The organism is Pelosinus propionicus DSM 13327, from assembly GCF_900114615.1.
In the GTDB taxonomy this organism is placed as follows: domain Bacteria; phylum Bacillota; class Negativicutes; order DSM-13327; family DSM-13327; genus Pelosinus; species Pelosinus propionicus.
This window is the reverse complement of sequence record NZ_FOTS01000036.1, coordinates 1-53,894: the sequence shown is the minus strand read 5'-3', so window position 1 is coordinate 53,894 and position 53,894 is coordinate 1. Positions and strand designations below refer to the sequence as shown.

The 53,894-nt window shown below is 36.3% G+C and carries 50 protein-coding genes; 47 read left to right on the top strand and 3 right to left on the bottom strand.

Features of this window, described 5'->3' with window-relative positions; translation table 11 throughout:
- Window positions 1–682: 682 nt before the first annotated feature.
- The 26 genes from BMZ99_RS17520 to BMZ99_RS17395 all read left to right on the top strand — a co-directional run bounded on the left by BMZ99_RS17520 (window position 683) and on the right by BMZ99_RS17395 (window position 28,772).
- Complete coding sequence (locus BMZ99_RS17520; RefSeq protein ID WP_090940222.1) at window positions 683–1,954, top strand: UFO1_4202 family uranium-binding S-layer protein; 1,272 nt, start codon at window positions 683–685, stop codon at window positions 1,952–1,954.
- Window positions 1,955–2,390: 436 nt separating this feature from the next.
- Window positions 2,391–3,668, top strand: coding sequence for a UFO1_4202 family uranium-binding S-layer protein (locus tag BMZ99_RS17515; RefSeq protein WP_090940219.1), 1,278 nt, complete (start codon window positions 2,391–2,393; stop codon window positions 3,666–3,668).
- A 535-nt stretch (window positions 3,669–4,203) separates the two neighbouring features.
- Window positions 4,204–5,499 (top strand): UFO1_4202 family uranium-binding S-layer protein, encoded by a 1,296-nt coding sequence (locus tag BMZ99_RS17510; RefSeq protein ID WP_090940216.1) that lies wholly within the window; start codon window positions 4,204–4,206, stop codon window positions 5,497–5,499.
- A gap of 196 nt (window positions 5,500–5,695) precedes the next feature.
- The gene (locus BMZ99_RS17505) at window positions 5,696–6,127 is read left to right on the top strand and encodes a hypothetical protein (protein WP_007939040.1); all 432 of its coding nucleotides are present in this window, start codon (window positions 5,696–5,698) and stop codon (window positions 6,125–6,127) included.
- A gap of 275 nt (window positions 6,128–6,402) precedes the next feature.
- Window positions 6,403–7,320 carry a hypothetical protein gene (locus BMZ99_RS17500; protein ID WP_090940214.1) on the top strand — a complete coding sequence of 306 codons (918 nt, stop codon included), beginning with the start codon at window positions 6,403–6,405 and terminating at the stop codon, window positions 7,318–7,320.
- A gap of 176 nt (window positions 7,321–7,496) precedes the next feature.
- On the top strand, window positions 7,497–8,918 hold the full coding sequence (locus tag BMZ99_RS17495; protein ID WP_090940211.1) for an LPS-assembly protein LptD: 1,422 nt from the start codon (window positions 7,497–7,499) through the stop codon (window positions 8,916–8,918).
- Window positions 8,919–8,940: 22 nt separating this feature from the next.
- Entirely contained in the window at window positions 8,941–9,939 is a 999-nt protein-coding gene (locus tag BMZ99_RS17490) for a bifunctional heptose 7-phosphate kinase/heptose 1-phosphate adenyltransferase (RefSeq protein ID WP_090940234.1), read from the top strand.
- A gap of 74 nt (window positions 9,940–10,013) precedes the next feature.
- Window positions 10,014–10,487: a D-glycero-beta-D-manno-heptose 1-phosphate adenylyltransferase gene (rfaE2, locus tag BMZ99_RS17485; protein ID WP_090940207.1), complete on the top strand. Its 474-nt coding sequence runs from the start codon at window positions 10,014–10,016 to the stop codon at window positions 10,485–10,487.
- Window positions 10,488–10,581: 94 nt separating this feature from the next.
- Window positions 10,582–11,613, top strand: a complete 1,032-nt coding sequence (locus tag BMZ99_RS17480) for a glycosyltransferase family 9 protein (RefSeq protein WP_090940204.1) — start codon at window positions 10,582–10,584, stop codon at window positions 11,611–11,613.
- On the top strand, window positions 11,613–12,635 hold the full coding sequence (locus BMZ99_RS17475; RefSeq protein WP_090940200.1) for a glycosyltransferase family 9 protein: 1,023 nt from the start codon (window positions 11,613–11,615) through the stop codon (window positions 12,633–12,635). The genes BMZ99_RS17480 and BMZ99_RS17475 overlap by 1 nt, the downstream gene beginning before the upstream one ends.
- A gap of 21 nt (window positions 12,636–12,656) precedes the next feature.
- Window positions 12,657–13,412: a glycosyltransferase family 2 protein gene (locus tag BMZ99_RS17470; protein ID WP_090940197.1), complete on the top strand. Its 756-nt coding sequence runs from the start codon at window positions 12,657–12,659 to the stop codon at window positions 13,410–13,412.
- Entirely contained in the window at window positions 13,413–14,573 is a 1,161-nt protein-coding gene (locus BMZ99_RS17465) for a glycosyltransferase family protein (protein WP_090940194.1), read from the top strand.
- Window positions 14,555–15,682, top strand: coding sequence for a glycosyltransferase family 9 protein (locus BMZ99_RS17460; protein ID WP_245755032.1), 1,128 nt, complete (start codon window positions 14,555–14,557; stop codon window positions 15,680–15,682). Before BMZ99_RS17465 ends, BMZ99_RS17460 begins: the two co-directional genes overlap by 19 nt.
- A gap of 31 nt (window positions 15,683–15,713) precedes the next feature.
- Window positions 15,714–16,274, top strand: a complete 561-nt coding sequence (locus BMZ99_RS17455) for a D-sedoheptulose-7-phosphate isomerase (RefSeq protein ID WP_090940191.1) — start codon at window positions 15,714–15,716, stop codon at window positions 16,272–16,274.
- Window positions 16,274–17,266, top strand: coding sequence for a D-glycero-beta-D-manno-heptose-7-phosphate kinase (rfaE1, locus tag BMZ99_RS17450; protein WP_090940188.1), 993 nt, complete (start codon window positions 16,274–16,276; stop codon window positions 17,264–17,266). Before BMZ99_RS17455 ends, rfaE1 begins: the two co-directional genes overlap by 1 nt.
- A 40-nt stretch (window positions 17,267–17,306) precedes the next feature.
- Entirely contained in the window at window positions 17,307–17,837 is a 531-nt protein-coding gene (locus BMZ99_RS17445; protein ID WP_090940185.1) for a D-glycero-alpha-D-manno-heptose-1,7-bisphosphate 7-phosphatase, read from the top strand.
- Window positions 17,813–18,877, top strand: coding sequence for a glycosyltransferase family 9 protein (locus BMZ99_RS17440; RefSeq protein ID WP_090940182.1), 1,065 nt, complete (start codon window positions 17,813–17,815; stop codon window positions 18,875–18,877). The genes BMZ99_RS17445 and BMZ99_RS17440 overlap by 25 nt, the downstream gene beginning before the upstream one ends.
- Window positions 18,874–19,851 carry a glycosyltransferase family 9 protein gene (locus tag BMZ99_RS17435; protein ID WP_090940180.1) on the top strand — a complete coding sequence of 326 codons (978 nt, stop codon included), beginning with the start codon at window positions 18,874–18,876 and terminating at the stop codon, window positions 19,849–19,851. Before BMZ99_RS17440 ends, BMZ99_RS17435 begins: the two co-directional genes overlap by 4 nt.
- A 13-nt stretch (window positions 19,852–19,864) precedes the next feature.
- Window positions 19,865–20,770, top strand: coding sequence for a glycosyltransferase family 2 protein (locus BMZ99_RS17430; protein ID WP_175490601.1), 906 nt, complete (start codon window positions 19,865–19,867; stop codon window positions 20,768–20,770).
- A gap of 78 nt (window positions 20,771–20,848) precedes the next feature.
- Window positions 20,849–21,694 (top strand): hypothetical protein, encoded by an 846-nt coding sequence (locus tag BMZ99_RS17425; protein ID WP_217645112.1) that lies wholly within the window; start codon window positions 20,849–20,851, stop codon window positions 21,692–21,694.
- Window positions 21,695–21,707: 13 nt separating this feature from the next.
- A complete protein-coding gene (locus BMZ99_RS17420) occupies window positions 21,708–23,048 on the top strand; it encodes a UDP-glucose dehydrogenase family protein (RefSeq protein WP_090940171.1) in 1,341 nt (446 codons plus the stop codon).
- Complete coding sequence (locus BMZ99_RS17415) at window positions 23,038–23,979, top strand: UDP-glucuronic acid decarboxylase family protein (RefSeq protein WP_090940168.1); 942 nt, start codon at window positions 23,038–23,040, stop codon at window positions 23,977–23,979. Before BMZ99_RS17420 ends, BMZ99_RS17415 begins: the two co-directional genes overlap by 11 nt.
- A 44-nt stretch (window positions 23,980–24,023) precedes the next feature.
- Entirely contained in the window at window positions 24,024–24,650 is a 627-nt protein-coding gene (locus tag BMZ99_RS17410) for a class I SAM-dependent methyltransferase (protein ID WP_090940165.1), read from the top strand.
- 698 nt (window positions 24,651–25,348) lie between these two features.
- Window positions 25,349–26,455, top strand: a complete 1,107-nt coding sequence (locus BMZ99_RS17405; RefSeq protein ID WP_090940162.1) for a glycosyltransferase family 4 protein — start codon at window positions 25,349–25,351, stop codon at window positions 26,453–26,455.
- Window positions 26,456–26,683: 228 nt separating this feature from the next.
- On the top strand, window positions 26,684–27,679 hold the full coding sequence (locus BMZ99_RS17400) for a glycosyltransferase family 9 protein (RefSeq protein WP_090940159.1): 996 nt from the start codon (window positions 26,684–26,686) through the stop codon (window positions 27,677–27,679).
- Entirely contained in the window at window positions 27,672–28,772 is a 1,101-nt protein-coding gene (locus tag BMZ99_RS17395) for a polysialyltransferase family glycosyltransferase (RefSeq protein WP_090940156.1), read from the top strand. The genes BMZ99_RS17400 and BMZ99_RS17395 overlap by 8 nt, the downstream gene beginning before the upstream one ends.
- A 65-nt stretch (window positions 28,773–28,837) precedes the next feature.
- Here BMZ99_RS17395 and BMZ99_RS17390 read toward each other — a convergent pair whose 3' ends face one another.
- On the bottom strand, window positions 28,838–29,713 hold the full coding sequence (locus BMZ99_RS17390) for a polysaccharide deacetylase family protein (protein ID WP_090940153.1): 876 nt from the start codon (window positions 29,711–29,713) through the stop codon (window positions 28,838–28,840).
- 2 nt (window positions 29,714–29,715) lie between these two features.
- On the opposite strand from BMZ99_RS17390, the gene rfbD reads away from it, so the two are divergent.
- The 21 genes from rfbD (at window position 29,716) to BMZ99_RS17285 (ending at window position 52,953) form a co-directional block, all read left to right on the top strand.
- Complete coding sequence (gene rfbD, locus BMZ99_RS17385) at window positions 29,716–30,648, top strand: dTDP-4-dehydrorhamnose reductase (RefSeq protein ID WP_322787903.1); 933 nt, start codon at window positions 29,716–29,718, stop codon at window positions 30,646–30,648.
- A gap of 42 nt (window positions 30,649–30,690) precedes the next feature.
- Entirely contained in the window at window positions 30,691–31,755 is a 1,065-nt protein-coding gene (gene rfbB / locus BMZ99_RS17380) for a dTDP-glucose 4,6-dehydratase (RefSeq protein WP_090940148.1), read from the top strand.
- On the top strand, window positions 31,755–32,642 hold the full coding sequence (gene rfbA / locus BMZ99_RS17375) for a glucose-1-phosphate thymidylyltransferase RfbA (RefSeq protein ID WP_090940144.1): 888 nt from the start codon (window positions 31,755–31,757) through the stop codon (window positions 32,640–32,642). Before rfbB ends, rfbA begins: the two co-directional genes overlap by 1 nt.
- Window positions 32,639–33,172, top strand: coding sequence for a dTDP-4-dehydrorhamnose 3,5-epimerase (rfbC, locus tag BMZ99_RS17370; RefSeq protein WP_090940141.1), 534 nt, complete (start codon window positions 32,639–32,641; stop codon window positions 33,170–33,172). The genes rfbA and rfbC overlap by 4 nt, the downstream gene beginning before the upstream one ends.
- A gap of 160 nt (window positions 33,173–33,332) precedes the next feature.
- The gene (locus BMZ99_RS17365; protein WP_090940139.1) at window positions 33,333–34,523 is read left to right on the top strand and encodes a hypothetical protein; all 1,191 of its coding nucleotides are present in this window, start codon (window positions 33,333–33,335) and stop codon (window positions 34,521–34,523) included.
- A 423-nt stretch (window positions 34,524–34,946) separates the two neighbouring features.
- Window positions 34,947–35,564 carry a polysaccharide biosynthesis/export family protein gene (locus BMZ99_RS17360; protein WP_245755030.1) on the top strand — a complete coding sequence of 206 codons (618 nt, stop codon included), beginning with the start codon at window positions 34,947–34,949 and terminating at the stop codon, window positions 35,562–35,564.
- Window positions 35,565–35,657: 93 nt separating this feature from the next.
- Complete coding sequence (locus BMZ99_RS17355) at window positions 35,658–37,022, top strand: GumC family protein (RefSeq protein WP_090940136.1); 1,365 nt, start codon at window positions 35,658–35,660, stop codon at window positions 37,020–37,022.
- A gap of 70 nt (window positions 37,023–37,092) precedes the next feature.
- Window positions 37,093–38,469 carry a sugar transferase gene (locus BMZ99_RS17350; RefSeq protein WP_090940134.1) on the top strand — a complete coding sequence of 459 codons (1,377 nt, stop codon included), beginning with the start codon at window positions 37,093–37,095 and terminating at the stop codon, window positions 38,467–38,469.
- Between the two features lie 145 nt (window positions 38,470–38,614).
- Complete coding sequence (locus BMZ99_RS17345) at window positions 38,615–39,973, top strand: nucleotide sugar dehydrogenase (protein WP_090940131.1); 1,359 nt, start codon at window positions 38,615–38,617, stop codon at window positions 39,971–39,973.
- A gap of 13 nt (window positions 39,974–39,986) precedes the next feature.
- Window positions 39,987–41,042 (top strand): Gfo/Idh/MocA family protein, encoded by a 1,056-nt coding sequence (locus BMZ99_RS17340; protein ID WP_090940128.1) that lies wholly within the window; start codon window positions 39,987–39,989, stop codon window positions 41,040–41,042.
- A 71-nt stretch (window positions 41,043–41,113) separates the two neighbouring features.
- Window positions 41,114–41,686 carry an acyltransferase gene (locus tag BMZ99_RS17335; protein ID WP_090940126.1) on the top strand — a complete coding sequence of 191 codons (573 nt, stop codon included), beginning with the start codon at window positions 41,114–41,116 and terminating at the stop codon, window positions 41,684–41,686.
- Window positions 41,687–41,764: 78 nt separating this feature from the next.
- A complete protein-coding gene (locus BMZ99_RS17330; RefSeq protein ID WP_090940123.1) occupies window positions 41,765–42,859 on the top strand; it encodes a DegT/DnrJ/EryC1/StrS family aminotransferase in 1,095 nt (364 codons plus the stop codon).
- A 12-nt stretch (window positions 42,860–42,871) separates the two neighbouring features.
- Window positions 42,872–44,158, top strand: coding sequence for a lipopolysaccharide biosynthesis protein (locus tag BMZ99_RS17325; protein ID WP_090940120.1), 1,287 nt, complete (start codon window positions 42,872–42,874; stop codon window positions 44,156–44,158).
- Window positions 44,158–44,787 carry an acyltransferase gene (locus BMZ99_RS17320; protein WP_090940116.1) on the top strand — a complete coding sequence of 210 codons (630 nt, stop codon included), beginning with the start codon at window positions 44,158–44,160 and terminating at the stop codon, window positions 44,785–44,787. Before BMZ99_RS17325 ends, BMZ99_RS17320 begins: the two co-directional genes overlap by 1 nt.
- Window positions 44,780–45,745, top strand: a complete 966-nt coding sequence (locus BMZ99_RS17315) for a GNAT family N-acetyltransferase (protein ID WP_090940113.1) — start codon at window positions 44,780–44,782, stop codon at window positions 45,743–45,745. Before BMZ99_RS17320 ends, BMZ99_RS17315 begins: the two co-directional genes overlap by 8 nt.
- Window positions 45,746–45,775: 30 nt before the next feature.
- Window positions 45,776–47,176, top strand: coding sequence for a polysaccharide deacetylase family protein (locus tag BMZ99_RS17310; RefSeq protein ID WP_090940110.1), 1,401 nt, complete (start codon window positions 45,776–45,778; stop codon window positions 47,174–47,176).
- A 137-nt stretch (window positions 47,177–47,313) separates the two neighbouring features.
- A complete protein-coding gene (gene wecB, locus BMZ99_RS17305; protein WP_090940107.1) occupies window positions 47,314–48,435 on the top strand; it encodes a non-hydrolyzing UDP-N-acetylglucosamine 2-epimerase in 1,122 nt (373 codons plus the stop codon).
- The gene (locus tag BMZ99_RS17300) at window positions 48,432–49,556 is read left to right on the top strand and encodes a glycosyltransferase family protein (RefSeq protein ID WP_090940105.1); all 1,125 of its coding nucleotides are present in this window, start codon (window positions 48,432–48,434) and stop codon (window positions 49,554–49,556) included. Before wecB ends, BMZ99_RS17300 begins: the two co-directional genes overlap by 4 nt.
- 356 nt (window positions 49,557–49,912) lie before the next feature.
- Window positions 49,913–50,974 carry an EpsG family protein gene (locus BMZ99_RS17295; protein WP_175490599.1) on the top strand — a complete coding sequence of 354 codons (1,062 nt, stop codon included), beginning with the start codon at window positions 49,913–49,915 and terminating at the stop codon, window positions 50,972–50,974.
- Between the two features lie 44 nt (window positions 50,975–51,018).
- Window positions 51,019–52,119, top strand: coding sequence for a glycosyltransferase family 4 protein (locus tag BMZ99_RS17290; protein ID WP_090940099.1), 1,101 nt, complete (start codon window positions 51,019–51,021; stop codon window positions 52,117–52,119).
- A 21-nt stretch (window positions 52,120–52,140) separates the two neighbouring features.
- Window positions 52,141–52,953, top strand: a complete 813-nt coding sequence (locus BMZ99_RS17285; RefSeq protein WP_090940094.1) for a glycosyltransferase — start codon at window positions 52,141–52,143, stop codon at window positions 52,951–52,953.
- Between the two features lie 174 nt (window positions 52,954–53,127).
- Here the strand turns inward: BMZ99_RS17285 and BMZ99_RS27605 are convergent, their stop codons facing one another.
- On the bottom strand, window positions 53,128–53,226 hold the full coding sequence (locus tag BMZ99_RS27605) for an ATP-binding protein (RefSeq protein WP_217645111.1): 99 nt from the start codon (window positions 53,224–53,226) through the stop codon (window positions 53,128–53,130).
- Between the two features lie 499 nt (window positions 53,227–53,725).
- Entirely contained in the window at window positions 53,726–53,890 is a 165-nt protein-coding gene (locus BMZ99_RS27100; RefSeq protein WP_281246838.1) for an ATP-binding protein, read from the bottom strand.
- Window positions 53,891–53,894: the final 4 nt, after the last annotated feature.

Here is a 53,894-nt window from a genome sequence, read left to right as displayed (position 1 = left end):
GATTTAGAAGATTCTTGCTGCGTGGCAAGCAAAGCGTTAGGACTGAATTCTTGTTCTTGGCGATGGGCTATAACTTAAATAAACTACATAACAAAATACAGCAACAACGGTGCGGAAAAATGCTACACGAAAAAAAGACCGCCTAAAAGGTTGCAGGCACAGCAATTTATGAGGGGCATAATGCTCCTCTAGCTTTGCTATGCCTACTTTACTCCACTTAATTCGCAAAAAAGAGAAAATACCCTATTCGGTTAGGGATACAAAGAAAGAGCTATCTCAAATAGGTTTTAAAAACCTATTTTGAGACAGCTCCTTTTTTATTTGTTGATTCTGTCAAACGAGGCTAAATTGCAGAAAAGGATCTAATGAATATTGGAGCAAATAATTGGAAAATGACTTGACTTATCAGTCAGTTAGATGTATTATAAGACTTGTAAAGATTATGTTAAATTTTTCATGTACAGTTAATAAATTCTTAATATGTTGTAGTAAATAAATTACTTAATTAAGAGTACGTTTCTACGGTCTTTCACTGCTTAGAAAAATTCTAGCAGTAGTGAATAGATTATGAACAATGAACCTGGCAAGGATAACCTTGAGGGAACATGGATACTCAAAGACGTCCTTTCTTAGGTGAAGTTCATAGCAAGGCAAAAATATAAAACCTAAGGAGAGATTTAAGATGAAAAAGAAATTAGTAGCTTCCTTGGCAGCTGCAATGGTACTTGGCGTAGCTGGTACATCATTCGCTGCAACCAATCCTTTCACAGACGTTCCTGCAAAACATTGGTCCTATGATGCAGTAACCAAACTAGCTAGTGCTGGTATTGTTGATGGTTATGGCGATGGTACTTTCAAAGGTGACAAAACCATCAGCCGTTATGAAATGGCACAAATCGTTGCAAAAGCAATGGCTCATTCCGACAAAGCAACTGCTGAACAAAAGGCTTCTATCGACAAACTGTCCGTAGAATTTGCTGAAGAATTAGAAGGCTTAAACGTTCGTGTAACAAAATTGGAAAAGAATTCTTCCACCATTAAAGTAAGTGGTGAAGCTCGTTTGAGATATGAAGATTACTCAAATAAATATGCAGATCATGATAGTTCCTATAAACTCCGTACTCGTATCCATCTTGATGGAACAATCAATGACAACTGGTCATACTATGGTCGTTTGCAAGCTGTAAATAACTTAAAAGGTGAAGGCGATACCAACGTAACCATGGATAATGCTTTTGTTAAAGGGCAAATCGCAGGCGCTACTGCTACAATCGGTCGTTTCGATTACTTCTTAAACAACGGTTTAATGATTGATAGTACTTTGAATGGTGTTAATTTTGAATTTGGTAATGTATTGAAAGCTAATGCATTCTATGGCAAAGATAATAATAAAGATGTATGGGGTAATTCTAAAAAAGTAATGACTGATTACCTAGAAGTAACTGGCTTAGGCTTAAGTTATGCAGCTTCAAAAGCTACTACTTTAAATGGCGGTTATTATCAGTTTAAAGATAACAATGATTCAGGATATTTAACCAACGCTACTAGTGATGATTCCTTGAAAGTTTGGGAAGCTGGTTTCAAAACACAATTCACTCCCAACTGGAGCTTAAGTGGTTCTTATGGTGAATCTGATGCAGATACTGAAGACACAGCATACTATGCTGAAATTGGTTACAAAGGCGCTGACAAAAAGAAAGTTGGTTCTTATGGTGCATGGGTTAACTATCGTAATTTAGAAGCAAATGCAGCTCCTAAAACTACCTTCGATGGAGCATATACCTCTCGTGGTCAATTAAAAAATGGTGCTAAAGGTTATGAAGTAGGCTTTAATTATACCCCTGTATTAAACACGGTTCTTCGTGTAAAATATGCTAACTTAAAACCAACTGCTGATACTGCTCCTACTGAAAAACAAGATTTCTATCAAGCACAAGTTGAGTTCTTCTTTTAAAAACCGATCGAGATCAGAAGCCGCTAACAAATTTGTTAGCGGCTTCTGATTTTTATATCCTATTAATGAAAAAATATTTTAATTACCTGTATTATTGAAAATAAAGTAATAATATATTTTAAAAATTGAATACATTTCAAAGAAAAATCAAATTTTTCTTGATTTATTAGGAATTTTTGTGTAATATTAGACAGGTAAATTATTTGTTAAATTTTCCTTAATAGATTCTTTTTGGTAATATGATAATTATTGTGGTCTTCGCTACTTAAATATAACTAGAGGTAAATTGATCTATATAGATCGTTTAAGTAGTAGAATAAATATGAACAATAAACCTTGTAAGGATAACCTTGAGGGAACATGGACACTCAGAGATGTCCTTTCTTAGGTGGAGTTCATAGTAAGACAAAAATAAAACCTAAGGAGAGATTTTAACATGAAAAAGAAATTAGTAGCTTCATTAGCAGCTGCAATGGTACTTGGCGTAGCTGGTACATCATTCGCTGCAACCAACCCTTTCACAGACGTTCCTGCAAAACATTGGTCCTATGATGCAGTAACAAAACTAGCTAACGCTGGTATTGTTGACGGTTATGGCGATGGCACTTTCAAAGGTGACAAAACCATTAGCCGTTATGAAATGGCTCAAATCGTTGCAAAAGCAATGGCGCATTCCGATAAAGCAACTGCTGAACAAAAGGCAGCTATTGATAAGTTATCAGTAGAGTTTGCTTCAGAATTAGAAGGTTTGAATGTTCGTGTAACCAAATTAGAAAAGAATTCTTCCACGATTAAAGTAACTGGTGAAGCTCGTTTGAGATATGAAGATCAAACTGCTGATGATTTTTCCGATAATAGCTTAGTACTTCGTAGCCGCATTCACCTAGATGGTCAGATCAATGATCAATGGTCATACTATGGTCGTTTACAATCTGAAAATAATTTACGTGGTGGCGACGATGGAAAAGTGACTATGGACAATGCCTATGTTAAAGGCAATCTATTTGGTGCAACTGCAACCGTAGGTCGCTTTGACTACGTACCAAATGGTGGATTAATGTTTGATAGTACACTCAATGGTGTTAATCTCGAATTTGGCAATGTTCTTAAAGCAAACGTATTCTATGGTAAAGACAATCATCAAGATATTTTAGCTAATGGTAGTTCTAATTGGTCAAATGCAGAGCATCCAGAAGTAACTGGCTTAACATTAGATTATGCAACTTCAAAGGCTACAAGCATTAATGGTGGTTACTACAAAGTTAAAGATATTTATAACACAGATACTACAGACTTCTGGGAAGCTGGCTTTAAAACTCAGTTAAATTCTAATTGGAATTTGGCTGGATCTTATGGCGAATCTGACATTGATGTTGAAAATACTGCATACTATGCTCAATTGGGCTATAAAGGTGCAGATAAGGCAAAAGTAGGTTCTTATGGGGCGTGGGTTAATTATCGTAACATAGAAGGGTTTGCAGCTCCTAGAACTACATTTGATGGAGCATATACAGTAGGTGGTCAAAGCTATTATGACGGCATTGACAGTCTTTATCCTCTTGGTGCTAAAGGTTATGAAGTAGGATTTAACTATACTCCAAAGTTAAATACAGTACTTGGCTTTAAATACGCCAATGTTAAAGCAACTGCAAATGATTCTTCAAATGCTCTCAAAACTAAGTTCTATCAAGCACAAGTTGAGTTCTTCTTCTAAGAAATACTCACAAGTTACAGCCGCTAGCAATTTGTTAGCGGCTGTTTTTTTATGGAATATCAAGCATGATTGTTTACTCTTGGGTGGAAGTCTTGGTGCTTGTGTGATGTTATACGGAGATAGAAAAGTGGAAATACCACTAATATATGAGATAAATCTATTAATCCAGAAAATAAAGATTATTCAGAAAATTACCTTGACGTATTGTTTATTATTGTGTAAAATTTAAAATGTAATAAATTGTTAAATGCTTTCTATAACTCTTAAATATAAGTTGAAATTTCAAAAAACAGGATATTTAAAATATGTAGTATTTTACTTTATGTAAATACCAATTCATTTAATGGTCTTTCACCGCTTAGTAATATGTTAATAAAAAATTCTTTTATTAACATAATTTCTAGCAGTAGTGAATAGATATGAACGATACACTAAGTAAGGATAACCTTGAGGAAACATGGATACTCAAAGACGTCCTTTCTTAGGTTGTGTTCATAGTAAGACGAAAAAATAAAACCTAAGGAGAGATTTTAACATGAAAAAGAAACTCGTAGCATCCTTGGCAGCCGCAATGGTACTTGGTGTAGCTGGTACATCATTTGCCGCAACGAACCCTTTCACAGACGTTCCTGCAAAACATTGGTCCTATGATGCGGTAACAAAACTAGCGAATGCTGGTATTGTTGACGGTTATGGCGACGGAACTTTCAAAGGTGACAAAACCATCAGCCGTTATGAAATGGCTCAAATTGTTGCAAAAGCAATGGCTCATTCTGATAAGGCAACTGCGGAGCAAAAAGCTTCTATCGACAAATTGTCCGTAGAATTCGCTGATGAACTAGAAGGTTTGAATGTTCGTGTAACGAAATTGGAAAAGAACTCTTCCACGATTAAAGTAACTGGCGAAGCTCGTTTGAGATACGAAAATTTTAATCGTGCTTATGATGCAGCTACGGATACAGTTGGCGGACTAAATTCTCTTAAACTACGTACTCGTGTGCACCTTGATGGACAGATTAATAATGAATGGTCATATTATGGTCGTTTGCAATCAGTTAATAACCTAAGAGGAGAAACTGGTGACGATAAAGTAACCATGGATAATGCATATGTAAAAGGGCAAGTGCTTGGCACTACAGCTACAATCGGTCGATTTGATTATTTTCTGAATAATGGCTTGATGATTGATAGCACGTTAAATGGTGTTAATTTTGAAATGGGTAATGTATTAAAAGCAAATGTATTCTACGGAAAAGAAAATAATAAAGATGTTTGGGGCAATGTTTCTGATGTTACTGGTATGACATATGTGGAAGTTACTGGTGTGGGGCTGAAATATGCAGCGTCTAAGGCTACTTCACTGAATGGTGGATATTATCAGTTTAAAGATAAGGATCATAATGGCATTCTGAGTGCTATGACAGGAAACAGCAGCGATAAAGCTAATGTTTGGGAAGCAGGATTTAAATCTCAATTAACTTCAGACTGGAGCTTAACAGGATCTTACGGTGCTTCCGATGCAGATGATGAAAATAAAGCGTATTATGCTGAGTTTGGGTATAAAGGAGCTGATAAGAAGAAAGTCGGATCTTATGGCGCATGGGTTAACTATCGTCATTTAGAAGCGTTGGCAGCCCCAAAAACTACTTTTGATGGTCCATATGCGTATAATTTTCAACTTGCTGGTGGTAAAGGCTATGAAATTGGGTTTAACTATACACCAGTATTGAATACGGTTCTTCGTGTTAAATATGCTGATCTCAAACCAACCACCGATGGTGAAAGTGATAAGACCAAATTCTATCAAGCACAAGTTGAGTTTTTCTTCTAAGAATTGCTCAAATCAGAAGCTGCTAACAATTTGTTAGCAGCTTTAATTTTGCATTTACATCTAGAGAGGGCGCTTGGAAGGTAGAGTGTGTTCTGCAGAGTAACTTTTAATGATTCCTATCATTTCCAGCAGGAGATGACTAGTAATCTATCGAAGATATAATAACATAAAAATCATCTTGAAAGGTGGATAAATCATGAAGAAAAAGTTTATCATTGGCCTATTGGCTTTCTGTATGCTATCCGTAGCGGTTGTACCAGTTACGCAGGCTGCTATTTTTGGAGATCTTTTAAAAGTTGGCGGCATCTCCATCTTAATTGATAAATTTGCGGGTCAATTGAATGGTTTTATTAATACCTTGACATTTAAACATGGCGCCGGCTCTGATTTTGCTACCAAAGTAGTGCCAATTCTTAGCTTTGGCAGTGGTGGTTACATAGGGGCAGCTCAGGTCATTGGGACACAGGATTTGATTGACAGAACCCAAGCGGTTGTGCAAATTGAAGGCGACTTTAGCGGAAAGACATTCCGTGTAAAAGCGCTAATACCAATTGACAGTAAAAACCCTGTAAACTTCTCTCGTGTCAACGGTGTAGGCGTATCAGCCATCATCGATGTGAAGATTTAAATAAAATGAGTGTATAACGTTATGTAAAAAAGCAACGAACCGCGAAGATGCGAAGACTAGGAAGAATAGGTAGGGATATTTTTAGCATTCCTTCGTGTTCTTCGGATTTCTTCGCATCTTCGCGGTTCAAATTGTTTTAATCATTTCTCTGCGGTTAATACATTCTTTTGTTTTTATTCTCCCTACAATTAAATCCAGCAGGAAATCTTTGCAGTTGTCGCGAATGAGTTATAGTTAAATAGACAATATAAAACCAAGAGGGGGATATACAGTACATGTGGCGTAAATTTATAAGTTTAACAATACTTACATTATTTATATGTTCAAATATGGGGTTTGCTTTTGCAAATAGTGTTGGAGATAAAACGGTGCTAGATAAAGTGGTGGCAACAGAAAAGTTTTTCTATGGCACAGAAATGACAGGAGCACTAGTGGAGCGCGTTGCTACACTGGAGAAAGACATATTTGGTAAAGTGAGCAAAGATCCATTGCTCACGAGAGCGGATACTCTTTATTCTTCAACGTATGAGAATTTTATAGATCAGCCATCCTTTCTAATTAAATTAAACGCAATTGAATGGTCTTTGACTCATGCAGTTACTATTGAACCAGCTAAGACGCGGATTGAAAATTTAGAACGTGTCCTAACAGGAAATCTCGTAACTGGGTCACTCAATGATCGTCTGATGAAATTACTAAAATTAGCGTATACAAACGGTGAAGTGTCTACTAGCAATGTAACTTTACATAAAGACAGCTTATTAAAGATCAAGTTAGTTACCCCCTTAAGCACAAGTACGAATCGTCAAGGAGATTTAGTTATATTTCAAGCAGTAGATGATATCTATGTAGATGGACACTTGGTGATTCCGAAAGGATCTCAAGGGCAGGGAGTCGTTACTAAGGTAAAAGGTGCCAAAAATTTTGGTCGTAATGCTGAATTACAAGTAAGCTTTAATACGATAGAAGCTATTGATGGAACCGCAATCAACACCATCTTGGGAGACAAAGCCAAAGAAGAAAACAAATCCTTAGTCACAGCTGCCGGAGCCTCGCTAGCTGGCATGGTCATTCTAGGACCTGTTGGCATCGTTGGCGGAGCTTTTGTACGTGGTAAAGATGTCAATATCCCAGCTGGTGCTGAAATGTATGTTCAATTCAAAGATGAAACCAATGCTTATGGGATACAATAAACAAGAATAGGTTTATTTTTACAAAAGCCGTCATAAGACGGCTTTTTCTACATATTGCCGTATGAAGTTATGAGGGAAAAGTGATATAATAATAGAATGAAAATAGGATTTTTCTAACTGTGTCTTTTTTAAGAAGGCACAATGTTATAGGTAAATACTTTAAATAGGAGAAAGTTATGCAAATAAAGAAAATGATGGTTTGTATTTCCGTATTTATGTTGATTTCGAATAGTTCCCTCATAGGACAAGCTGCTGATAAAAAAGAAAACAAAGTTGATAATACTGCAGTTGATTCTAAAGACAAAACGGCATCTAAGTCAGAAGCGAAAGTGCCCATTGTTATTGAAGGAGATGAGCTGTCATTTAGTGAAGAGACGGGAGAAGTATTTGCTAAGGGAAATGTAGTTGTGAAGCAAAATGCAGATACCCTCCTTACTGATGCTATGCGCGGTAACAGTAAAAATACAGAAATCTGGATCGATGGAAAAGCTACTTTGCAGCAGCCAGAGCGGGAATTAGTAGGAACAGGTACCCATTACAACTATACAACCCGTTTAGGAAATATGAATCATGTGACAGGGCTGGTAGGTAAAGATCATATCACTAGTAACAATCTTGAGTTTTATCCAGAAAAATTAGTGGCACATGACTCGACTGCTACACGGTGTCCGGCGATTGTACCAGACTATCACATGAGTGCAGATAAAATAGAGATTTGGCCTGGAGATAAGATGATTGCCTATAATGCCAAATTTTGGATTAAAAAAATGATGATTTATTCTATGCCGAAATATCAGACATCATTGAAGGCAGATAAGGAACAAAATAGTCCGTTTCCTCGTATTCATTATCATTCTGGAGATGGTTTGACTATTTCTCAATATCTGGAATACCCCTTTGATAATCGACTAAGTGCTTTTGCGGATGTTTCATATTACTCGAAGCATGGATTTAAACCGAAATATGGCTTTATTAGTACGCAGAAGGGGTATAAATTAGAGCTATACAAAAGTGAGGAAGAAAATAGTGATGATGAGTGGATTAAGAAAGAACCAGAGCTGCTCTTTACACTAGATCCTGTTAAAGTTGGTAAAGTTAAGGCGTATTTTACTGCTAGCACTGGTAAGTGGACAGAAGGAAATATCTCTGGATGGCGACAAGATTATAATTTGTCGTTTAAGCGTAATCCGATCCAACTGAGTAAAGTCGTTAGCCTTAATTTGGGTACAGGTTTTGAACGAATCGATTATGGATACAATAACTCTTCCAATAATATATTAAGCTTCAATACCAATTTGACGGCAAAGCCCAACGATAGACTCGAAGCCTGGCTAGGTTATGCTTATCATGGTCAATCTGGCACGTCAGTCTATGAATATGATAAAATTGATAGCAATAGTGAGATAAATGGTGGTTTCATGTATAAATTGGACAAAATGAACTCAATCGGCATCTCGATGAATTATGAAATGGATCCTAGCAATTTCAAAGATCTTGATTATACCTGGCGTCGCAATTTACATTGCCTCCAAGCTGATATTACCTATCGCGCTAAGCGAGGTCATGTGAATGTTAAAATATCTGCCATTGAATGGTAATCGATGAAGGAGATTATTTGTGTTGGAAAAGTCATTATTAAATATTATTGAGAAAAACAAAGAACGTAATATTATGGTAATTGGCGATATGGTTGCTGATGTTTATCTAGAAGGGAAGATATCTCGAATTTCCCGGGAGGCACCTGTATTAATATTAGAACACTCAGAAGAACGAGTTGTTCCTGGAGGTGCTGCTAATGTTGTTCACAATATAGCTACATTGAGTGGTAAAGTGTATGCAGTAGGGGTTATCGGGCAGGATTATGCCGGTCAAGAGTTAACTCGTATTCTGGCAAGTAAAACTGCAGAAACTGCTGGTCTGTTAGTTGACAACAGCCGTCCGACCATTACCAAAACTCGCGTGATGGCAGGGGGGCAGGCAACTGTTCGCCAGCAGATTGTACGAATTGATAAAGAGAAAAAAGAAGCATTAAGTGTGGAAAGTGAACAGGTGGTCAAAGAGTATATTGCTATTCAAATTGCTGATATGCATGGTGTCGTATTAAGTGATTACGGCAGTCATACTGTTTCACCAGATATAATGAATTATGTGATTACAATTTGTAGGGAAAAAGATATACCTTGTATTGTCGATTCTAGGTATAATATAATGGAATATAGTGGGATTCCTATTGTAAAGCAAAATGAATCAGAGGCTGCTGCTGCAGTAGGATATGAGATTAGAGATCAAGAGACGCTTCTATCCGCAGGTAAGACTATTCTAGATAAATTAGATGCTAAAGCAGTTCTTATTACTCGTGGACCAGATGGTATGACCTTGTTTGAAAAGCAAAATAAGGTAACTCAAATTTCTGTTACGAACAAAAGTGAAGTGTATGATGTAACCGGTGCAGGTGATACGGTCGTTGCAACCATGATATTAGCTTTAGCAGCAGGAGCAAGTTATGAGGAGGCAGCTCGTTTAGCTAATTTTGCTGCTGGAATAGTGGTAAAGAAATTTGGTACTGCTACTGCTACTCCGAATGAATTGCGGCAAGCAGTTGGTAAGCATTTCAAATAAAGATGTGAATGTTCTTTTGTAAAATATAGAGAAAGCGCCTTGTAGTAATTTTTAAAATGGTAGGTGAGACCAATATGAAAATAGTAAATAATCTCGAAATAAAAAATATTGCTGAGCAACTAAAAGCCGATGGGAAAAAAATTGTGTTTACCAATGGTTGTTTTGATATCCTTCATGCTGGGCATGTTAGATATTTACAAGCTGCCAGAGAATTAGGTAATTTGCTGATCGTAGGACTTAATAGCGACCATTCGGTGCGTTGCTTAAAGGGACCAACCCGTCCAATAAATAGTGAAGATGATCGAGCCGAAGTATTGTCGGCTCTTTCTGCTGTTGATTATGTGGTGATCTTTGGCGATCATACTGCAGAAAGATTAGTTGCAGAAATAAAACCAACTTTTTATGTAAAAGGTGGAGATTACAATGTCAAAGACTTGCCTGAAGCTAAAATTGTTGTGCAATATGGTGGTCAAACGATCCTCATTCCAGAGGTTATTGGCAAATCATCAAGTAATATTATAAAAAAATTACAGGTCTTAGACAATTGAAGTATACGACAATAAAATTGTTGAGTGCAAAGGATATAAAAATAGGTTAGTATAATTTACTTATATTTCTGTTTTAAAAATGAGGTTTAATTTTATGTATAACAATATCTTGATTGTAAAATTGAGTGCAATAGGTGATGTAATTCATGCTTTGCCAGTAGCGCATGCATTAAAAAAATGCTTTCCCAAATCACGGATTACTTGGGTTGTAGAAAGACCAGCTTATGATCTTTTGACCAATAATCCTGATATTGATGAAATTCTTATTTTTGATAAACCAAAATTCAAGTCACTTTCTGGGATGATAAGATATGCTCCTAGCTTCATAAAACGTTTGCGGGAGGACAAGTTTGATTTGGCTCTTGATTTACAAGGGCTATTTAAAAGCAGCATGATTAGTCTTTTGAGTGGTGCTGACAAGCGATTGGTATATGAGAATGCTCGTGAAGGGAGTCATTTGCTGAGTAAACGCATTATTGGTACTTATAGTAAGGAACATGTAGTGGATCGTTATTTAGATGTAGTTCGCTCATTAGGATGTCAAGTAGATAAAGCGATGTTTAACGTAGTGATTACATTAGAGGAAAAAGAACTTACAAGGCGTATCGCTGCTCAAGCAGGATTAAATATAGAAATGCCCTACGTTGTTCTGGCATTAGGTGCCAATTGGCCGAATAAAATTTGGCCTTTTGAGCATTTTGCAGAATTAAGTAATAAATTATATGATACGAATAGAATACCGGTTATGATTGGTGGCTCTGGAGATAAAGTACTGGCAGAGCAAATTTCATCAATGACTAAGATTCCACCGATTGACCTTACAGGGAAAACAACATTAAAACAATTAGCATATGTTATACAAAAAGCACAGGCATTTATCGGTGGTGATACAGGTCCGATGCATCTATCCACCGCTGTGGGAACGCCAACACTGGCCTTGATGGGACCGACAGACCCGGCACGCAATGGGCCTTATGGTAAAGGGCATGAGATACTTATTACACCTAGAGATTGTGCTGGATGTTGGCAGCGAAGCTGTCCTAAAAAGCTTGACTGCTTAGATGTTATCACACCAGAGACGGTACACAATCAGGTGAAAATATTATTGGAAAGGCGTGAAGTATAATGACAATTGATCACGCTGCGATTCATAAGATTTTATACATCAATTTAGCATTTATTGGCGATCTTGTGTTGTCGACACCTACGGTTCGAGCATTGCGCAACAAATATCCTGATGCGGTGATTGATATGCTAGTCGTTCCTTGGTCAGCGCAAGTGGTTGGTGGGAATCCTTATGCGGATCATGTGTATATATATGATAAAAAAGGGATACATCGCAGCATAAAGAATTTGTGGCATTTAATTTTTAGTTTGCGATCGCAGAAATATGATCTAGTAATAGCAGCCAATTTTGCTGTTCGTGGTGCAATGCTGGCAAAAGCTATTGGCGCTAGGTATAGAGTGGGATATGATGCCCAACATGCTGGGATTTTTTTGACTCATACGGTATCGTCAAAGAGGACAAGCGTTAAGCATGAAACCGAAAATCAATTGGAAGTATTGAAGCCTCTGGATATCAATACAACTGATTTTAGTTTAGCGTATCGCCACAATCCAGTTGATGTAGAGAGCATGCAAAAAAAAGTTTCTCTTTCATCAGAACGTCCTATTGTAGTCATTTGCCCTTTTGGTCGCCATCCCTTGAATAGTTGGAAGATTGAAGGATATATAGATGTATTGAGAAGTTTGTCCGCCATTGCAAATTGTTATCTAATTGGTGGTAAGGCTGAAGCAGAAAAATTAGAAGAAATCAATCAAGAATCTGGTGGTTGTGTACAAGTTCTTGCGGGAACTCTGACAATTAATGAATTAGCAGCGTTTTTAGCTCTAAGTAATTTAGTCATTACGGTAGATACAGGTCCTATGCATATTGCATCTGCTGTAGGAGTACCAATTTTAGCCTTATTTGGTCGATCTGATTCAAGGGTCTGGGGACCAAGGGCAGCGCGAGATAGAATTTTAAAAATGGATTTAGAATGTGTACCATGTATTGTACCTCGAGAATGCCAACATCATCGTTGTATGAGAGAATTAAAGAGTGACGTTGTAACTGCTACAGCATTGGATATGCTGGAAAATAAATGACAGTTTGGGAAGGTATATAGTATGGACAAGAAAATAGCAGTTTTAATATTGACATTTAATGAAGAAAACAATATTCGCGAATGTATTGAGAGTGTTGCTTTTGCTGATGAAGTCATTATAATTGATTCTGGTAGCACGGATAAAACTTGTGAAATTGCCGAAACTTTGGGGGCGAAATTCCTATACCATGCCATGGATGAAGGCTTTGCTGGACAACGTAATTTTGCCTTAAAACAAACTTTAGCGGAATGGGTATTATTTTTAGACGCAGATGAACGTATTACTCCTGAATTAGCAATGGAAATAGAAGAAATTGTACAGAGAAATGAGCAATTTGCTTATGATATTTTGCGTAGCAATGTAGTATTTGGCGAACGGGTGAGTTATGGTGGACATTCCCCAGACTATTCATTGCGATTATACCCAAGGAATGCAATTCAATGGCAAGGAGTGGTCCATGAACAAGCACAAGTAAGCTTACCCATTTTGAAGACGAAAAATGGGATGCTTCACTATACCTATACAAGTTGGGATCGATATTTTTTTAAGTTTAATCAATATACAACGCTTATGGCACAACAGATGGAAGCGAAGGGAAAAAAGGCGCATTTCATCGATATTATACTTCATCCGCTAGCAGGTTTTTTTCGTTTTTATATAACAAAATCAGGTTGGCGGGATGGCAAAATAGGCTTTATCTTAGCGGGGTTTCATGGGTTTTATACTATGGCCAAATATGTAAAGTTATATTATTTGCAAAAGGAGCGTAAAGAATAAATGAAGCTGGCAATTATGGAGACTATTATGTCGCCAGGAGGACATGAAGTTGATTTTGATCGTATCATAGTAGACGAATGCAAAGCTTTAGGTCACGAAGTTATTTTTTATGTTCCTGAAAAATTTGTTTTCAATTTTGCCTATGGTGTACCTGTTCATCAGCTAGCAGGCCAAGGTGTTTCCTACACTGGATTGCATGGCTTTAAAAAAATTTTATCATCGGGCAAAAGGGAGATCAATCGTCAACGATGGTATTGGCAAATGTTTCAGCGCGCTTGTCAGGGTGAATTTGATGCAATAATTATACCGACATCCACCTATCGATATTTACGGGCCATCAACATAAATGTATTAAGAAAATCGCCAGTGCCAGTTATTTTTGTTGTCCACGGAATAAATCCTAAAGAAGCTTCTCACTTTTATCAAGCAGTAGAGAAACTAAAGGATTTTCCTAATGTCAAAATAGTAGTACTTACTTTTGGTAGTGATGTATTGGGAAGAAGATTTTCAAATGTAATTTGTACTAACCCCCCAGCATATATACCACGGGATATTCTTGATCATTATAAAAAACAAGGTGAGGATGCTACTCTTAAGTCGAAACCACTTAAATTAGGCTTTTTTGGACAATACCGTCGTGAAAAGAAGTTAGATGCTTTCTTAGATGCGTTTTTGTCTATTGAATATACCCAACCTGTAGAACTTTTGGTACAGGGAGCTACGATGAAACCCGAAGACTCTAGCGATTTCGAGAGGATTATCAAAAAATATCAAGGTCACAAGCACATCAAATTTTTACACAAAGGATTATTTGGTAAGGAGTGGCAGCAAGCGATTGTGGATGTTGATGCATTATTGATGCCCTATTCAGCAGAACGATATCGATACCATTGGGCTGGTATGCTCTTTACTGCTATTGGTTATCAAAAACCAGTGATATTAAGTAGTGATATTAATCCAGAAGTACTTCAAATGTATGAATTAGGCTGCGCATTTAAAAGTGACGATTCTCAGTCTTTATACACCAATATTGCGAGCTTTATTAATACCTTTTCGGGAAAATATCCTATCTATAAACAAGAACTTGCTAGAGCTTATGAAGCATATTCTCCTACCCTATTTGCGGAAAGGCTGGTAGCATTATGCAAAGAAAAAAAATAGATGTGTCTTTTAAAATTTTGGTGATTAATCTTTTGCATCTGGGTGATTTATTGTTGGCGACGCCTGTAGTTAGGGCTTTGAGAACTCATTATCCTCAGGCTCATATTGCCTTATTGGCAGATGCTAAGCTGCAGGACTTAGTAAAATATAATAAAAATATTGATGAACTGTTACTAATCGACAAAAAAGGTTATCATAATAAATTATCCAATTACGTTCAGTTCATTAGTGAAATCCGTAGCAAAAAGTTTGATATAGTTATAAATCTTCATGAAAATGAGCGAGCCTCTTGCATTGCTGCTTTTAGTGGAGGCAAAAAAATCGTTGGCTATTCCACCTGTGGCTTACATCTCTTTTTTGATAAGGTGATTGAAAATAGAAAGGGCATCAAACACCAAGTCCATTCCCATTTTGACGTATTACGAGAAACCTTGGATATTACAAAAATAAATGATCAGGGTCTTGAAATGTGGCTAGATGAAAAGGCAGAAGAAAGCGCTGGGGAAATATGGAATGAAGCATTTCCAATACACACTCATCCTGAGAAGGAGAGGGGAGCAGCGGCGGAGTGCATAAAAGTCGTTGGTTTAAATATTGGAGCCAGTTGGTCTACCAAATGCTGGCGAAAAGAGTACTTTACGGAGTTGGCGGATCGATTGCTGGATATGGGATATGGAGTCGCATACTATGGTGGTCCGATGGATATAGATATCGTAAATGAAACAATTAATCTTATGCGTAATAAAGAACATACTTTATTGAAGAATTTTGCAGGAAAGATGTCATTATTAGAATTAGCTGCCTTATTGAAGAAGGCTAGCGTCTTAGTGACTAATGATACAGGACCGATGCACGTCGCTGTTGCTATGAAAGTACCTGTAGTAGCAATTTTTGGACCTTCGCCTGTAGTTGGTTTTTATCCCTACAACAATACCAGTGTAGTACTGAAATCTTCTGTGGAATGCCACCCTTGTGGCAAACACTCCTGCCCCAAAAAACATGAGTGTATGTGGCAAATTGATGTGGATACTGTGATGAAATACACCTTGGAACAATTGGAGCATCCTCAGCGTTATACAGCTGGCAGTTATATAGTTCCTGGACAATAGGGAATGAAAAATCACAACTAGGAGGTAATCAATGAAAATTGATACACTTATAGGAGAGCACCTTGCTGTAATTGAGCAAGTAAGACAACATTGTATACCAAGTATCGAAAAGATGGTCTCTTTGTGTAAAGAAGCTGTACTGAACGGCAGAACCGTTTTCTTTTGTGGTAACGGGGGAAGCGCGGCTGATAGCCAACACTTGGCAGCAGAATTTGTAGGACGTTTTGTTAAAGAACGGCGAGGGTTAGCAGCAGTCGCTCTAACAACAGATACATCCATTTTAACAGCTGTGAGTAATGACTATGGCTATGAACAAATGTTTTCCAGGCAAGTGGAAGCGTTAGTGAGAGCAGGAGATGTACTGATTGGATTAAGCACTTCAGGTAATAGTCAAAATGTGATTTTAGCTATCCATAAAGCAAAACAGTTAGGGGCTATTACTATTGGATTGAGCGGCGGGAATGGCGGGAAAATGGTAGAAGCTTGTGATGTATGTATAACGGTGCCAGATAAAGTGACGGCCCGCATTCAAGAGGCCCACATTCTAATTGGGCATATTCTATGTGAGATCATGGATGAGGTAACCAGTTGATGATTCGGAATTACAAATATAGTAAGGAGTTTGTGGAGAATAACATAAACAATTGCACCGTTTTAATTGTGGGCGATATCATGCTAGATAAATACTATTATGGTGAGGTTCGGCGCATTTCACCAGAGGCCCCTGTACCGATTACTCATGTGCTTAAAGAAAAAAATACCTTGGGCGGTGCAGGAAATGTTGCTCATAATTTAGCGCTCCTGGGCTGTAAGGTGATACTAGCAGGGGTAGTTGGACAAGATGAACATCGCACGGGACTTCTTCAGTTATTAACTTCCACAGGTATTAGCCATGAGGGCTTAGTTTTGAAGAGTGGCCCAACAACAACTAAATTACGCGTCATTGGTGGTCATCAACAAATGATACGCCTGGATTTTGAAGAAACCAATCACATTGAGCAGGAGATTGAAGAGAAACTTAAACAATACATTGCTGCTGTTGTATCTCAACAAGTAGGTTGCGTGATATTATCGGATTATAATAAAGGTGTATGTACTCCATCCTTGTGCCAGTTCATTATCGAGCTCTGTACAAGCTACGAAATACCGATAATTGTTGACCCTAAAGGAAATAACTGGATTAAATATGTAGGGGCTTCCTATATTACTCCTAATTTGAAGGAGCTAAATGATGCAGTTCACATAGATGTTATGAATGAAGATGACGAAATAAAACGGGCGGCTCAAAGCATTCGACGAAAATATCATATACAAAATGTTGTTGTTACTCGTTCTGAAAAAGGATTAAGTTTGATTGGTGCTAGGCGTAGCGTACATATTCCTACGCTAGCCCAAGAGGTTTTTGATGTTTCTGGTGCGGGGGATACGGTAATTGCTGTATTGGGAGCCGCCATTGCTGGACAGGTTGATCCTTGTGATGCTGCCTATCTTGCCAATATGGCGGCAGGTGTAGTGGTTGGTAAGGTGGGAACCTATGCCATTAGTCGTGAGGAATTGTTAGCCACCTTAGCAAGAGATAAATAAGCAAGTTAAATCATCTTGTCATCAAGATAGGAGTTTGTCTATGATAGATAAAAAGCCAGCGGTATTCTTTGATCGAGATGGAGTGCTAAACGTTGATCATGGTTATACTTTTCGTAAACAGGACCTTGAGTGGATGGCGGGAGCTGTCCAAACCATTCGTTTCTTTAACGAAAATAACTATCAAGTATTCGTGATTACTAATCAAAGTGGTATTGCTCGTGGCTATTATACAGAAGATGATGTTATGCTGTTCCACGAATTTATGAATAACGAGTTACATAAAAAGGGCGCTCATATTGATGCCTTCTATTATTGCCCCCATCATCTAGATGGTACAGTGCCAAAGTATCAGAAAGCCTGTACATGTCGTAAACCTGCACCAGGTATGATTCGAAGGGCATGTCAGGTGTGGTCTGTGGATATTGAGAATTCTTTTGTTATTGGTGATCGATCTTCCGATATGGAAGCTGCTGAAAGTGCTGGTATGCGAGGATTTCTTTTTGAAAGTGGCAATCTATATGAATTTATTAAGGAGAGGGTTGTGCCATGGATCAATATAAAAATATTTTAGTTCACTCTATGGTCAATCTTGGAGATGTTCTTTTATCTACCAGCGCAGTAGCTTTGTTACGGCAAATCTATCCTCAGGCTAAGATTACAATGATGGTTCGTCCAGCGGTAGCTCAAATTGTCATTAATAATCCAGTGATTGATGAGGTTATCATTTATGATTATAAAGGGAAAAATCGTTCTGTCAAAAGTATGCTAGCTATGATTGGTGAACTACGTAAAAGAAAATTTGATTGTTGTGTTTCTTTTGACCGCAAACTGCGTCCAGCTCTCTTGGCTTTGTTTGCTGGAATTCCGGTGAGAGTGGGGCCTGAAAAAGTATTTGATGATAAACCTAGTTGGGTGACTAATTTATATACTCATGTTATCCCAATCAAGCATGACTTGGTCAATACTCTTCAGGGACAAACTTATCAGGAAATTATACGTGGCTTTACGAAAACATCAGGCTCTGCTGTTCCAATGATGTCCCGCATTATGCCTGAGCATGAACAAAAAGCAGAAAAACTTCTTCAATCCCTCCCTGTCATTGCGAGTGAAACGAAGCAATCCCTTTATCGCATCGCTCTTTGTGTCAAAGGCACCTTCCCCTTAAAAGACTGGCCCAAAGAACGTTTTGCCCAACTAATAGATGAACTTTCCATTCAATATGAGGCGGTATTTTTCATCATCGGAGCTCCTGAGGATAGAAACTATGCAGATCAAGTTATTGACCTGATAAAAATACCAGTAGCAAATTTCTGTGGAGAAACCAACTTACCTGAAGTAGCGGCGGTACTAAAACGATCAGATTTGTTTATTACCGTAGATACGGGAGCAGCTCATATAGCTGCAACAGTAGGTGTCCCTATGGTGGTCATTTATGGCTGTACATCACCAAAACGGTGGCATCCTATCAGTGAGAGGGCAGTAGCAATTTCATCCGATGAGCCATGTTGCCCTTGTGCGATAGTGGCAGACGCATGCCCAGACCATGCGTGTATGAATCATATTAGTGTAGATAGAGTAATGGAGACGATTAAAGGAGTGGCTTTAGTGTGAAAAAGATATTTGTAGCTGATAGAGCTAGCTTAGGAGATACTTTATTGGCCACTCCAACATTACGAGCTATTAAGGAAACATATCCTTATAGTCGTACCATTATGATGGCATCTTCTGGGGCTAAAGAAATTCTAGATGGACATCCCTTTGTAGATGAGCTGTTACTTTATGAGAAGGGGGACAGCATTTTTCCTATCATAAAGAAAATCTGGCGAGCTGATTTGGCGTTGGTTTTGGATTTTCATTATCGATCTAGTTTGTTTGCTTGGCTAGCGTGTATTCCACGGCGAATTGGAAGAAGTTCTAAGAAGCAAACGTTTTTAACTGATCGAGTTTTGGGAACACCTAATGCTAGTATTTATGAGGCAGAAAACACGCTGACTGTTGCAAGGTATGCAGGAATTGATACCAAGAAGACTCAGCTTATTATGGCGCCATGCCGCGAGAATGAAAAGCAACATATCAAGCAGTTGTTAGTAGAAAATAAGATTGATCTAATTGAAAAGTCTATTATTGTGTTAGCGCCCTATTCATTGTCCTATTTAAAAGATTGGCCAGAGGAATATTATCAGCAATTAATTGACTTTCTTGTGTTAAAGGAATTTGTAGTTGTAATTGTTGGAGGTAAGGAAAATCGTGAACGTGCTGAAAAATTATCGGGTAGCGTCAATATGGTCGGATTACTGAATATAAGGGAAACTACATACTTAATTTCTTTAGCAAAGCTGATTGTTTGTGGATGTACATCGGTGTTGCATTTTGCTGCTACCACAGATACGCCTCAAGTGGCCATTTATGGGCCTACTGCTCCTATTCAATGGGCGCCGCAAAGAAACTGTAGAGTAATTACCAAATCTCTACCATGCTCACCTTGTTATAGTACTGGACGGGAGTGCCAGGATGATAAACTTTGCGTGCGTCAAATCACTCCGGCTGAGGTATGTACAGCAGTATCTCAGGTATTACATTTGTGAAAGTGGGTTTTTTATGAATGAGATGGTGTATATTATTTTAGTAAATTATAATAGTTGGCAAGATACTGTTGAATGCATTGAATCTTTAAAACAAATGACATATAGATCATTTAAAATTATTGTTGTTGACAATGCCTCCTCTGATAACAGTGCTTTTGAATTAAAGAAGCTAAAAGATGTGATACTTATCAATAGCATGGAAAATTTAGGATTTGCTGGTGGGAATAATATTGGTATTGATATCGCAATAAAGAATGGGGCTACGTATATTTGGTTACTTAATAATGATACAGTTGCACATCCTGAAAGTTTAAAGGAATTAGTTGAAAGTGCCAGCCAATATAAATTGGCTTTGCTTGGAGGTAAAGTATATAAATATGGTACAGAGTCTGATATTTGGTATGATGGCGGTGATATAAATTGGTGGAAAGGTAAGGCGTATCATACGCATATTCACTTAAAAGATAATAACTTTGTAAAGAAACCCTGCAATACTGAATGGATTTCTGGATGTAGCATGTTTGCTTCAACTAAATTATTTGAACAATATCGAATGGATGAGCACTTTTTTTTATATTTTGAAGATGTTGATTATTGTTATAAATTACATCAAGCTGGAATACCACTAATTGTTATACCTGGAGGAGTCGTTTGGCATAAAACATCTTCTTCAGTGAGCAAAACTTCATACATTCAGTTTTATTATTCTATTCGTAATAATTTATATTTTATGCAAAGGTATGGCGCATTGCGTTATAAAGTATATTATTATCCTTATTTTATTGCTAGAACAGTGCTATTTTCTATAAAATATTTTTTGCGCGGAATTTTGTATAAAGATGATACTAAAAAAATGTTGGGAAAAGCATATATGAAAGGTTTGTCTGATTTTCTTAGGCGAAAAGAGGGGAAGTTGTAAGTACAATTTCTGTTATAAGCAAGGTTATCGTAACTAGTAATATATTATATTTTTAGAAAATAGGTGAGAGTATTGTCATTGAAATATGATTTGGCTGTTGTATATAGAATTTACCCAAAAGTTTCAAAAGTTCCACCTGTCTTTAGTGATAATAAATATAAGTTAGCAGAGTTATGTTTAAAATCGTTTAAAGAATCATTAGGCTCACTACATACTAAAATGTGGGTACTATTAGATAATTGTCCAGCTGAATATGAAGAATTATTTAAGAAATATTTTGATTCAGAATGTTTGGAACTAATTAATCTGCCTGGTGTAGGTAATTTAGCGACCTTTGGTATGCAAATAGAAATCTTACTACAGCAAACTGATGCTGAATATGTGTATTTTGCTGAGGATGATTACTTGTATTTTTCGAATCAAATGGAGAACATGGTTAATTTTATTAAAACCAATGAAAAAATTGATTTTATTACACCATATGACCATTTAGATTATTACACAGGTGGTTTGCATAATCATAAGCGAGAAATAACAACCTTTGCTGATAGACATTGGATGACAGCCTCTAGCACTTGTCTTACTTTTCTTACGACGAAGAAAATATTAGGTGAAACTGCAAGTGTTTTTCAAACATATAGTCATGGTAATTCTGATGCAGCTCTGTGGCTAAGCATTACTAAGCTCAGAATGTTTGATCCATCGATTGTAGTGAAAGCTGGAACTTCGGAACGGTGGGTATATAGGTATTATCGCCAGGCTTGGCGGCGGTGCTGGAAACATATTTTATTTGGTAAAGCTTATAAATTGTGGGTCCCCATCCCTACGATAGCTCTTCATATGGAAAATCGATATTTGTCACCAGCAATAGAATGGGAAGAAGTCTTAAATTCGGAAGTAAATAAAATGGACAATAATTCTTAAAAAAGGTGATAATATGAATATATGTGTAATTGGAACAGGCTATGTTGGCTTAATAACAGGGACATGCTTTGCTGATATGGGAAATAAAGTATGGTGCGTTGATATTGATGCGCAAAAGATTAAAAAACTAAAACAAGGGAAAATTCCTATTTATGAACCTGGTTTGCAAGAATTAGTAACAAAAAATATGCAAGAAGGCAGACTGGAATTTACTTCTGCTATCAAAGATGGTATCAAAGATGCGTTATTTTGTTTTATTGCAGTAGGAACGCCTACAGGGATAGATGGTGTAGCTGATATATCTGCAATTCAAGCTGTAGCAAATAAAATTAGTATTAACATGGACAAATATTTAATTATTGTTAATAAATCTACAGTTCCAGTTGGAACAGCAAGTCAAATTCGTAATATTATAAAAGAACAATTAAAAGCACGCAAAAGAGAAGATTTAGAATTTGATATTGTTTCAAATCCTGAATTTTTAAAAGAAGGTGCAGCCATTGAGGATTTCATGCATCCTGATCGTATTGTGATTGGTACTGACAATATTCGTACTGCTGAATTAATGAAACAGTTATACGAACCCTTTGTGCGCAATCAAAATCCAATACTAATTATGGATATAACCTCTGCTGAACTTACAAAGTATGCCGCAAATGCAATGTTAGCAACCAGAATTAGTTTTATGAACGAAATGGCTCGGCTGTGTGATCAAGTGGGTGGAGATATTGCACATGTAAGATTAGGAATTGGGACTGATAGGCGTATTGGCATGCCGTTTTTGTATGCTGGTGCTGGATATGGTGGCTCGTGTTTTCCTAAAGATGTAAAAGCAATAATCAATACAGGATCTGAAAATGGCGTTTCTATGGATATTATAGCTGCTGTTGAAAAAGTAAATGAAAATCAAAAATATTATTTAGTTGAAATGCTTTTAAAACGTTTTGGTGAAGATTTAACAGGGAAAAAATTTGGTGTATGGGGTCTTGCTTTTAAGCCACAGACTGATGATATGCGTGAAGCCCCTTCTATTGTGATTATTCGAGAATTATTGTTTAGGGGGGCAACTGTTACTGCTTATGATCCAGAGGCAATAGAACAGGCAAAGAAAGTATTTGCAGATTGTGAGCAGCATATCCAATATGTAGATGATAGTAAGAAAGCTATCCAAAATGTTGATGCGCTAATTGTGATTACTGAGTGGCGACAATTCCGGCAACCTGACTTAAATGAGCTTAAATGTCATATGAAGAGTCCAATTATCTTTGATGGTAGAAATCAGTATAAACCTAATATAATGAAAGAAAATGGTTTTGAATATTATTGTATAGGGAGAAATTGTTTTGTTAAATAAAAGAATTTTAGTTACTGGTGGAGCAGGATTTATTGGCTCACATTTATGTAAAAAACTACTTGAACAAGCACATGCTGTAATTTGTCTTGATAATTGTTTTACTGGTTCTAAAGAGAATGTAGCTGATTTAATGTCAAATCCTAAATTTGAATTTATTACACATGATATTACGATTCCATTTTCTTTTGAAGTTGATGAAATATATAACTTAGCTTGTCCTGCTAGTCCTGTACATTACCAGTATGATTCGGTTAAGACGATGAAAACCAATATATTGGGGGTTATTAATGTACTTGATTTGGCTTGTCGTATGGGTGCAAAAGTTTTACAAGCCTCCACCTCTGAAGTTTATGGAGATCCCAAAATCCATCCTCAAAGTGAAGAATATTGGGGAAATGTAAATCCGATTGGTATTCGTAGTTGCTATGATGAAGGGAAGCGTGGCGCAGAAACACTGTTTTTTGATTACCATCGACAATTTGGCTTAGACATTAAGGTGATTCGTATTTTTAATACATATGGTCCTCATATGAATATTAATGATGGTCGTGTTGTCAGTAACTTTATTGTACAGGCCATCAAAGGACAAGATATCACTATCTATGGAGATGGTAATCAAACTAGATCATTTTGCTATGTTGAGGATCTAATTAAAGGCATGATGCTGATGATGAATACTGAAAAAGGATTCAATGGTCCAGTAAATTTAGGAAATCCTAATGAATTTACTGTTTTGGAATTAGCTAAGGTCGTCTTAAGGCTAACAGGGTCAAAATCAAAGTTGGTTTTTAAACCTTTACCACAAGATGATCCTAAGTTGCGAAGACCTAATATCCATTTGGCAAAAGCTAACTTGGGATGGGAACCTGTGGTACAATTAGAAGATGGTTTAAAACATGCTATTGAATATTTTCGTAAGATAGTAGATTAGATCTGATTGTTTGTAATAAATTTCTACAAAAACAGGGGGATAAGATGATAGATTTATCGTACTATGAAAACCATAGAAATGAAATTCTCCAATTCATAACAAATAGACCTAAACGAGTACTTGAACTAGGATGTGGTGCTGGGAACTTCTCAGCTACATTAAAAGAGATATATGGCTGCTATGTTGTTGGGTTCGAGATCTTTCCTTCTGCTGCAGAACAAGCAAAAACAAAATTAGATGAAGTAATTGTAACATCCATTGATGGGTATAATTTTTCTCATCTAGGTAAGTTCGATTTAATAATAGCTAACGATGTCTTGGAACATTTGATAGATCCTTGGGCGGTTATTGATAGACTTTATGACAATTTATCTGATACCGGATCGTTTATTGGTAGCATTCCTAATATTCGCCAATATAAAATTATTACTAATTTACTGTTACATGGAAAATGGGAATATGCAAATGAAGGTATATTAGATAGAACGCATTTAAGATTCTTTACGAAGCAAAGTATTATTGATGCGTTTAGGAAATATGAGATTGTTGAGCTGACTTGCTTGTCAAAGCTTAGAACTTTATCTAAGCGTATTCAATATAAATTATGGCCTGACTTATTAACAAATCAATATTGTGTGGTCGCTAGTCGCCGACAAAGCAAATTTGCTTGAGTCAGGATGTAAGGTTAATGATGTGATAAAATTTGAGTTTATTGGTAAGAAGGCTATCGCAATAAATCGGCGACTTACATTAGACTCATTGCTGATATCTGTAATCGCAAGTTTGATTTAGTTATTAATCTGCTTCCCTTTGTCAGACTCCGGTCGCCAGAGTACATCAATACCAGTGGCAGCTGGTATTGATGTAGTGGATCAGAAGATGATTCACAGAACGTACTAATTTTCTGTGTTATTTAATACCAGGGCGTGTTGAAAAAGTCTAAAAAGCTGTATGTTATTTCAATAGAATACAAATGCAGTCAATATGAACAAAAGCTAAGAAACGGTTCGCCAGCTTCTCGTAGCGTCGCAATCCGACTAAATTGCTTGAGTTTTTGAAAAAAGCATTTAATTAAATGCTGCTCTTTGTATTGCCACCAATCACATTCCCATGGATTTTGTATTCTTGCCGCTCTAGCTCACTCCAATGTGTTGGTTTGTATCGCTGTTTTCGGTATTTTTTGCACCGGTGCTGTGTTGGTGCGCTTTGTAGCTTTGCTGTCAATGCTCAAATCCTGTGAATCAGCATCTACACCCAGTTCATTGAAAATCGTCTCAAGCGAGTTTTCTTCCTGCCGTCGTGATGAGTTTTTGGGTAGCTTTTACAATGATATGTAATCATTCTTACTCGCAACAAGGGGGGGGATCAATTGCAAGTTACTAATCTATTATTAGTTGTCCCGCGGCTAAATATTGGTGGTGCGGAATCCTATGTTTTTCAATTAGCCAAACAACTAAAGGCAATGGGGTATGCGATATATGTGGCTTCTTGGGGAGGCTTATTAGCGGATGAATTACATAATTTAGGAATTATGCATTATAAGGTACCCATACGATTGCACAAGGGTCTCGCTTCTATGATGCTAGAAAAAATCATTCATCGGCACAACATACAATTGGTACATGCTAACTCGGGAGCTGCTGGGCAAGTTGCCGCTTTAGCATGTATGCGAGCCAATATACCCTGGGTGTATACTGCCCATGGATGGTTAAGCTTTAAAGAGCAGCAATCCAACATCGCACAGGCACAGTATATTATCTGTGTGAGTGACTATTTGAAGAATCGCTTTCTTACGGAAGGATATCTCGACCCACAGAAGCTTATTACGATATACAATGGAATCGACACCACTACCTATTCGTCAACGCCTGAGAACTTGACAAAAGGAGCCCGACTACGAGAGGAATGGGGCGTAACTAAGAGTGATTTCCTATTAGGTATCGTTTCAAGAATAGCCCGGCCCAATATGAAAGGTCATCTGGATCTACTACATATATTGGCAAAGTATAAGGAAATACAAGATTGGAAATTGGTCATTATCGGGAAGGGGAAATACTTACCCTTTTTAAAATATAAAGCTTGGAAATATGGTATATATGATCGTATTATTTTTGCCGGACATCATACTGACATACCTGTAGCCTTAAGTGCGATTGATGTGATGGCACTTCCATCGAAATTTGAAACCTTTGGATTAGCAGTAGCTGAAGCAATGGCAATAGAAAAACCTGTGGTAACTTATGCCGTTGGTGGTCTCAAAGAAGTAATCGATGAAGGGGTAACAGGTTTTCTAGTAGAAAAGAATAATATTGAGAATTTTTATAAAGCATTATGCATATTATATAGCAACAAGAGTCTCAGAAAAGAATTATCCTTAAATAGCCGTCAAAAAGTCGTAGAGAATTTCTCTCATCAACAAACGATTAAAAGAATTATCGAATTGTACGATTTAATTGTAAAAAATTATAAAGAATAAACCATATTCTTTTGAGTATGGAAAGGCATTACTCTATTTTGTTTATACTCAGCAAGCCTGAGTATATTGTTTCATGAGGCAGTGTGACTATGTAGTCAGGACGCGTAATGAAATTAAAAATTATGCCTAATGCTTATAAAAAAACGACGATTGTCTTCAAGGTCTTGGCTGGTGCATGCACCATATTAGAACAAGTTGCAGCGAAGTTTTAAAGAAAGGTAAAGTGATATGAAAACTTTTTTAATAATAAATACTTCTTTTTTGGGTGACACGCTGCTAACAGGTTCTTTGTGTCGAAATATTAAACTAGAATATCCAAATTCGAAGGTGCTTTTCATGGTCAATAAGCCGTTTGCAGAAGTGGCAAGATATATGAATGGTGTCGATGAAGTCCTTTGTTATGACAAAAACGGCGAACATCAAGGATTAGTTGGTTTTTGTCATTTTTATAACACATATAAAGTACAGTATAAAAATAAAATTGATGTTGCTTTTGTCATCTATGGCAATGAGCGCGGTATTGTATTGTCGAAACTGTTTGGTGCAAAGAAAATCTATAGCGACAATACAGGCTTAATTCGTCTATTTTTGGATAATGGGGCAATTGATTATAAAGGCAGAACACATGCTCAAGATAAGCATAATGCTCTGCTTGAATTATATACAGGTAAAACACCACAGTCAATTGCCATGCTCTATCTGCCGCCGCGAGAAGCTGCCGCTGAGGTAGATATCCTATGGCAGAAATACAATATTAAGCGTGATGATGAGCTTGTCGCCGTTTGTACGACAACAAAGCGTAAAGAAAAAGATATGCCAGTTGCTGCTTGTACTAAACTGATTGCCGCGCTCAATCAACAAGGAAAAAAAGTTCTTTATGTTGGTGTCGGTCAAGCTGCTGTAGATTATGTGGAAGATTTGCATAATCAAAATTGTACAGAGTTCATCAATTTGACAAATCAGACAACGATTGCGCAACTTGCAGAGGTGTTAAAACGCTGTAAGGTTGCTATAAGTGTAGATACAGGAACTATGCATTTGATCTGTGCACTAGGTATACCTTTGCTAGCGCTTTTCTATGTATATACAGAAGAGCATTTGACTTCTTGGGCACCTAAGGAATTCTATCCACATCGCTTAATATCAGGTGGGGAGTTATCTGTAGATGCGATGTTGGATGCTGTCAAAGCATTGGTAGAAGAGAGGAAAACAACAGATAGCTAAGAAAAATCTATTTATTGTAAATACACCATTTCATCTATTAACAGCGTTTATTTTGACGAAAGGGAAATTTTGCGATGATGAGAATTACCTTGCGTTGATTCATCCACATGGCTATGAGAAATGGCAAGATAGTAAAGTCCTGAATTATATATCATCAGAAGACTGCGGGTATAAAGCAGTATTTCCTCTTATAAATTGGATGACACGAAAGAATAAAGAACAGTCTTATCGGGAGCAGGCAAAGGAAGTAAAAGACACCATTGGAAAACTAAATATTGAGAATGTTTTCTTGGGAAGCGATATTGACGTACAAAACCAATTGCTCATTGGTACATTTGGCAAGCGAGAATTCTATAGATATGAAGATGGATTATATTCTTATTATAATGAAATCCGTCGTCGCCCTATATCGCACATGTTATTTCATAAACTAAAAATACATGCAATGGAATGGTTGGCAGGAATAAAGAATGGTCCATATATCAATACATCTACTGCCAGTGACAGTAAAGCTGGTATTAGCGATTACATGTATAAACCAGAGCTTCTCAAAAGATATTCGCCACAAGCCTATGAAATTACGCAAGAAATCATTCGGGCAGCGATGTTGGATCTTAAGCGGCGTGATCTATTTTTTAAAGTTATGAAGAAAAACAGTATTTTATATTTGAGTCAACCTTTAGTAGAGCAGGGGAAGTTTACACTTGCAGAGGAATTCGGCAGACTTAAAAGCATTGTTGAAAATTTGGACGAGAATACGGATATTTTTTATAAACCGCATCCGAATGATAACGCAAATAAGATTAAATTTTATCAAAAGGAACTGCCACAAATAGAATTCTTCGAATCGGTAGAGCCAGTTGAATTATTATTTTACGGTGAAGAAAACTTGCGAGCGGTTATCAGTTATCAGTCGACGGCACTAATGCTTCCAGATAAGTTTACTGATAGAAAGCTAACAAGTGTCAGTCTAGTGAATTTTTACCAAAAACCGTTGTACCCCGCCTATGTAGAAGTTAAGCAAGGGGCTGGGGTAAAGTTCCCGAAGAATATTAATGAAGTTATTTCTTTAATTAGGGAGTTTTCAAGCTAAGCGGGACAGGTAGTCGCAAAGAAAACCAGTAAGCCCTGCCTTTCAAGGCGGGGCTTACTTTACACTTAATTGCTTTTATTTATATCTTTTTTGTTACCCTGCTTTGAGAAAATACATTGTAGTAAGGTGGTAAGGGACAAATCACGGCATTGCTTTATTCGGTATTCTAGAATTCTCATTCCAATAAATAGCATATGCAGTGAAGAAACCTTTAAGGAAAACTCCCATAAGGGCTGTCGTGATGAGATAACGACTCGCTTTAAAGAAAATAAATCATTTCTCCAAAAGTTTGTGCCTTTGAAAATACCCAAGGCTGCTTTATATCCTGCCTGCTTAGCTAGACTTTTTACTCTATCGTCAAAATCACCATAAGGATAACATAAAAATTCGATAGGGATATGTAGTTGCTCTTCTAGGGTACTCTTGCAGCTTGCTAGCTCATGGAGGATTTCTTCATTATTCAACCTAGATAAAAAGGGATGGCTGACAGTGTGGGCACAAATCAACATTCCTTGCTTTAACCACTCCTGGAGTTGTGCCAAATCCATTGTTCGGCAGCTTGGTTTATTCTTGTAATCTTCCCAATTATTTTCTTGCCCAATCCAATTACTAATGATGCAGACCGTAGCGGTCATACCATATTTCTTTAATAATGGTAAAGCGTTAATCAAATTGTCTTCATAGCCATCATCGAAAGTGAGGAGAACTGGTTTTGACGGAAGAGGAGACTTCAGGGTAAAATGATGATACAGGTCTTGTAAAGAAATCGTAGTATACCCATATTTCTTTAAATATTGCAGCTGCTGCTCAAACATAATGGGTGATACTGTATTGCGATCATTTGGTATATCAGCAATTCGATGGTACATTAAAATAGGGATTTGCTTATTTATATGTTGATAGATTAAAAATAATAGTATTATAATAAGTAAGATCACCATGAATGAAAAATCCTTTCTGTTGTATGAATAGAATAATTTATTCTATCACTATTTTAAGAGTATGTAAAAACATAAGGAGAATTTATAGTATGAAAATCTTTGTAGTGGGTGCGAATGGCCAGCTTGGCAGGGAAATTAAGCGCCAATTCCAGGATAAATATGAACTGTTTTTGCATGGTACAGATACGCTGAATATCACGAATAGTGACGCTGTTGATACTGCTATTGCCAAAGTAAAACCAGACGTTGTAATCAATGCAGCAGCATATACCAATGTAGAAAAGGCCGAAGAAGATTGTGATAATGCGTTTCAAGTAAATGCAATAGGAGCTGAAAACCTAGCGACAAGTTGCAAAAAGCACGATAGTAAGCTGGTGCATATTAGTACAGACTATGTTTTTGATGGAACGAAGGATAAACCATATGAAGAATTTGATCTGCACAACCCTCTTTCGATATATGGCCGGAGTAAATCTTTGGGTGAAAAACTAATTGAGCAAGTTGGTGGAAAATATTTCATTTTGCGTACATCCTGGTTATATGGTGATGGAAATAATTTTGTTCGTACGATGCTGCGCTTGTCTAGAGAAAAAAGTGAAATATCCGTAGTGGGGGACCAATACGGCACGCCTACCTATACCAAAGACTTATGCTGGGCGATTGAGAAAGCTATGTGTACTACATTTTATGGCGTTTATCATGCTTCTAATGAAGGAAGCTGCAGCTGGTATGAGTTTGCAAAGGAAATTATGACTGCTGCCAAATGCAAGACCATCATAAAATCCTTAACTACCGCCGAATATCCAGTAAAGGCAAAACGCCCTATGAATTCCGTAATGGAAAACAGAATGCTAAAACTTCGTGGACTTAATACGATGAGGCCGTGGCAGGAAGCGTTAAAGGATTACTTGGAACATGAGTGCCAGCAACTTTAAATCAAAAGAATAAGCAGCTATGAGGGAGAGGATGATAAAATTATGAATACGATACTCGTTACAGGCGGCGCAGGCTTTATTGGTAGTAACTTTGTACATATGGCAATCGCCCAAGGGAAAAAAGTGATCAATTTGGATAGCCTTACTTATGCTGGAAACTTAGAATCGTTACAGGCAATTGTGGACAATCCTAGTTATAGCTTTGTTCAAGGCGACATTGGTGATGGCTTATTAGTAGATCAGTTGCTGGCAGAGTATTCTCCAGATGCGGTTGTGAATTTTGCAGCCGAATCCCATGTGGATCGTTCCATCGAAGGCCCTGCTGCGTTTATTCAAACCAATATTGTTGGTACATTTTCTTTGTTAGAATCCGTAAAGAAATACTGGCTGAAGCGGGCAGAAGCAGGCAAAACTAAGTTCCGTTTTCTTCATGTATCAACGGATGAAGTATTCGGCTCTTTAGGGGAGACTGGATATTTCACAGAAGAAACACCCTATGCTCCGAATTCCCCCTATTCCGCTTCCAAAGCATCTTCTGACCATTTGGTAAGAGCATATCATCATACCTATGGACTTCCCGTAGTAACGACAAATTGCTCCAATAATTATGGACCCTATCAATTTCCTGAAAAATTAATTCCATTAATGATATTAAATGCATTAGCTGGTAAATCATTGCCTATCTATGGAGATGGGAAGAATGTTCGGGACTGGCTGTATGTAGAAGATCATTGTAGTGCCATCTTATCAGTATTGGAAAAGGGAAAAATTGGTGAAACCTATAATGTTGGCGGGCATAATGAAAAATCGAATTTGGAAATTGTCTATAAGATTTGTGATTTACTAGATAAAGCAAGACCAAGGGATATGGGAAAATCATATCGCGGGCAGATTACCTATGTGAAGGATCGCCCTGGGCATGATCGACGTTATGCCATTGATGCATCCAAAATCCAAAATGAGCTGGAATGGGTACCGTCAGAAACCTTTGAGAGCGGTATAGAGAAAACGATACAATGGTATTTACACAATGCAGAGTGGTGCCAACATGTTTGTGATGGCAGCTATCAGGGGGAACGACTCGGTCTTATAGCGGAGGAGAAATAATGGCAATTACAAAAGGAATTATTTTAGCAGGTGGCTCTGGTACCAGGTTATATCCATTGACTACCGTAGTCAGCAAACAATTGATGCCGATTTATGATAAGCCAATGATTTATTATCCCTTGTGTACACTGCTGTTGGCTGGTGTCAAAGATATTTTGATTATTACGACTCCCCAGGATCAGCCCTTTTTTCAAGCAATGTTGAATGATGGCAGTCAATGGGGGATCAATTTGAATTATGCAGTGCAGCCTAGTCCTGATGGACTTGCCCAAGCCTTTATCATTGGACGAGATTTTATTGGTAAAGACAGTTGCGCATTAGTATTAGGTGATAATATTTTTTATGGACATAGCCTGACGGATAGCTTACGCCGTGCTGCCAGCCAAAAAGAAGGAGCTACTGTTTTTGCCTATTGGGTGAAAGATCCTGAACGTTATGGTGTAGTCGCTTTTGATGATCGTAAGCAAGCAGTAAGCATTGAAGAAAAGCCTGACAAACCAAAATCCAATTATGCTGTTACAGGACTCTATTTTTATGATAATCATGTTATAAATATCGCTAAAGATTTAACGCCTTCAGTGCGTGGTGAATTGGAAATTACAGATGTCAACCGTTTCTATTTAGAACAAAACAAATTGCGGGTAGAGACCTTAGGGCGTGGTTTTGCCTGGCTGGATACAGGAACTCATGAGTCCTTATTACAAGCTGCCAACTATATTGAAACCATACAACAGCGCCAAGGACTCATGATTGCGTGTCCGGAAGAGATCGCTTATCGTATGGGGCTCATTAATAACGAACAACTATTTCAATTAGCAGATCCTCTTAAAAAGAACGGATATGGTCAATATTTATTAAATCTCCTGCAAGGCGGTGTAAAACTATGAATATCATTGAGACGAAATTGCAAGGTGCAGTGATTATTGAGCCAAAAGTATTTGGCGATAATCGTGGTTTTTTTATGGAAACCTGGAATAAAGAAAAGTACGAAAAGGCAGGCTTGCCTTTTCATTTTGTGCAAGATAATTTATCCTTTTCAACAAAAGGCGTACTGCGCGGATTGCATTTTCAAAATCCAAATCCTCAGGGGAAATTGGTCTACGTTCTCCAAGGGGAAGTATTTGATGTCGCAGTAGATATTCGAGCAGGCTCACCAACCTTTGGTCAATGGGAAGGGGTTATTCTTTCTAGTGAAAATAAAAAGCAGTTTTACGTCCCGGAAGGTTTTGCTCACGGCTTTTGCGTATTAAGCGAAGCGGCGTTATTTGCATATAAATGTACTGATAGATATAATCCCCAGGCAGAGATGGGTATTATGTGGAATGATCCTGATATTGGAATTCAGTGGCCGATGGTAGCGCCTATTTTATCGGCAAAAGACAAAGAAAATGTACGGCTGCGCGATATAATAACGTAATATGTTTTTGATGGAATAATATGTAATTGTTAAATGTTTGAGGATAATCAATAAAAAAATATATGGAGTTGGCTAATTGTCTTTACAACTCCTCTCTAGAGAGGGGGTGCTCACAGGGCGGGATGTGTCCCCCTCTAAATAATAGGGAGGAAATAAGAAAATGAATTTTAGCATTAAAATGATCATCGCTCTATTGGTTTTATTCATCATACCTTCTACAAACATCTATGCTGAAAACTCAGAAACCCCACGACAAGACTCAGGCTGGTACTTTCCCTATCTAGGCCAAGGCAAAGGCACTTGGGATGCTAGCGTGGGGGTCTTTTTTTGGACTGATACCTTTCATACCCGTAATTTGCAGCTCAGAGGAGATATGGATTTAGCTCCAGGTTTGCGTTGGCACACCGTGGTTCGTTCCAATCGTGAACAAGATACTCTGCGTGGCTTTCATCCTCATTTTGATGAGAACTATCTGGAGGGCTACGGATTTCATGAAAGTCAGAATGGTACCTTAAGTGCCAGTTTGCGCATTGGTAACATGAGATATCTGCATTTTCCTTATCCTGATTCCATTGCGGTATTTGATCAAGTGCCAGGGATTAGTGATTTAACCGGTGGAGCAAAAACTGGTTATAGCGGAGAGCTTTTGACATTGGATTATGCACACAAAACAGGTCTAGGATTGCATGTAAGCGGGATCAACTGGGATTTTGGCAGAGAGGGTGGCTCCAAGATCTTAGAAGATTATGTCTTCTATCGCCAGAACTTCGGAAAATTGCACTTTGAAACCCATGTAGGGGGACTAGCAGTAAGGCCAGAACCTTTAGGACGCAAGGAAAATGGTTATAACGTCTATTTGGGGACCACTGGCACCCGATATACAGTAGGGTTACTCTATGAAAAATTACAGCATCAGCCTGCTTACACAGGTGTCATGGTGAGTTTCCCGATGAATCATACAACGAAAGCCATGGGGAAAGTAGCCTTTGACTACGATCGTACTCCTGAAGGATTTGCAATGCAAATACCATTGGTTTCAGGTAGAATTGGCGGTATAGAGAGAAAAGTACCAGAAAACGCCGTCTTAGTAGGTGAAGTCAAAGCTGAACGCCTGCGTACCTACTGGCAGAACGGACAGGCTCGCAATTACTATGAACATCGTATTTCCTCTTGGGGCGAAACTGGCGGCAATGATCTGATTGTGGTTATGAAAGAAGAACCATGGTACCTGCAAACAGAAGCACTCGTCAGCCCGCATAAGTTCTCAGAAGGAATCAAAACATGGGAGCGTGATCGCCAAGGGCCAGCGCAGCTGAGTCAGAAAGTGACCTATCAGTTTTATAAAAAATAGATAAATTAAAGACAAAAGTCGCAGCATGATTGCTGCGATTTTTGTCGTTTAAATGTAAAAAAATGCATATGAATATTATGTATTTGTTTACATTATTTAGCTGTGGCGTTATAATAAATAGTCAAAGGAAATTCAAATAATTGCAAGTTTATATGCACAATTAAATTTAAGAAGATCAAAATTATCTGAGTTAATATTACAAAAAAAGATAATATTTACAGGATTATTGCTGCACTTGTAGAAATTAAATAATTATGAATTTGATCTAAAATCAAATAATGTAATCGTTAACATGTAGTTTTGGGTGTTTCATTTAATATTATCTACAGAAATGGAGTGAAGTCGCTAGTGTGTTTAAGGAAAATAATAAGCTGTGTATTATTGGTTTGTCTTAGTACATTTGTCCCTATATCTGCTTCCAATTTGACAAATGCAGTTCCATTAGAAATAGGTCGTAGTAATGTTATGGAAAAATATCGTTTAAGTAAATATGATGTAATCAATGTAGTAGTCATTGGTATGCCAGAAAATAGTGCTGGTTTTAGTGATATTATGTTGGGGCCAGATGGTTATGCCAATTTACCTTATGCTGGAACTGTAAAGCTCGCTGGACTTACAATTCCCGAAGCAACAGAACTATTACGAGAAAAACTAGGGGAATATATTAAGATTCCTAGTATGGCAGTTATGATTAAACAATATGGACCCCGTCAAGTGTATGTGATGGGAGAAGTAGCAAAACAGGGGATATATTCGTTAGGTTCTGAATACATGAATGTTTTTGCAGCCATATCGAGTGCTGGTGGTATTACGAAACGTGGTCGCCCTAAGCATATTGCTGTAGTACGTATGGTAGATGGAAAGGTGCAAATGCAGGAAGTGAATTTTGATAAATTTGTAAAACAACAAGATGCAGCCCAGAATGTTCGATTACAAGATGGGGATATGGTCTATATACCTAAATCTAACAAAATTGTTTTTACAGAGGATATCATGCCGATTTTTACAGGGACATATTTATTGAAAAATATAACTGACTAATAAAATTCCATTCTACAGAGGGGGCCAAATGACGACAGAATGTGCTGTCGCTGTTGAAGGCCTATATCATACATAATAAAAGGAGTTGTTCTAGTGGACGGTCAGGATACTATTGACTTGAAAGCAATAAAAGAAATTGTTATAAAGTATAAGAAAAAATTGATAACTATTGTAGTTAGCTGCACATTATTGGCTATGTCAATAGCCTTTATGCTGCCAAAATCGTATGAATCAGCTACGCTCTTGCGAGCGAAAAGTCCAAAACAAAATGGCGGCATATCGATACAAGCAGCATCTGCATTGGCTATGTTAGGGGCAGGCAGTATATCTACTCCAACCCAAGCTTATATCGAATTGATGAAAAGCCGTAGTGTTCTTGAGCCTATTATTGCCGGGTTGGATTTACCTGATGAGAAGAAAGTAAAAATGGATGCAGAAGGCTTTGCGAAGAGCAGTCTTAAAATACAAAATACTAAAAATACGGATTTAATTGAAGTGACAGCAATTGGGCGTACTCCAGAAGAGGCACAAGCAATTTCAAAGGATGTAGTTATAAATTTTCAACGTTTATTAACCAAACTGAATCAGTCAGAACAATCATTAATGATTCAATTTTTAAATACTCGTATTATAGAAACAAAAAAAGATATGGAGCAAGCAGAACAAAATTTGGAGAAATTCCGTCAACAGGAAAAAATTTACATACCTGATGAGCAGGCAAAAGCAATTATTCAGAAGGTTGTGGAATTTGATAAAAAAATTGCTGAATTACAAGTACAAAATGACACTAATCAAGCGAAATTACAAGGTGTTAATGCGCAATTAAATAAACAAAATGTAGCAATTTCTCGCTATAATATTGCTGATAATCCAGGCATTCAGGAAATTCGAAGTAACATTATTCAAAAACAAATGTCACTTATAGAAATGCAGCAACGTTATACTGATAAGCATCCTAATGTAGTATTACTGCAAAGCGAACTTAATGAACTCAATGCTAAACTCAGCCAAGAAGTAAAAAATTCTATTCAATCAGGAGCTAATACCCTGAATCCGATTCATGGTGGGTTGTTGAAAGAAAAGGTAGAGACCGAAACAGAATTATTAGTGGGACAGGCTGCTTTTGATACGGCGAAAAGATTGCAAGCTGAAAATGAAAAAGAAATCAGCAAATTATCTGCAGGTAGTATTACCTATATAGGATTGGAGCGCCAAGTGCGAATTACTCAAGAAGTATATGGAGTGCTGGTGAAAAACTATGAGCAAACCCGTATTCAAGAAGCTATGGAAAGTATGGATATCCAAATCGTAGATGAAGCAGATTTGCCAAAGCGTCCATCTGGACCTAGGAAATTACTGATTACTGCAATTGGCGGAGTACTGGGAGTAATGTTGAGCTTTATGTATGTGATGGTGTTGTATAATCGTGAATCTAAAAGAAATGGAATGATCATGTAATCATACATACATAAGAATAATAATATTTGAATTATGTTCAATGAAAATATGAACATGAGGCGGTGAATATATGCAAAGAAGATTTCCCATGTTAAGAAAATTGATATTGCTGGTTGGTGATATAGGATTATTGCTATTAGCGACGTATTTTGCTGTAATTATAGTCTTTAATGATAGAATGTCTCAACCTAGTTTCTCGATATATTACAACATGGCACCAATTATGGTTGTTACAGCAGGTATTTTATTTAACATTAATGGGCTTTTTTCTTTAGTGAGAAAAAGATATAGTGAACTTTTATTAAGTTTGGCAGTCGCATTATTTAACTTATTTATAATTATGATGGCAGCTAGTTTTTTCTTGCGAGAATTTAGCTATCCGCGTAGTGTATTGATTCTTACGATGGTACTACAGTTTATGATGTTGGCTGCCTGGAAGTATATCTTTTGGCAAACTGAACAAACTTTACTTTCACCCAAAAATGCGCTACTCATAGGAAGTCAAATCGACTGTTTTCGTGTTATAGCTCGTTTGCAGGCTCAACCTCAGTTGTATTACAATGTACGCTACGTTTGTACAGATTGCGAGAATGAATCGTGGAAAAAAGTGAATGAAGACATTGATTTAATGATAGTATGTGCTGATTTAAGTCTTAAGGATAAAGAAGAAATTGTACATTTTTGCAATATCAATGGTAAACAAGTATTCTTGATCCCAGCAGTATATGAGATATTTTGCAGTGGTGTAGAATTAGACAAAATTGATGATATTCCTGTATTGCGTCCATCCTATTTAAAGCCTGCTTTAGAGCAACGATCCTTGAAACGTACTCTTGATATCTTGGTTTCAGGAACAACTCTGTTGCTTTTTTGGCCAATTTTTATCTTCGTGGCCTTGGCTGTAAAACTGGATAGCCCTGGTCCTATTTTCTATAGTCAAGTACGTGTAGGTCGTGATGAACGGGAATTTAAAATATACAAATTCCGTAGTATGCTTCTTGACGCCGAGAAAGCTACAGGACCTGTATTAGCTGGTGAAAATGATCCTCGTATTACGAAGGTGGGGAAATTTTTGCGCGCTACTCGTTTGGATGAGCTGCCACAGTTATTTAACGTAATACTGGGAGATATGAGTATTGTAGGACCTCGTCCAGAACGTCCATATTTTGTTAAGCAGTTTAAAGAAAAAATACCTGAATATGTATATCGTCATAACGTAAAACCAGGTATTACAGGGATGGCACAAGTGTATGGAAAGTATAATACTACGCCATATAATAAGCTGATTTATGATTTGCTTTATATACAAAAATGCAATGTAATCACAGATTTAGTTATTATGCTGCAAACTACAAGAGTTTTAGTAACCAAGAGTAGTACTGAAGGGGTTATTGTTAATTCACAAAACTTTGATTTGTCAAAATTTGAAATTGATCGTGTAGGATGATATTAAAATTGTCGTTCAGATCAAATTGATTCAGAGAAAGCTGTATACCAATCAAGTTTATAAGGGCAATCCAGGGATAAGTAGCTCAGGTTGCTGGAGTGTGTAGCGACGAAGACATAGGATGTTACTGAAGAGGAGAAGTGCAATGAGTAAACAGAACAATACCGACCAGCAGTCAATGGAGTACAAAGAACTATTGAAAAAAAAGCTGATGAATAAAGATGCTGCAGTAGGAGTAATTGGCTTAGGGTATGTAGGGTTACCCTTAGCTGTTGAAAAAGCCAAAGTGGGCTTTCAGGTGATTGGCTTTGACCGCAATGTTTCTCGTGTGGCACAAGTGAATCATGGTGAGAATTACATCAAAGATGTGAAGAACGATGAACTGAAAGAGTTAGTAGCTAAAAAGAAAATCATAGCAACCGCTGATTTTTCCAAAATAGCGGAAGTAGATGTTATTGTTATTTGTGTCCCAACACCGCTTACCATTACTCGTGATCCTGATATTTCGTATATTGTAAATGTAACCAAAGAAATTGCAAAATATATTAAACCGGGAAAACTTGTAACATTAGAGAGTACAACTTATCCTGGCACAACATCAGAAGTCATTTTACCGAAATTAGAAGCAACTGGGTTGAAAGTTGGACAAGATTTCTTCTTAGCCTTTTCCCCAGAACGTGTTGATCCAGGTAATTTAAGATATACGACGAAAAATACATCGAAGGTAGTTGGCGGTATAACGCCAGCGTGCTTGAGTATTGCTCAAAATTTTTATGAACAGACCATTTTGAATATAGTACCTGTTTCTTCTACTGCAGTGGCTGAAATGACCAAAGTATTTGAAAATACATATAGGGCTGTGAATATTGCTTTAGTAAATGAAATGATGCTATTATGTGATCGTATGGGGATTGATATATGGGAAGTCGTAGATGCGGCTGGAACGAAACCATTTGGAATTCAGACCTTTTATCCCGGTCCCGGTGTGGGTGGACATTGTATTCCTATTGACCCTTTTTACTTAACGTGGAAAGCTAGAGAATATGATTTTCATACTAGATTTATTGAACTAGCGGGTGAGGTAAACATTCAGGCATCTTATCATGTGATTCATAAAGTTAACAGGGTATTGAGTAGCCATAAAAAATCATTTAGTGGTGCTAACATACTTGTCTTGGGAGTAGCTTATAAAAATGATATTGATGATTGTCGTGAATCACCAGCATTAAAAATTATTGATTTGATGTTAAAAGAAAATGCACAAGTTACTTATCATGATGCTTTTGTACCCGAAATAAAATCACATGCACCATATACTTATAATATGAAGAGCATTGATTTAACGGATGAAGCTATTGCAAATGCAGATTGTATTGTTATTACGACTAAGCATAGTGAGATTGATTATGAACATATAGTAGAACATGCCCAAGCAGTCGTGGATACTAGAAATGCATGTAAAAATATTAATGCACAATTAAAGTATAAGATAACCAAGATATAAGGAGTACTTACGAATGAAAGCTTATGGGTTTGGTGTAATAGGATGTGGACGTATTTCTAAAAATCATCTGGAATCAATAAAGAAGGTACCAGGAGCAAGGTTGGTAGCAGTAGCTGAAAGCAAGGAAGTAATTTTAACTAATACTGTTGAAAAATATCATTGTCAGGGATATAACGATTATCAGGAATTACTTGCCAATTCAGATGTGCAGATTATCAATATCTGCACCGAAAGTGGATTGCATTCGAGAATTGCTATTGATGCCATGAAGGCTGGAAAACATGTATTAGTAGAAAAACCAATGGCGATGTCTATAGCCGAGGCTGATGCTATGATTGCGACTGCCAAAGAAATGAAAGTTAAGATTGGAGTCGTTCATCAAAATCGCTTTAATAATGCAATTTTAAAACTACGTAGTGCCATTGATACTGATAAATTTGGTCAACTAACTCATGCATCAGCTGTTTTGCGTTGGAATCGAAATGATGAATATTATAGTCAAGCACCGTGGCGTGGTACTTGGACACAAGATGGTGGCTGTCTTATGAACCAGTCCATTCACAACATTGACCTCTTACAGTGGATGATGGGACCTGTGGATTCTTTATTCGCCTATACAGCGACTAATATGCGTAAGATTGAAGGAGAAGATGTGGGCGCTGTCGTTTTAAAATTTAAAAGTGGTGCATTAGGGATTATTGAAGCAGCTACGACCATATATCCTGAAAACTTGGAAGAAACCTTGAATATATTTGGAAGTGCTGGTACTGTCTGTATAGGTGGAATTGCTGTGAATAAAATAGAAGCATGGCGCTTTGATGGAGAAAATGAGGCTGCTGCCCTATCAGAACAAGACAAAGAACCTCCAAATGTATACGGTTTTGGACATGCTGATATTATCAAAGACTTTATGGCAGCTATTACCCATGATAGAGAGCCTGCCATTAGTGGCGAAGAAGGGCGCAAGGCCTTAGAAATCATTTTAGCCATTTACCATTCGGTAAAATACAAAAAAGAGATTACCTTCCCATTAAATGAAGAGTTTACCATTGGCTTAGGATTAGAATGAGGATCCCCTCTTGAGAGGAGGGGGGAGAGTGGCGGGGTGTTCTATATCTTAATAAAAGAGAGGTTAGTAATATGCTAGAGCAAGACAATAAAAAATATTTTCTACATGAATCATCTTATGTAGATGAACCAGCACAAATTGGTGAAGGCACAAAGATTTGGCATTTTTCTCATATTTCTAAGAATGTGAAAATCGGACAAAAATGCAATATTGGACAAAATGTAGTTGTTGCCAGTAATGTACAAATTGGCAATAATGTAAAGATACAAAACAATGTTAGCGTTTATGAGGGTGTTATTCTAGAAGACTATGTATTTTGTGGTCCTAGTATGGTTTTTACCAATGTGAAAACGCCACGCTGTGAATATCCACGTAATACATCAAACGACTATCTGACAACTTTAGTCAAAAAAGGTGCCAGCATTGGTGCCAATGCTACGATAGTATGTGGTACAACTATCGGGCAACGTGCCTTCATTGGGGCTGGGTCCGTAGTAACAAAGGATGTACCTGATTATGCCATGGTCTACGGCAATCCGGCAAGAGTAGAAGGGTGGGCTTGTGCTTGTGGTGAAGTAATGGTAAAAAGGGAAGCAGCGGAACTTGATTGTAATCGTTGCGGTACGCATCTTACAATCAAGTGAAATTCTTTCTAGAGAAGGGGGGCGCAAAGTGACGGGGTATGTCCCTTGCGTTACAAAAAAGCATTGTGAGGTAATGATATGATACCTTTTATAGATCTTAAAACCCAACAACAAAAAATCCGTAAATCCATAGACGAGCGTATTGCTAATGTATTAGAACACGGTCAATACATCATGGGACCTGAAGTAAAAGAACTAGAAGAAAAACTAGCTCAATATGTAGGTATAAAATATTGTATTACAATAGCCAACGGCACTGATGCTTTAATGATTGCTCTCATGGCATTAGATATAAAGTCAGGTGATGAAGTTATCACTACCCCATTTACTTTTATCGCTACTGCCGAAGTAACAGCATTTTTAGGGGCTACGCCAGTATTTGTGGATATAGATCCTAAAACTTATAACTTAGATCCGAACAAACTTGAACAAGCTATTACATCAAAGACTAAAGCGATTATGCCTGTCAGCTTATACGGACAATGTGCTGATATGGATGCTATTAATGCAATTGCAGATAAATACAGCATACCAGTCATTGAAGATGCTGCCCAAAGTTTTGGGGCTACTTACAAAGGCAGAAAATCTTGTGGACTGTCTACTATCGGCTGCACCAGCTTTTTCCCAACTAAACCACTTGGTTGCTATGGCGATGGCGGTGCTTGCTTTACTGATGACGATGAACTAGCAAAAAAAATGAGTCAAATTCGCTTACATGGTCAAGATCGTCGCTACCATCACCCTGTCGTGGGTGTTAATGGACGACTTGATACTATGCAAGCAGCTATACTTTTAGCTAAGTTAGAAATTTTTGATGAAGAAGTTAAACTAAGAGCAGAAATAGGAGCAAGATATACCGAAACTTTAAAAAATGTAGTGGTTACACCTTATATTGCAGACTATAATACAAGCGTGTATGCTCAATACACTGTTCAGGTGGATAATCGTGAACAAGTGCAGGCTAAACTGAAGGAAGCAGGCGTTCCTACTGCGGTGCATTATCCGATACCTCTTAATTTGCAATCGGTATTTGCTTATTTGAATCAGCCGGAAGGTAGTTTTCCGATAGCAGAGAAAATTGCTAAGAGAGTAATGAGTCTGCCGATGAGTGCATGGGTGAATGATGACCAGATGAATATGGTAGTTAAAGTACTTAAAGATGATTGCAGATAAGGGTTTCAATAGATGATATTTAAGAATTTGTATGTAAAACTAATAGCTTATATAAAAAACAGGAATTTTCTAAAGAACGTACTTACTCTGATGTCAGGAACGATTTTTTCACAAATCATTATGGTTTTATCAATGCCTGTTCTTACGCGTATTTATTCTCCTGAAGATTTTGGGATATATGCTGTCTTTATATCGGCTACAAGCATTATCTCTGTTATGGCGACAGGCAGATATGAACTAGCTATTATTTTGCCAAAGGAAAAATGTGATAGCGCGAATCTTCTTTTCTTATGTATTTATTTGTCAGGAATGACTGTATTTTTTTTATTAGGAATTTTTTTCATATGTGGAGAATCAATGCTTCGCTATTTTAACCAATCTGCTATGTTACCATATTTTTGGATTTCTCCGTTTTATGTTTTTTTACTGGCAATATACCAGGCATTTTATTATTGGTTCAACCGTGAGAAAAGATATGATGTTATGTCAAAATCAAGAATAATAGTTTCATTAATCAATATATTTATCAGTATAATAATAGGTATGTATTGGTATTCTCCATGGGGGCTTATCATAGCGCCATTTATCGCTCAAGCCGTAGTTGGAATCTATATGACATATTTGTTTATTTATGAAAATAATATGCAATTTGTTAATTATAAAGCTGTTGTTTATCAAGCAAAAAGATATGTGGATTTCCCAAGGTATTTGATGGTAGGACATGCGATTGGAAATATTTCCCAACAATTACCAGTGCTTCTATTGAATATATTTTATGGTACTTCTGTTGTAGGTTATTTCTCTTTAGGACAGAGGTGTATAAATATGCCGTTGAATTTGATTACCCAATCGGTGGGAGATGTATTCAGGCAACGTGCTGCGATGGAATATACTGACAAGGGTGAATGTAAAAATTTATTTAATAAGACAATGAAAAAATTAGCAGTTATTGCAATTTTTCCATTTATAATTTTGTTAGTGGCTGCGCCAAGTTTATTTCAGTTCATTTTTGGACAAGAATGGCGAATTGCGGGTGTATATACGCAAATATTGGTACCAATGTATTATTTGAGATGTATTGCAAGTCCTTTAAGTAGCATGGCTTTAATTGCAGAAAAACAAAAGATAGATTTATTTTTTCAAGTATTTATTATCAGTGTCTTAGTATTTTCCATGTCTTTAGGGAAGACATTGTTTACTATTGCAGAGGTTACAATAGTATTTTTTTGTTTAGGGTATTGCTTAATATATCTGTTGAGTTTATATATGTCTAGCATTTGGAGTAAGGGAGATTTGTAATGAAAAAAATCCTAAAAGTAATATTGAGGATTATTTATTTATTTATTTTAAAACATATTTGGTTTTTAAGGCCAATTTATGAGACAAGGGGAACTACTCACGAAATTAGTTTAAAAATGTGGTTTATACAAAAAGTTATTGGTATTCATAGAAATGTTCCTTGGCCAGTACATCATACAATGTATATTGGTGGAGTACAAAATATAAAGATGGGAGTAGGGAGTTCATTAGGTGATAATAAAGAAATATATGTACAGGCCATAGGAAAAATTGAAATTGGTGATTACACGAGAATTGCAGCGTATTCTAGGTTGCTGTGTTCAAATCATAACATATATGACCACCGTGAACATATAGAGGGAAAAATTTTAATAGGAAGATATTGTTGGTTAGGAATTGGATGTACTATTTTACCAAATGTTATTTTAGGTGATCATACAATTGTGGGTGCAGGTGCTGTTGTGACAAAATCTTTTCCAGATGGATACTGCGTTGTTGCTGGAAACCCAGCTAAAGTTGTGAAATATTTAGATAGAGATAAATGTATTGAATATAAACATGAACATGAATATGTTGGCTATACGAGAAAAGATAAATTAAAAGAAAGTGATACTTTTTATAATGGATGATAATAAACAAAAATATCGTGATTTATGTGAAATTGAAAAAATAATACCTATTTTTTCAAAAGACTGGTGGCTGGATGCAGTATGCGGTGATGATAATTGGGATGTAGTAATCATAGAAAAAGACGGAGAAATTGTTGCTAGTTGGCCGTTTTATATAAAAAAAAGTGGATTTAATGTGATTGCCATGCCTAGACTTACCCAGGCAATGGGCATCTGGATTAGTTATCCTAATGGACAGAAATATACGAAAAGATTAGCGTATGAAAAAAAAATTTTTACGGATTTGATTGGAAGATTACCACAAGTTGATATGTTCTCTCAGAATTTTCATTATTCTATAACCAATTGGCTGCCACTTTATTGGAGTGGTTTTCAGCAGGCTACAAGATATACTTATGTAATTGAAGATATAACTGATTTAGTAAAAGTATATAATAATTTTCAATCAAATATAAAAACCGATATAAAAAAGGCACAAAGGACGGTTAACTGCTATTTTGACAGTGATATTGATAAATTTTTTAATACTAATAGATTAACTTTTGAGCGGCAAAGAATGCAAATGCCGTATGATATAAAGTTTCTGAAAAGGCTAGATGCTGCATGCAGTAAACGTGAATGTCGTAAAATTTTCTATGCACAAGATGAGCAAGGACGAATACATGCAGCGATTTATATTATTTGGGATGAGCAGAGTGCTTATTACTTAATGGGTGGTGGCCACCCTGAACTTCGTAGTAGTGGTGCGACCAGCTTATTATTATGGAAAGCGATTCAATTTGCCGCTACCGTAACTAAGAAATTCGACTTTGAGGGTAGTATGATTGAGCCGGTTGAACGCTTTTTTCGTGCCTTTGGTGCAGTACAAAAGCCATACTTCTCGATAAGCAAGGCAAATAGGAAAATGCGTGTGTGCCAAGCAGTTAGGGATTTAGGTAAAGCTTTACTGAAAGGATAGTATTTTGTATGTTTGGAGCGTGTGTTCTCAATGCTATTTATTTATCATCCACCTTTTTATGAAAATGAACGAAAATATATATATGATGTTATATTTCGTGAGTTTTTAGGAGTGGATTATCGTACTGTTGTTGAAGATAGGCAGAATGTGTGCATTCAATCTGAGTATGATAATAAAAAAAACTTGTTTATTTCAGATGAGTTATTTGCAACTTTGCAGAGTAAGTGGCTGACGATCTTTTCATTGCCAGTACAACCATTATCAATATGGCACATAGAACAAAAAGAAATAACCGAACTCGTAGTACAAGAAAAAATGCCAATTATATATGGTAATAAGCTGGAATCCAATACGTATTTATCCTGTGATGAACATGCCATAAAGCTTAGTATTGATATATTCGGCTCAGCTTTCTTCATGCTGACAAGGTATGAGGAAGTAGTTAAAGGTGAGCGTGACCAGCATAACCGTTTTCCGGCCAGCGCATCATTGGCATTTCAAGAAGATTTTTTAGAAAGACCAATAATTAATGAATATGTAGAAATATTATGGTGGGCACTCAAAAAGCTTTGGCCAGGCTTGCAACGAAAACAGAGGGACTTTCGTATTATTCCTACCCATGATGTAGATTCGCCATTTGGAATACTATTTTTATCGCCATATGACTTAGTACGTACTCTGGCAGGAGATATAATCAAAAGAAAAAGCATAAAAACATTTATTCGTAGGACAACTAGTGCTTATCAAGTTAGAACAGGTAATGTTTTGGCAGATGAGAACTATACCTTTGATTTAATTATGGATATTAGTGAAAAACATAATTTAATTAGTTGTTTTTATATGATGGAGGCACAAAGTTTATCAGAAATGGATGGTAATTACCCTATTGATCATCCTTATGTTATTAACTTGATGAAAACTATTCATAGCAGAGGGCACGAAATGGGTTTACACCCTTCTTATGTGAGTTATAAAGATGGACAAGAAGTTAAGCGTGAAACTGAACGGTTACATTCTATATATCAAGATAGTGGTATCAAGCAACTTCAAATGGGGGGGCGTCAACATTTTTTGCGCTGGCAGTGTCCAGATACATGGCAACATTATGAAGATGCGGGACTAACTTACGATACATCAGTAAGCTATGCCGACCATATTGGTTTCCGTTGTGGTGTGTGCTATGAATATTCCGTATTTAATTTAAGAACAAGACATGCACTAAAGTTAAAAGAACGTCCATTGATTGTGATGGAATGTAGTGCAATAGATAATCAATATATGAATTTATCGCATATTGAGGCTTTGCAAAGAATTATTAGATTGAAGAATATTTGTAGAAAATATTATGGCGATTTTATAATATTATGGCATAATAATAGGTTTGTGGATGAAAAGGAAGTAGAGTTGTATAAGAAAATCGTTCGAGCTTAGTGGTAATATATAACTTAGATTAGATAATAATGAAAAATTTTAAAAAAATGCATGCACGACGGAACTTTTTAGAAGTATTGGTGGCACTGAAATTTGTGACATTGAGTAGACTTAACGATTAATACCTAGGAGAAATAATGATGAAAATAGTTACCATCATTGGTGCTCGCCCACAATTTGTCAAAGCTGCAGTTGTATCGCGGGCACTAGATTTTTTTGCTGAGAGACATAGGAATAAACAAATTAATGAAGTAATAGTACATACAGGTCAGCATTATGATACTAATATGTCTGACATATTTTTTGCAGAAATGCAAATACCAAAGCCACATTATAATCTTCATATGGGAGGGGGATATCATGGGGTTATGACGGGACAGATGTTAGCTAAAATTGAAGAAATATTGTTAGAAGAAAAACCAGATGTGGTATTAGTTTATGGTGATACTAATTCAACAATAGCTGGTGCTTTAGCTGCTGTGAAGCTTCATATTCCTGTGGCTCATGTTGAGTCTGGACTTCGTTCTTTTAATATGAGAATGCCTGAAGAAGTCAATCGTATTTTGACGGATCGTATTTCCTCATGGTTGTTTTGTCCTACAAAAAAGGCAGTAAATAATTTACAGGGTGAAGGGTTTATGAGGAAAGAAATGACAGGAAAGTATCTGATAGAAAATGTTGGCGATGTAATGTATGATGCTGCATTGTTTTATAAAGATATAGCTCAACCAAGTGAAACATTATCTAATGTTTTAAAAGAAGTAAATTATAAATTTTATCTAGCAACTATTCACAGAGCTGAAAATACTGACGATATGGTTCGTTTAAAGAATATCATAAAAGCATTGGAATGTATCTCCAGAAATATTCCTGTAATATTGCCTCTTCATCCCAGGACACGAAATATTATTCAACAGTATAATATACAGCTGGATAATATAAAAGTTATTGATCCTGTTGGCTATTTTGATATGATAACTTTGTTGGAACAATGTCAAGGCGTGTTAACAGATAGTGGTGGAGTACAGAAGGAAGCATATTTCTTCTGTAAGCCTTGTATTACACTGCGAGATGAAACTGAATGGGTTGAATTAGTTGAACATGGCTACAATGTGCTTGTGGGTGCTGACTATGATAAAATTTTGCAAGCTCAAAAAGAATCATCAGCTAAACAGCTTGATTTTTCAATTAAGCTCTATGGAGATGGGACGGCAGGGGACAAAATTATACAGAAGATAGTTGAAGTGGTGTTAAAATGAAAATTGCATATTTATTAACATGGGATATCTATTCTAATGATGGTGTTACGAAGAAAGTCAATCAGCAAGTAAAAGAATGGAGAAATCTAGGACATACAATAGAAATTTTTTGCGTCTTACCAAAGAATAATCAACAGAATAAGCAAAATGAAAAATGCAAATTGAATTCTAATATATATGAATTGCTTAATAATACAATTTTTTTAAAATTTATTGGACCAGGGAATTTGATTAAATCTATCTTAGATTTTCAGCCGGATATTATGTATTTACGTTTTGAAACATTTAAACTATATATATATAAGTTAATTAATATTATTCCGACAGTTGTAGAAATTAATACAAATGATATTGCTGAAATAAGATTAGTAGCACAAAGAAATTGTAAGTATAAAATAAATTATTATTATAATCTATTAACAAGAGGTTATTTATTTCGCAATGTATCTGGTATTGTAGGCGTCACATCAGAGTTAATACATTTAGCAAGTATAGAAAAATACGAGAAACCAGCAATTGATGTACCCAATGGGATAGATACACTAAAATTTCCATTATTAAAGCAACTGCGCCAATCTAATGAAATTCCTCATTTAGTCTTTATGGGGACACCAGGACAATCTTGGCATGGTGTCGATAAAATTCTTTATTTGGCTAAAAAGACTATTGGAAAACTTGAGTTTCATATTATCGGTCTAGAAGAGAAAGGGAGAAAGTCTGAAAATGTAACTTTTTATGGATATTTAAGTAAAGACGAATATGAAAAAGTTTTAAAAAAAGCTGATGTTGGCATTGGCACATTGGCATTACATCGGAATAAAATGAATGAAGCTTGTCCATTGAAAGTCAGAGAATATTTATCCTATGGTTTACCCATTATTATTGGATATAAAGATAGCGCATTTAATTCTTTGAAGATGTTGCCTGAATGGGTATTGCAGCTTTCTAATTGTGAAAATAATGTTAAAGATTCAGTGGATAAAATTGTCGAATTTGCAAAACAAGTAAAAGATAAAATAATTGACAAGAATGAATGTTCTATAATTGACATTAAATCTACGGAAAAGAGACGTATTGAATTTATAATGCAAATTTGGCAAAGAGGAATGTTAAATAAATAAGCCAAGGAACCTAATCCTTGATATAACTTCAGCTGTGATAGATCTTTGGGGGGGGGGGGGACATCGAATCGAAAAAATATCGTGGGTTTCTTAGGAATAAATCCGGTAATCTAGTCGAATCGCGATATTGCTCGTCTAAAGGAAGCTGCAGAATGATGGTTGTTATACAGTTATTGATGACGAATTTTGAAAATGACCCCAGGATTCTTTTGTTCAAAGCTTGAGCAGTTTAATTGAACTTCAAATAACATCGTTTTTGTTGCCTAAGATAGAGAGGAATTTGCTAGCAAATCCTATTTTATTAAATATGTTTCTAGAGAGGTTATATGAGTTACTTTATATTAGTCGTGCTGATTATGTTTTCTACAATGATGGATTTTATTAACTTAAACCAGAAGCAATATATAAAGTATATTATAATATGTATAATATATTTTAGTTTAGCCTTTCTTGCAGGATTAAGATATGAAACAGGACTTGACTATTCGGGATATAACGAGATATACAATGACGTTACTGGTTTTTGGAATGTTATATCTGGTGAATCTAATTATGCTGATATTCATGGTGAATATGGCTATTTATTATTAAATTCGATATTGAAGAGCTTTTTTGATGATTTTTCATTTGTAATCTTAAGTATGTCTTTTATTGGACTAGGCTTTATCGTTTACTCATGCTATAAATATTCAAAATTTTTCTTTTTATCTATGTTTTTATATGTTACAAGATTTTTCTTTGTTAGGGATATGGGGCAAATTCGTACTGCTGTTGCATGTGCTATTATTCTTTATAGTATAGAAGCAATTGAGAAAAGATTATTTATAAGGTTTATTATATTAATTGCTTTAGCTGCTTCTTTCCATAGTGCGGCGTTAATTGCTTTTCCTATATATTTTATTTCTTCCTATAGATTTAAAAAGAGGGTTTATTGTTATAGCTTATTTATTGCGATTATTATAGGTGCTTTTTTCCCCTTTAAGGAATTGATTATGGAATATTTAGGCGATATTGGTGGCTCAATTATAAATTATATTTTTTCGGGATACGGAGAATCACTAAGTATGTTGAATCCTGTTACATTATTACAAACAGCCATTTTACTAATCTTTATTTATTTTAAGGAGAAATTACAAAAAAAAATATATGGATATAATACGATATTAAATATGTATGCCTTTTCGACATTTTGGTTAATTATATTCAATGATTTAGGTATTATTGCAGGGAGAATTTCAACGATGTTAGCAACTATTGAAATATTTATAATTCCCTCATTCTTATTAATTAGAAATAATCAAAATATAAAATTTCTAAATTATATATTGATTTTACTATTTGGTCTTAGTTTATTATATGCAAAATTTATGCAAAATGATATGTATCAATTATTTATCCCATATAAATCAGTATTATAATTTAATTAATGAGCCTTTATTAAATAAAAGATGAGAGGTAGTATATGCTGAAAGTAGCTGTTATAGTGCCTAGTTTGCAAGAGAAAGGGCCAGTTATTGTTGCAGAGAATATAGCAAAGTTTAACCTACACGGAGATATTCAATTTATCTTTGTTTCTCTTCGTAATAATAGTGCGGAAGATAGAGAGCGTTTTAATAAATTAGGATTAAAATTCGTCGAAGTTGGAATGGGCAAGTTCCCCACGTATATAGCTATTAAAGTTTTAAAAGAAAAAGTTGAAGATATCCAACCTAATATTATTCATGCCCATAGTTTTTGGCCAACAATTTTAACAGCGTGCTCTTTAGAAAATTATATAAAAGTAGTGACCTTACATAATAATCCTTATGAAGATTTTTATTTTGAATATGGAAAAAGCATTGGTTATTTCATGTGTGTCACTATGAAAAAAGCTTTAAAATATTTTGATAGGGTTATAGCGATTTCTGAATATGTTAAAGAGGTACATGGCAATTTCAAAATAGAAGAAAAGTGTGAAATTATTTATAATGGCATTGAAAATAGAAATGATTCTATCAAAATAGAGGTCGAAAATAATACTCAATTAGTAGTAGTATCAGCATCGGTTTTAATTCAACGAAAAAATATATTAACTGCCTTAAAGACTGTTAATAAACTAATTCAAGAAGGGTTTATCTTAAATTATTATATTTTAGGCGATGGAAAACAAAAGAAGCTTCTAACTCAATATGTTAATGATAATGAACTCGATAAAGTGGTTCATTTTTTAGGTAAGCAACCTCGTGAAAAGGTTTTTTCGTATTTGAAAATGGCAGATTGTGTTTTGGTTCCTTCCTTAAGTGAGGGATTACCATTGTCGGTTATTGAAGCAATGATGATGCAAAGAGCAGTAATAGTTAGTGATATTCCAGCTATGGGTGTAATTGTAGAAAATGATTCTGAGGGATATTTATGCAATGCATTAGATGAAAATGAGTACTATGAGGCAATTATAAAAATGATGAATGAATCTAATAGAATGAGATTAGCGCAGAAGGCTCATCAAGTGTATCTAGAGAAATTTACTGTCGAGCAAATGTCACGAAAATATGGTGAATTATACTTTCGAATTGCCGAGGTATAAATGGATGGGGGAGGGCAGTTAATGAAGTTTTCTGTGTTGATATCTATTTATTGTAAAGAGAATCCTATGTTTTTTAAAATTGCGTTAGAAAGTGTTATAAATCAGACATGTATACCTACAGAAATAGTCATAGTAAAAGATGGAGCTCTGACATATGAGCTAGATCAAATAATTGAGAATTTTGAGATGCGGTTTCCAGGATTATTTAAAATTATTATATTGCCTGAAAATCGTGGATTAGGATTATCTTTGCAGGCAGGGATAATAGAATGTAGTTATGAGTTAATTGCTAGAATGGATACTGATGATATTGCGAAGCCAGAGCGATTTGAAAAGCAATTGAAAAAATTTTCTGATAATAAAGAAATTGATTTAGTAGGTACGTATATTGAAGAATTTGAAGGAGCACCCGATAATATTTTATCTAGTAGAGTTGTTCCTCTTACACAAAATAGTATTTATAAAGCAGCTAAAAGAAGAAATCCCTTTAATCATGTGACTGTGATGTATAAAAAGACGGCAGTTCTTGAAGCGGGGAATTATCAGCCTTTTTTATGGTGCGAAGATTATTATTTGTGGGTTCGAATGATTATGAAAAGATGTAAGATGATGAATATTAGTGAAAGTTTGGTTCTTGCTAGAACTGGAAAAGAGATGTTTCGGAGACGGGGTGGTTTGCAATATGTACGAAGTGAAGTTAATTTACAATGTAAGTTTTTAAGTATAGGTTTTGTCAATATATTTGAATTTATTACAAATGTAATATTACGAAGTCTTATAAGGTTAATGCCAAATAATCTAAGGGGAGTTATATATTTTAAATTATTACGTTAGAGTTACTGTAAGTGTGTTAAAACTTATGGCGAAGAACTCAGTTAAATTTTCATATGGAATTTATTTGTCAATGTCAATATTAATGAATTTCTTTACCACTTGATGCTGAATTAGTTTACCATTTCTGTTAGATTAAGATGAATCTCCTGTTTTTCAGTTGGTAGCCATCGCCTATCATATTGAAAATTTCAGTCTATCCAGAATTGCTGTTGTGATAGCCTCATCACCAAGAAAGCCAGTCCACTCAGCAAACCCCTTGTTTGATGTGAGCACGAGAAAAATAAACCGGCAGCGACTTTCTATGTGCAGGCTTCGTCAATACTGGCTGCAGCTGATCAGGTCGAAGCAGGGATAAAGAATAAAGAGCCCGCTTTGCCGGCAGAGGCCTTCTTTGGTGGCTGCGTTGTGAGGAGTTTTAAGCCCTGGTATTCGCCGGTCAGTACGATAACTGCTGGGATGTTCGTAGAAAATCTCAAGTGGCGGTTTCCAAAGCGAAAGACCACTGCAAACGATCTTGCAAGGGCAGGCGTCTTTCCGGATCGTATCAACAGTTGTCTCCAGCAACAGATACGAGGATATGTGACCGACCTAAATTCTGTAGTTGGTGTTATGCTGTGAATGTCAATGAATTTCTTTACCACTTGATACTGAATTAGTTTACCAGTAGTGATATCGAAAAAGTTTACCACCGATGTAGTTTTGACAGTGAAAAAGTTTACCACATTGCTCTTACATATAGGGAAACACTGATGATGCAGTATTTCCCCTATAGTTAATTTTCATTTCCTTGATTAGAATAATCTGCTCTGTAAGAATGGTCAGAGTTCATGTTTAATACATGGGATCTAAATGTCAAACGATCAATTAAGGCTGTTACCATTGTTGTATTTTCAAACATCGTAATCCAATCCGAGAATTTTAAATTTGTGGATACGATAACG

Excerpts from the sequence above, each read along its gene's own strand:
- BMZ99_RS17320 (WP_090940116.1), top strand. The coding sequence starts at position 44,158 with ATGAAAAAAATCCTAAAAGTAATATTGAGGATTATTTATTTATTTATT.
- BMZ99_RS17500 (WP_090940214.1), top strand. The coding sequence starts at position 6,403 with ATGTGGCGTAAATTTATAAGTTTAACAATACTTACATTATTTATATGT.
- rfbD (WP_322787903.1), top strand. The coding sequence starts at position 29,716 with ATGAAAAATCCTTTCTGTTGTATGAATAGAATAATTTATTCTATCACT.
- BMZ99_RS17330 (WP_090940123.1), top strand. The coding sequence starts at position 41,765 with ATGATACCTTTTATAGATCTTAAAACCCAACAACAAAAAATCCGTAAA.
- BMZ99_RS17410 (WP_090940165.1), top strand. The coding sequence starts at position 24,024 with ATGATAGATTTATCGTACTATGAAAACCATAGAAATGAAATTCTCCAA.
- BMZ99_RS17505 (WP_007939040.1), top strand. The coding sequence starts at position 5,696 with ATGAAGAAAAAGTTTATCATTGGCCTATTGGCTTTCTGTATGCTATCC.
- BMZ99_RS17300 (WP_090940105.1), top strand. The coding sequence starts at position 48,432 with ATGAAAATTGCATATTTATTAACATGGGATATCTATTCTAATGATGGT.
- BMZ99_RS17350 (WP_090940134.1), top strand. The coding sequence starts at position 37,093 with ATGCAAAGAAGATTTCCCATGTTAAGAAAATTGATATTGCTGGTTGGT.
- BMZ99_RS17465 (WP_090940194.1), top strand. The coding sequence starts at position 13,413 with ATGAAGCTGGCAATTATGGAGACTATTATGTCGCCAGGAGGACATGAA.
- BMZ99_RS17520 (WP_090940222.1), top strand. The coding sequence starts at position 683 with ATGAAAAAGAAATTAGTAGCTTCCTTGGCAGCTGCAATGGTACTTGGC.
- BMZ99_RS17440 (WP_090940182.1), top strand. The coding sequence starts at position 17,813 with ATGGATCAATATAAAAATATTTTAGTTCACTCTATGGTCAATCTTGGA.
- BMZ99_RS17390 (WP_090940153.1), bottom strand. The coding sequence starts at position 29,713 with ATGGTGATCTTACTTATTATAATACTATTATTTTTAATCTATCAACAT.
- BMZ99_RS17345 (WP_090940131.1), top strand. The coding sequence starts at position 38,615 with ATGAGTAAACAGAACAATACCGACCAGCAGTCAATGGAGTACAAAGAA.
- BMZ99_RS17400 (WP_090940159.1), top strand. The coding sequence starts at position 26,684 with ATGAAAACTTTTTTAATAATAAATACTTCTTTTTTGGGTGACACGCTG.
- BMZ99_RS17340 (WP_090940128.1), top strand. The coding sequence starts at position 39,987 with ATGAAAGCTTATGGGTTTGGTGTAATAGGATGTGGACGTATTTCTAAA.
- BMZ99_RS17365 (WP_090940139.1), top strand. The coding sequence starts at position 33,333 with ATGAATTTTAGCATTAAAATGATCATCGCTCTATTGGTTTTATTCATC.
- BMZ99_RS17285 (WP_090940094.1), top strand. The coding sequence starts at position 52,141 with ATGAAGTTTTCTGTGTTGATATCTATTTATTGTAAAGAGAATCCTATG.
- rfbB (WP_090940148.1), top strand. The coding sequence starts at position 30,691 with ATGAATACGATACTCGTTACAGGCGGCGCAGGCTTTATTGGTAGTAAC.
- BMZ99_RS17335 (WP_090940126.1), top strand. The coding sequence starts at position 41,114 with ATGCTAGAGCAAGACAATAAAAAATATTTTCTACATGAATCATCTTAT.
- wecB (WP_090940107.1), top strand. The coding sequence starts at position 47,314 with ATGATGAAAATAGTTACCATCATTGGTGCTCGCCCACAATTTGTCAAA.
- BMZ99_RS17315 (WP_090940113.1), top strand. The coding sequence starts at position 44,780 with ATGGATGATAATAAACAAAAATATCGTGATTTATGTGAAATTGAAAAA.
- rfbC (WP_090940141.1), top strand. The coding sequence starts at position 32,639 with ATGAATATCATTGAGACGAAATTGCAAGGTGCAGTGATTATTGAGCCA.
- BMZ99_RS17290 (WP_090940099.1), top strand. The coding sequence starts at position 51,019 with ATGCTGAAAGTAGCTGTTATAGTGCCTAGTTTGCAAGAGAAAGGGCCA.
- BMZ99_RS17310 (WP_090940110.1), top strand. The coding sequence starts at position 45,776 with ATGCTATTTATTTATCATCCACCTTTTTATGAAAATGAACGAAAATAT.
- BMZ99_RS17475 (WP_090940200.1), top strand. The coding sequence starts at position 11,613 with ATGACAATTGATCACGCTGCGATTCATAAGATTTTATACATCAATTTA.
- BMZ99_RS17460 (WP_245755032.1), top strand. The coding sequence starts at position 14,555 with ATGCAAAGAAAAAAAATAGATGTGTCTTTTAAAATTTTGGTGATTAAT.
- BMZ99_RS17420 (WP_090940171.1), top strand. The coding sequence starts at position 21,708 with ATGAATATATGTGTAATTGGAACAGGCTATGTTGGCTTAATAACAGGG.
- BMZ99_RS17510 (WP_090940216.1), top strand. The coding sequence starts at position 4,204 with ATGAAAAAGAAACTCGTAGCATCCTTGGCAGCCGCAATGGTACTTGGT.
- BMZ99_RS17495 (WP_090940211.1), top strand. The coding sequence starts at position 7,497 with ATGCAAATAAAGAAAATGATGGTTTGTATTTCCGTATTTATGTTGATT.
- BMZ99_RS17480 (WP_090940204.1), top strand. The coding sequence starts at position 10,582 with ATGTATAACAATATCTTGATTGTAAAATTGAGTGCAATAGGTGATGTA.
- rfaE1 (WP_090940188.1), top strand. The coding sequence starts at position 16,274 with ATGATTCGGAATTACAAATATAGTAAGGAGTTTGTGGAGAATAACATA.
- BMZ99_RS17295 (WP_175490599.1), top strand. The coding sequence starts at position 49,913 with ATGTTTTCTACAATGATGGATTTTATTAACTTAAACCAGAAGCAATAT.
- BMZ99_RS17470 (WP_090940197.1), top strand. The coding sequence starts at position 12,657 with ATGGACAAGAAAATAGCAGTTTTAATATTGACATTTAATGAAGAAAAC.
- BMZ99_RS17445 (WP_090940185.1), top strand. The coding sequence starts at position 17,307 with ATGATAGATAAAAAGCCAGCGGTATTCTTTGATCGAGATGGAGTGCTA.
- BMZ99_RS17455 (WP_090940191.1), top strand. The coding sequence starts at position 15,714 with ATGAAAATTGATACACTTATAGGAGAGCACCTTGCTGTAATTGAGCAA.
- rfaE2 (WP_090940207.1), top strand. The coding sequence starts at position 10,014 with ATGAAAATAGTAAATAATCTCGAAATAAAAAATATTGCTGAGCAACTA.
- BMZ99_RS17325 (WP_090940120.1), top strand. The coding sequence starts at position 42,872 with ATGATATTTAAGAATTTGTATGTAAAACTAATAGCTTATATAAAAAAC.
- BMZ99_RS17515 (WP_090940219.1), top strand. The coding sequence starts at position 2,391 with ATGAAAAAGAAATTAGTAGCTTCATTAGCAGCTGCAATGGTACTTGGC.
- BMZ99_RS17430 (WP_175490601.1), top strand. The coding sequence starts at position 19,865 with ATGAATGAGATGGTGTATATTATTTTAGTAAATTATAATAGTTGGCAA.
- rfbA (WP_090940144.1), top strand. The coding sequence starts at position 31,755 with ATGGCAATTACAAAAGGAATTATTTTAGCAGGTGGCTCTGGTACCAGG.